The sequence below is a fragment of the Salinarimonas sp. genome (assembly GCF_040111675.1).
GTDB lineage: Bacteria > Pseudomonadota > Alphaproteobacteria > Rhizobiales > Beijerinckiaceae > Salinarimonas.
This window is the reverse complement of record NZ_CP157794.1, coordinates 4,863,091-4,917,935: the sequence shown is the minus strand read 5'-3', so window position 1 is coordinate 4,917,935 and position 54,845 is coordinate 4,863,091. Positions and strand designations below refer to the sequence as shown.

At 72.6% G+C, this 54,845-nt stretch carries 53 protein-coding genes (2 of these 53 only partly in view); 23 read left to right on the top strand and 30 right to left on the bottom strand.

Annotated elements, in window-relative coordinates:
* The 3 genes from ABL310_RS22810 to ABL310_RS22800 form a co-directional block, all read right to left on the bottom strand.
* Nucleotides 1-227: the 5' end (the start) of a tripartite tricarboxylate transporter permease gene (locus ABL310_RS22810; RefSeq protein ID WP_349369290.1), read on the bottom strand. The gene continues 1,297 nt to the left of window position 1, outside the view; only the first 227 of its 1,524 coding nucleotides appear in the window; the start codon lies at nt 225-227; its stop codon lies off the left edge, out of view.
* Nucleotides 228-276: 49 nt separating this feature from the next.
* A complete protein-coding gene (locus tag ABL310_RS22805) occupies nt 277-723 on the bottom strand; it encodes a tripartite tricarboxylate transporter TctB family protein (protein WP_349369289.1) in 447 nt (148 codons plus the stop codon).
* Nucleotides 724-810: 87 nt separating this feature from the next.
* Nucleotides 811-1,839, bottom strand: a complete 1,029-nt coding sequence (locus tag ABL310_RS22800) for a tripartite tricarboxylate transporter substrate-binding protein (RefSeq protein ID WP_349369288.1) — start codon at nt 1,837-1,839, stop codon at nt 811-813.
* A gap of 448 nt (nt 1,840-2,287) precedes the next feature.
* Here ABL310_RS22800 and ABL310_RS22795 point away from each other — a divergent pair, with 448 nt between their 5' ends.
* The 6 genes from ABL310_RS22795 (at nt 2,288) to ABL310_RS22770 (ending at nt 9,519) form a co-directional block, all read left to right on the top strand.
* A complete protein-coding gene (locus ABL310_RS22795) occupies nt 2,288-3,028 on the top strand; it encodes an SDR family oxidoreductase (RefSeq protein WP_349369287.1) in 741 nt (246 codons plus the stop codon).
* A 137-nt stretch (nt 3,029-3,165) separates the two neighbouring features.
* Nucleotides 3,166-4,374 carry an MFS transporter gene (locus ABL310_RS22790; RefSeq protein WP_349369286.1) on the top strand — a complete coding sequence of 403 codons (1,209 nt, stop codon included), beginning with the start codon at nt 3,166-3,168 and terminating at the stop codon, nt 4,372-4,374.
* 178 nt (nt 4,375-4,552) lie between these two features.
* Nucleotides 4,553-5,863 (top strand): aspartate aminotransferase family protein, encoded by a 1,311-nt coding sequence (locus tag ABL310_RS22785; RefSeq protein WP_349369285.1) that lies wholly within the window; start codon nt 4,553-4,555, stop codon nt 5,861-5,863.
* On the top strand, nt 5,860-7,203 hold the full coding sequence (locus tag ABL310_RS22780) for a SidA/IucD/PvdA family monooxygenase (RefSeq protein ID WP_349369284.1): 1,344 nt from the start codon (nt 5,860-5,862) through the stop codon (nt 7,201-7,203). Before ABL310_RS22785 ends, ABL310_RS22780 begins: the two co-directional genes overlap by 4 nt.
* Nucleotide 7,204: 1 nt before the next feature.
* On the top strand, nt 7,205-8,530 hold the full coding sequence (locus ABL310_RS22775; protein ID WP_349369283.1) for a PLP-dependent aspartate aminotransferase family protein: 1,326 nt from the start codon (nt 7,205-7,207) through the stop codon (nt 8,528-8,530).
* Complete coding sequence (locus ABL310_RS22770; protein ID WP_349369282.1) at nt 8,527-9,519, top strand: ketoacyl-ACP synthase III family protein; 993 nt, start codon at nt 8,527-8,529, stop codon at nt 9,517-9,519. Before ABL310_RS22775 ends, ABL310_RS22770 begins: the two co-directional genes overlap by 4 nt.
* Here the strand turns inward: ABL310_RS22770 and ABL310_RS22765 are convergent.
* The 11 genes from ABL310_RS22765 to ABL310_RS22715 all read right to left on the bottom strand — a co-directional run bounded on the left by ABL310_RS22765 (nt 9,485) and on the right by ABL310_RS22715 (nt 21,866).
* Nucleotides 9,485-10,498, bottom strand: a complete 1,014-nt coding sequence (locus tag ABL310_RS22765; protein WP_349369281.1) for a DJ-1/PfpI family protein — start codon at nt 10,496-10,498, stop codon at nt 9,485-9,487. The genes ABL310_RS22770 and ABL310_RS22765 overlap by 35 nt on opposite strands.
* Nucleotides 10,499-10,693: 195 nt before the next feature.
* Nucleotides 10,694-10,945, bottom strand: coding sequence for an acyl carrier protein (locus tag ABL310_RS22760; protein WP_349369280.1), 252 nt, complete (start codon nt 10,943-10,945; stop codon nt 10,694-10,696).
* Nucleotides 10,942-12,168, bottom strand: coding sequence for a dihydrolipoamide acetyltransferase family protein (locus ABL310_RS22755; protein WP_349369279.1), 1,227 nt, complete (start codon nt 12,166-12,168; stop codon nt 10,942-10,944). Before ABL310_RS22755 ends, ABL310_RS22760 begins: the two co-directional genes overlap by 4 nt.
* 9 nt (nt 12,169-12,177) lie before the next feature.
* Nucleotides 12,178-14,181: a pyruvate dehydrogenase (acetyl-transferring) E1 component subunit alpha gene (pdhA, locus tag ABL310_RS22750; protein WP_349369278.1), complete on the bottom strand. Its 2,004-nt coding sequence runs from the start codon at nt 14,179-14,181 to the stop codon at nt 12,178-12,180.
* Entirely contained in the window at nt 14,178-15,983 is a 1,806-nt protein-coding gene (acsA, locus tag ABL310_RS22745) for an acetate--CoA ligase (RefSeq protein WP_349369277.1), read from the bottom strand. The genes pdhA and acsA overlap by 4 nt, the downstream gene beginning before the upstream one ends.
* A gap of 147 nt (nt 15,984-16,130) precedes the next feature.
* Nucleotides 16,131-17,405: a gephyrin-like molybdotransferase Glp gene (glp, locus tag ABL310_RS22740; RefSeq protein WP_349369276.1), complete on the bottom strand. Its 1,275-nt coding sequence runs from the start codon at nt 17,403-17,405 to the stop codon at nt 16,131-16,133.
* 77 nt (nt 17,406-17,482) lie between these two features.
* Nucleotides 17,483-17,890, bottom strand: a complete 408-nt coding sequence (locus ABL310_RS22735) for a response regulator (RefSeq protein ID WP_349369275.1) — start codon at nt 17,888-17,890, stop codon at nt 17,483-17,485.
* 120 nt (nt 17,891-18,010) lie between these two features.
* A complete protein-coding gene (gene fixJ / locus ABL310_RS22730; protein WP_349369274.1) occupies nt 18,011-18,628 on the bottom strand; it encodes a response regulator FixJ in 618 nt (205 codons plus the stop codon).
* Nucleotides 18,618-20,138 carry a PAS domain S-box protein gene (locus ABL310_RS22725; RefSeq protein ID WP_349369273.1) on the bottom strand — a complete coding sequence of 507 codons (1,521 nt, stop codon included), beginning with the start codon at nt 20,136-20,138 and terminating at the stop codon, nt 18,618-18,620. The genes fixJ and ABL310_RS22725 overlap by 11 nt, the downstream gene beginning before the upstream one ends.
* A gap of 86 nt (nt 20,139-20,224) precedes the next feature.
* The gene (locus ABL310_RS22720) at nt 20,225-20,875 is read right to left on the bottom strand and encodes an NnrU family protein (RefSeq protein ID WP_349369272.1); all 651 of its coding nucleotides are present in this window, start codon (nt 20,873-20,875) and stop codon (nt 20,225-20,227) included.
* 301 nt (nt 20,876-21,176) lie between these two features.
* Nucleotides 21,177-21,866: a phenylalanine--tRNA ligase beta subunit-related protein gene (locus tag ABL310_RS22715; protein WP_349369271.1), complete on the bottom strand. Its 690-nt coding sequence runs from the start codon at nt 21,864-21,866 to the stop codon at nt 21,177-21,179.
* Nucleotides 21,867-22,101: 235 nt separating this feature from the next.
* On the opposite strand from ABL310_RS22715, the gene ABL310_RS22710 reads away from it, so the two are divergent.
* The 6 genes from ABL310_RS22710 to ABL310_RS22685 all read left to right on the top strand — a co-directional run bounded on the left by ABL310_RS22710 (nt 22,102) and on the right by ABL310_RS22685 (nt 26,049).
* Nucleotides 22,102-22,716 (top strand): LysE family translocator, encoded by a 615-nt coding sequence (locus ABL310_RS22710; RefSeq protein WP_349369270.1) that lies wholly within the window; start codon nt 22,102-22,104, stop codon nt 22,714-22,716.
* Nucleotides 22,717-23,063: 347 nt separating this feature from the next.
* The gene (locus ABL310_RS22705; protein ID WP_349369269.1) at nt 23,064-23,759 is read left to right on the top strand and encodes an SH3 domain-containing protein; all 696 of its coding nucleotides are present in this window, start codon (nt 23,064-23,066) and stop codon (nt 23,757-23,759) included.
* A 157-nt stretch (nt 23,760-23,916) separates the two neighbouring features.
* A complete protein-coding gene (locus ABL310_RS22700) occupies nt 23,917-24,699 on the top strand; it encodes a glutamine amidotransferase (RefSeq protein WP_349369268.1) in 783 nt (260 codons plus the stop codon).
* 91 nt (nt 24,700-24,790) lie between these two features.
* Nucleotides 24,791-25,048, top strand: a complete 258-nt coding sequence (locus tag ABL310_RS22695) for a hypothetical protein (protein WP_349369267.1) — start codon at nt 24,791-24,793, stop codon at nt 25,046-25,048.
* Nucleotides 25,049-25,065: 17 nt separating this feature from the next.
* Nucleotides 25,066-25,326 carry an SWIB/MDM2 domain-containing protein gene (locus ABL310_RS22690; RefSeq protein ID WP_349369266.1) on the top strand — a complete coding sequence of 87 codons (261 nt, stop codon included), beginning with the start codon at nt 25,066-25,068 and terminating at the stop codon, nt 25,324-25,326.
* Nucleotides 25,327-25,401: 75 nt separating this feature from the next.
* Nucleotides 25,402-26,049 carry a trimeric intracellular cation channel family protein gene (locus tag ABL310_RS22685; protein ID WP_349369265.1) on the top strand — a complete coding sequence of 216 codons (648 nt, stop codon included), beginning with the start codon at nt 25,402-25,404 and terminating at the stop codon, nt 26,047-26,049.
* Here ABL310_RS22685 and ABL310_RS22680 read toward each other — a convergent pair.
* From ABL310_RS22680 to mraZ, 9 genes are all read right to left on the bottom strand, one after another.
* Nucleotides 26,004-26,513 (bottom strand): MarR family transcriptional regulator, encoded by a 510-nt coding sequence (locus ABL310_RS22680; protein ID WP_349369264.1) that lies wholly within the window; start codon nt 26,511-26,513, stop codon nt 26,004-26,006. The two genes, ABL310_RS22685 and ABL310_RS22680, sit on opposite strands and share 46 nt — an antisense overlap.
* A 270-nt stretch (nt 26,514-26,783) precedes the next feature.
* Complete coding sequence (murD, locus tag ABL310_RS22675) at nt 26,784-28,169, bottom strand: UDP-N-acetylmuramoyl-L-alanine--D-glutamate ligase (RefSeq protein ID WP_349369263.1); 1,386 nt, start codon at nt 28,167-28,169, stop codon at nt 26,784-26,786.
* 16 nt (nt 28,170-28,185) lie between these two features.
* Nucleotides 28,186-29,271, bottom strand: a complete 1,086-nt coding sequence (gene mraY / locus ABL310_RS22670; protein ID WP_349369262.1) for a phospho-N-acetylmuramoyl-pentapeptide-transferase — start codon at nt 29,269-29,271, stop codon at nt 28,186-28,188.
* A gap of 9 nt (nt 29,272-29,280) precedes the next feature.
* On the bottom strand, nt 29,281-30,738 hold the full coding sequence (locus ABL310_RS22665) for a UDP-N-acetylmuramoylalanyl-D-glutamyl-2,6-diaminopimelate--D-alanyl-D-alanine ligase (RefSeq protein WP_349369261.1): 1,458 nt from the start codon (nt 30,736-30,738) through the stop codon (nt 29,281-29,283).
* Nucleotides 30,735-32,189, bottom strand: coding sequence for a UDP-N-acetylmuramoyl-L-alanyl-D-glutamate--2,6-diaminopimelate ligase (locus tag ABL310_RS22660; protein ID WP_349369260.1), 1,455 nt, complete (start codon nt 32,187-32,189; stop codon nt 30,735-30,737). Before ABL310_RS22660 ends, ABL310_RS22665 begins: the two co-directional genes overlap by 4 nt.
* Entirely contained in the window at nt 32,186-33,952 is a 1,767-nt protein-coding gene (locus tag ABL310_RS22655; protein WP_349369259.1) for a penicillin-binding protein 2, read from the bottom strand. The genes ABL310_RS22660 and ABL310_RS22655 overlap by 4 nt, the downstream gene beginning before the upstream one ends.
* Before the next feature lie 6 nt (nt 33,953-33,958).
* The gene (locus ABL310_RS22650; RefSeq protein ID WP_349369258.1) at nt 33,959-34,378 is read right to left on the bottom strand and encodes a hypothetical protein; all 420 of its coding nucleotides are present in this window, start codon (nt 34,376-34,378) and stop codon (nt 33,959-33,961) included.
* Complete coding sequence (gene rsmH, locus ABL310_RS22645; RefSeq protein WP_374730415.1) at nt 34,375-35,421, bottom strand: 16S rRNA (cytosine(1402)-N(4))-methyltransferase RsmH; 1,047 nt, start codon at nt 35,419-35,421, stop codon at nt 34,375-34,377. The genes ABL310_RS22650 and rsmH overlap by 4 nt, the downstream gene beginning before the upstream one ends.
* Nucleotides 35,421-35,930 (bottom strand): division/cell wall cluster transcriptional repressor MraZ, encoded by a 510-nt coding sequence (gene mraZ, locus ABL310_RS22640; protein WP_349369256.1) that lies wholly within the window; start codon nt 35,928-35,930, stop codon nt 35,421-35,423. The genes rsmH and mraZ overlap by 1 nt, the downstream gene beginning before the upstream one ends.
* A 613-nt stretch (nt 35,931-36,543) precedes the next feature.
* On the opposite strand from mraZ, the gene ABL310_RS22635 reads away from it, so the two are divergent.
* Entirely contained in the window at nt 36,544-37,275 is a 732-nt protein-coding gene (locus ABL310_RS22635; protein WP_349369255.1) for a Bax inhibitor-1/YccA family protein, read from the top strand.
* Between the two features lie 126 nt (nt 37,276-37,401).
* Here ABL310_RS22635 and ABL310_RS22630 read toward each other — a convergent pair whose 3' ends face one another.
* A complete protein-coding gene (locus ABL310_RS22630; protein WP_349369254.1) occupies nt 37,402-38,172 on the bottom strand; it encodes an aldolase/citrate lyase family protein in 771 nt (256 codons plus the stop codon).
* Between the two features lie 197 nt (nt 38,173-38,369).
* Between ABL310_RS22630 and msrP the strand changes: the two genes are divergently transcribed.
* From msrP to ABL310_RS22615, 3 genes are all read left to right on the top strand, one after another.
* A complete protein-coding gene (gene msrP, locus ABL310_RS22625) occupies nt 38,370-39,338 on the top strand; it encodes a protein-methionine-sulfoxide reductase catalytic subunit MsrP (protein WP_349369253.1) in 969 nt (322 codons plus the stop codon).
* Nucleotides 39,339-39,420: 82 nt separating this feature from the next.
* Nucleotides 39,421-39,936, top strand: coding sequence for a DUF533 domain-containing protein (locus tag ABL310_RS22620; protein ID WP_349369252.1), 516 nt, complete (start codon nt 39,421-39,423; stop codon nt 39,934-39,936).
* Nucleotides 39,937-39,948: 12 nt separating this feature from the next.
* A complete protein-coding gene (locus ABL310_RS22615; protein ID WP_349369251.1) occupies nt 39,949-41,268 on the top strand; it encodes a mechanosensitive ion channel domain-containing protein in 1,320 nt (439 codons plus the stop codon).
* Nucleotides 41,269-41,271: 3 nt separating this feature from the next.
* On the opposite strand, the gene ABL310_RS22610 is transcribed toward ABL310_RS22615, so the two are convergent.
* Genes ABL310_RS22610 through ABL310_RS22600 form a run of 3 tightly spaced genes read right to left on the bottom strand, consistent with a single transcriptional unit; the run spans nt 41,272 to nt 42,773 of the window.
* Nucleotides 41,272-41,766: a hypothetical protein gene (locus ABL310_RS22610; protein WP_349369250.1), complete on the bottom strand. Its 495-nt coding sequence runs from the start codon at nt 41,764-41,766 to the stop codon at nt 41,272-41,274.
* A complete protein-coding gene (locus ABL310_RS22605) occupies nt 41,766-42,215 on the bottom strand; it encodes a DUF305 domain-containing protein (RefSeq protein WP_349369249.1) in 450 nt (149 codons plus the stop codon). Before ABL310_RS22605 ends, ABL310_RS22610 begins: the two co-directional genes overlap by 1 nt.
* A gap of 3 nt (nt 42,216-42,218) precedes the next feature.
* Entirely contained in the window at nt 42,219-42,773 is a 555-nt protein-coding gene (locus ABL310_RS22600; RefSeq protein ID WP_349369248.1) for a cytochrome c, read from the bottom strand.
* A gap of 203 nt (nt 42,774-42,976) precedes the next feature.
* On the opposite strand from ABL310_RS22600, the gene thrC reads away from it, so the two are divergent.
* Entirely contained in the window at nt 42,977-44,389 is a 1,413-nt protein-coding gene (thrC, locus tag ABL310_RS22595; RefSeq protein ID WP_349369247.1) for a threonine synthase, read from the top strand.
* A complete protein-coding gene (locus tag ABL310_RS22590; protein WP_349369246.1) occupies nt 44,386-45,660 on the top strand; it encodes a pitrilysin family protein in 1,275 nt (424 codons plus the stop codon). Before thrC ends, ABL310_RS22590 begins: the two co-directional genes overlap by 4 nt.
* Nucleotides 45,661-45,863: 203 nt before the next feature.
* Here the strand turns inward: ABL310_RS22590 and ABL310_RS22585 are convergent, their stop codons facing one another.
* Both ABL310_RS22585 and ABL310_RS22580 read right to left on the bottom strand, forming a co-directional pair.
* Nucleotides 45,864-48,440 (bottom strand): ABC transporter permease, encoded by a 2,577-nt coding sequence (locus tag ABL310_RS22585; protein ID WP_349372107.1) that lies wholly within the window; start codon nt 48,438-48,440, stop codon nt 45,864-45,866.
* Between the two features lie 11 nt (nt 48,441-48,451).
* Nucleotides 48,452-49,144, bottom strand: a complete 693-nt coding sequence (locus ABL310_RS22580; protein WP_349369245.1) for an ABC transporter ATP-binding protein — start codon at nt 49,142-49,144, stop codon at nt 48,452-48,454.
* Nucleotides 49,145-49,232: 88 nt separating this feature from the next.
* Between ABL310_RS22580 and ABL310_RS22575 the strand changes: the two genes are divergently transcribed.
* The 3 genes from ABL310_RS22575 (at nt 49,233) to ABL310_RS22565 (ending at nt 52,172) form a co-directional block, all read left to right on the top strand.
* Nucleotides 49,233-49,931 carry an arylesterase gene (locus ABL310_RS22575; RefSeq protein WP_349369244.1) on the top strand — a complete coding sequence of 233 codons (699 nt, stop codon included), beginning with the start codon at nt 49,233-49,235 and terminating at the stop codon, nt 49,929-49,931.
* Nucleotides 49,932-49,970: 39 nt separating this feature from the next.
* A complete protein-coding gene (locus ABL310_RS22570; RefSeq protein ID WP_349369243.1) occupies nt 49,971-51,017 on the top strand; it encodes an aldo/keto reductase in 1,047 nt (348 codons plus the stop codon).
* Nucleotides 51,018-51,101: 84 nt separating this feature from the next.
* Nucleotides 51,102-52,172, top strand: coding sequence for a dipeptidase (locus tag ABL310_RS22565; RefSeq protein ID WP_349369242.1), 1,071 nt, complete (start codon nt 51,102-51,104; stop codon nt 52,170-52,172).
* Between the two features lie 6 nt (nt 52,173-52,178).
* Here the strand turns inward: ABL310_RS22565 and ABL310_RS22560 are convergent, their stop codons facing one another.
* The gene (locus tag ABL310_RS22560) at nt 52,179-53,396 is read right to left on the bottom strand and encodes a YihY/virulence factor BrkB family protein (protein WP_349369241.1); all 1,218 of its coding nucleotides are present in this window, start codon (nt 53,394-53,396) and stop codon (nt 52,179-52,181) included.
* A gap of 229 nt (nt 53,397-53,625) precedes the next feature.
* Here ABL310_RS22560 and ABL310_RS22555 point away from each other — a divergent pair, with 229 nt between their 5' ends.
* Together ABL310_RS22555 and ABL310_RS22550 are read left to right on the top strand one after the other, a co-directional pair.
* Nucleotides 53,626-54,552, top strand: coding sequence for a 1-phosphofructokinase family hexose kinase (locus ABL310_RS22555; RefSeq protein WP_349369240.1), 927 nt, complete (start codon nt 53,626-53,628; stop codon nt 54,550-54,552).
* A gap of 5 nt (nt 54,553-54,557) precedes the next feature.
* Nucleotides 54,558-54,845, top strand: the 5' end (the start) of a protein-coding gene (locus ABL310_RS22550; RefSeq protein ID WP_349372106.1) for a 2-hydroxyacid dehydrogenase. It continues 720 nt past the right edge of the window; the window shows 288 of its 1,008 coding nt (coding positions 1-288); the start codon lies at nt 54,558-54,560; its stop codon lies off the right edge, out of view.

Sequence of the window (54,845 nt, the reverse complement as noted above, 5' to 3'; positions counted from 1 at the left end):
GTGCCGCCGTACATGGCGCCGTAGTAGATCGCGGCGAGCATCATGATCGCCCCGATCGGGTCCATGCCGAAGGTCACCGGCAGGAGGATGGCGAGGCCGGCGGACGGGCCGAAGCCCGGGATGACGCCCACCGTCATGCCGACCATGGCGCCGACGAAGAGGTAGAGCAGGTTGATCGGGGTGATGGCCAGCGAGAGGCCCATCACGAGATCGGCGAAGACGTCCATCGAGCCCCCTCCGAGCGGCCGCGGACGCGGCGTCGGTCTCTCGTCGAAATCAGATCGGGAAGGAAACGAGCCCGGGCGGCGTGCTCGCGTTGAGGAGCACGTCGAACAGGAGGTACACGGCGCTCGGCAGAACGAGCGCCAGCGCCCCGTTCTGCAGGTGACGGCCGGGATTGAGCAGCGACAGGGCCGCGAGCAGGAACACGACCGAGGCGAGGAAGCCGCCGAGCGCCCAGAGCAGGACGGCGTAGCCGAGCGTGAGGCCGACGAGCGCCGTCACGTCCCGCCACAGCCCCGCCGTGGCATCGGCGCGGCGCCCCTTGCGCAGCTCGTCGACGATCGTCCAGAGCGCCAGGACGATCATGAGGATGCCTATGACGCGCGGGAAGAAGCCCGGCCCCAGCCGGCCCGTGCGGGTCATGAAGCCGAGGTCGGTGAAGGCGACGGTCGTGTAGAACACGGCGCCGGCCAGGATCGCGACCAGGAATGCGATGCGCATGCGCGTCGAGCTCCCCCTCTTGGGCTGCCTCGTCGTCGCGGCGGGACGCGTTTCGCCCCGCCGCGACGTCGCTTGGGGAGACGCGCCTTACTGGATGGCGCCGACCTCGCGCAGCACCCGCGCGAAGCGGTCCTGCGTGTTGACGAGGAAGGTGCGGAAGTCCTCGCCGTACTTGATGTTCTCGGTGAGCTGGTTCTTCTCGATGTAGTCCTGCCACTCGGGTGTCTCGACGACCTGCTTCATGGTCTCGATCCAGAAGTCCTGCGCCTCGTCCGGCGCGTCGGGCGCGAGGATCAGGCCGCGCGGCATGGACACGCCGATGTCGTAGCCGAGCTCGGCCATGGTCGGCACGCCCTCGAGCTCGGAGGGGACCTTCACGCCGCTGTAGACCAGCGCCCGCAGGTCGCCCGACTCGATCATGCCGAGGATCTCGGCCGGGTTGCCGGTCATGGCGTCGACGGCGTTGGACAGGAGCGCGGTCGTCTGGTCCGCCATGGAGTTGAAGGACACGTACTCGAACTCGAAGCCCGCCGCCTCGGCGAAGAGCGTCGGCACGATGAAGTCGACGTTGACGGTGCCCGTGCCGGCGATGGTGATCGGGCGCTCCTTGGCGGCGGCGATCAGGTCCTCGATCGTCTGGATGTCGGACGAGCCGTTGACGACGAGGGCGAGGTCGTCGGTGGCGAGGAGCGCCACCGGCGTGAAGTCGGCCGGCTCCCAGGGCGTGTCGGCCTGCAGCGGCGTGGTGACGAAGCTGCCGCTCGTCGTGGAGATGTCGTAGCCGCTGCCGGAATTGGCGAAGACGTAGCCCCAGCCGACCGCGCCCGATCCGCCGGCGCGGTTCTCGGCCTTGATGTCGGCCGGGTAGAGGTCGTACTTCTCCAGGATGTCGATGATGGTGCGGGCCATGATGTCGTTGCCGCCGCCCGGGCCGAAGGCGATCGTCCAGTCGAGCGTCTCGGACGGATAGTCCTGCGCCGAGGCGTGCCCGGCGGCGCCGAGCGTCATGGCGCAGGCGGCCGCGAATGCGCCGGCGCGCAGCCAAGACGCGCCGCCGCGCAGCCGAGACGCGCCGCCGCGCAGCCGAGTGGCCGTTCCGGTCGTCTGGTTCCTCATGCTCTTTCCTCCCGTTTCTTCGGATCGTTTCGGTTCCCCGCGGGGCTCGGCGCGCGCGGTCTCCTCGAGACGTCGCGAGCCGGCCTCGTCTTGTGGGCGCGTCGTGAGACGGCGCCGGGACGCAGCGCGTCCCATCAGCGTGCGCCGGCTGCCGTAGAGTTCAAGCCCGATTTCGGCAGTATGGGCGGGCGCGAATGCCCGCTGCCCGAAGCCGCCCCGCATGCCCGTGCGCCGTGCGGCTCGGGCCGCGGCCGAGGGCCGGGAAGCCCTGCCCGCGATCGCCACCCGAGTGTCGAGACGCCCGTTCATGGCGCAAGCTCATTCCAAAAAATGTAGATTGTCAACATTCTTCGATCAATTGACAAACGAGCGGGCCGCCCCGATCGTCGCGCGAACAGGCCGCCCCGGCGCCGCCCGTCGGCGCCGTCTTTCGAAGGAGCACCGCCCCATGACCGACCGCCCGCTCGAGGGACGGACCGCCTTCGTGTCCGGCTCCGGCCGCAACATCGGTCGCGCCATCGCGGTCCGCCTCGCGCGGATGGGCTGCGACGTCGTCGTGAACGGCTCGTCCTCGCAGGACGCTTGCGGGGAGACGGCGCGCCTCGTCGAGGCCGCCGGCGCGCGCGCGCTCGTCGCCATGGGAGACGTGGGCCGGGCCGATGCGGTCGCGCGCATCGCCGACGCCGCGCTCTCCCGCTTCGGCGCGGTCGACATCGTGGTCAACAACGCGGCGCGCCGGCCGCACAAGCCGTTCCTGGAGACGACCGACGCCGACTGGCACGCCGTCGTCGACGGCGCCTTGACCGCGACGTTCCTCACCGCCCGCGCCTTCGCGCCGGGCATGGTGGAGCGGCGCTGGGGGCGGGTGATCAACTTCGCCGGGATGAAGGCGATCAAGGGCTATTTCGAGGGCGCGCCGATCTCGGCGGCGAAGCACGGGATCTGGGGGCTGACGAAGGCGCTCTCGCGGGAGCTCGGCCCGATGGGCGTCACCGTCAACGTCGTGTCGCCCGGCCAGATCCGCAGCGAGACGGCGACGCAGGACGACCCCGCCCGCGTCGCCACCATCCCGGCGGGCTTCATGGGCGCGCCCGACGACGTCGCCGCCGTCGTCGCCTTCCTGGCCTCGCCCGAGGCGCGATTCGTGAACGGTCAGATGATCGCCGTGAACGGCGGCGAAACGACCTGACGCGGCGCCCACGCGCGCCGCATCGGCCGTTTTGGCGCGAAACCGGTCTCGTTTGGCGCTCTCGACGCCGCAGCGGGACCTAGCATGACGACGGTTCGCGCTCGTGGGACGAGCGCGGTGCGCCCGGGGCCGTCGGCATGAGCGAACGTCTACTCAACGCGAACTTCCTGCTCGTCCTGGCGAGCAACGCCGTCCTCGGCGCGCCGATGCCGATGCTCATCATCCTGGGCGGGCTGGCCGGCATCCTCCTCGCGCCGTTCGATGCGATGGCCACGGTGCCGGTCTCCGTCCAGATGTTCGCAGGCCTCCTCGCGGCGGCGCCGATGTCGGTGTTCATGGGCCGGTACGGGCGCAAGCTCGGCTTTCTCCTCGCCGCCGGGCTCGCCTTCGCGGGCGGCCTCGCCGGCATGCTCGCGCTGTTCTGGGGCAGCTTCTGGCTTCTGTGCCTCGGGCACGGCTGCCTCGGCGCCGCCTTGATCAGCTTCGGCTATTTCCGCTTCGCCGCGGCCGAGCTGGTCGTCGAGAAATGGCGGCCGACGGCGATCTCCTTCACGCTGGGCGCCGGCCTCGTCGCCGCCGTGCTCGGCCCGGAGATCTTCATCCTCACCCGCGACGCCTTCGCGCCGATCCCCTTCGCGGGCGCCTACCTCGCGATCGCGGGCATCGCCGCGGCGGGCAGCGTGCTCGTGCTCGTCACCCGCTATCCGCCGCCGCCGAAGCGGGCCGAGACGGACGCGGCCGCCCCCCCCGTGGCGCCCGCGAGCGCGATCGTGCGGCGGCCGAAGGTGGCGGTCGCGCTGATCGCCTCGGCGGCGTCCTATGCCGCGATGGTGCTCCTGATGACGCCGACGCCGCTCGCCATGGTGGGATGCGGCTTCACGGACGCGCAGGCGGGCGACGTCATCCGCTGGCACGTCATCGCGATGTTCGCGCCGAGCTTCTTCACGGGCATGCTGATCTCGCGCTTCGGATCGGGCGCGATCGTCACGATCGGGGCGGTGCTGCTCGGGCTGTCGGCGGTCGCGGCCATCGCCGGCATCACGCTGGCGCACTTCTACGTCTCCCTGGTCCTGCTCGGCATCGGCTGGAACTTCGGCTTCGTCGGCGGCACGGCGATGCTGAGCGAGAGCCTCTCCCCGGCCGAGCGGCCGGCGGTGCAGGGCATCAACGACACGGGTGTCGCGCTCGCCTCGACGATCGCCTCCTTCGGGTCCGGCGCGCTGATCAGCGCCTTCGACTGGACGAGCGTCGCCCTCGCGACGCTTCCGGTCGTGGTGGCGATCGTCCTCGCCACGCTGGCGCTGCGCCTGAGCGCCGCCAGGCGGGCCCTCGGCGCCCCCCGCTGAGTGTCGGGCTTCGCCGAATGCGTGCGAGGTCGGCGGAATACACGCCGCGAATTCTGCGGAAGCGTGCCACCGGAGCAGCTTTAGATTGTCTGGATTCCGGATGGGTTTGGCGGAAAGGTGCGATTATCAGTTGCTACTTTGCGTCCGTCCTTGACGCGTCCGAGCAAGGGAGGACCCCATGGAAAACTCGGCCACGGCCGTATACGAGCGGCTCGAATCCGCCGTACGAAGCTATTGTCGCGCCTGCCCGGCGGAATTCGATCGCGCGTCCGGCTCGTACCTTTTCGACGTGAGCGGTCGCGCGTATCTCGATTTCATCGCCGGCTGCGGCGCGCTGAATTACGGTCACAACGAGCCGTCGATGAAGGCGGCGCTTCTGGACTACGTGGCCGGCGACGGCGTCTCGATGACGCTGGACTTCCATTCGCGGGCCAAGACCGAGTTCCTCCGGGCGTTCGACCGGTGCGTGCTGCGCCCGCGCGGGCTCGACTACCGCCTCCAGTTCACGGGGCCCACCGGCTCGAACGCCGTCGAGGCGGCCCTGAAGCTCGCGCGCAAGAAGACGGGGCGCAGCCGCGTCGTCGCCTTCACCAACGGCTTTCACGGCGTCAGCCTCGGCGCCCTAGCCGCCACCGGCAACGGCCACCATCGCGGCGCCTTCGAGAGCCAGCTGCACGACGTGCACCGCGCCGCCTACGACGGCTATCTCGGCCCGGACCTGGACACGGCCGAGATGCTGGACCGCATGCTGTCGGACCCCTCCGGCGGGATCGGTCCCATCGCCGCCGTCCTGTTCGAGCCGATCCAGGGCGAGGGCGGGCTGAATTGCGCCTCGCCGGAATGGGCGCAGCGCGTCTGCGCCGTCGCGCGCCGCCACGGCGCCCTCGTCATCGTCGACGAGATCCAGTCCGGCTGCGGGCGCAGCGGCGACTTCTTCGCCTTCGAAGGGCTCGGCATCGAGCCCGACGTCGTGACGCTCGCCAAGTCCCTGTCCGGGGCGGGCCTGCCCATGTCGATGGTGCTGCTCGCCCCCGAGCTCGATGCCTGGTCGCCCGGCGAGCACAACGGCACCTTCCGCGGCAACGCCCATGCCTTCGTCACCGCGCGGGCCGCGCTGGAGACGTTCTGGTCCGACGACGCCTTCGCGAGCGACGTGCGCCGCAAGGCCGCCGTCCTGCGCCGCCGCCTCGACGTCCTCGCCGCCGAGACCGGCGGGCGGGTGAAGGGGCGAGGCCTGATGAGCGGCCTCGACGTCGGCGACGGCGACGTCGCCCAGGCGATCCGGGCGGGCTGCCTGGAGGAAGGCCTGCTGCTGGAGCTGTGCGGCCCCCACGACGAGGTGGTGAAGCTGCTCGTCCCGCTCACGATCGCGGACGCGGACCTCGATCGCGGCCTGTCCATTCTCGAGAGCGTCGTGCGTACCCGCGTTCCCCCCCGCCGCGTCTCCCCGGCGCGGTCCATCGAGGCGCCGGAGCCAGTCCTGTCATGAGCAAGGTCTACGACATCGTCGGGGTCGGCTTCGGTCCCGCCAACATCGCCCTCGCCGCGCTGCTCGAGGAGGAGCGGGCCTACGAGGACGTGCTCTTCCTGGAGGGCGCGAAGACGCCGCTCTGGCAGAGCGAGATGCTGTTCGAGAACGCCCTCGACATCCACTCGAACATCCAGAACATCCCGCACCGGGATCTCGCCACCCTGCGCTCGCCGCGAAGCCGCTTCACCTTCCTCAACTACCTGCACGAGACGGGGCTGCTGCTCGAGCACCTCAACATGGACCTGCTGATGCCGATGCGGCCGGACTTCGCGGCCTATATCCGGTGGGTCTCCGAGCAGCTCGCGCATCTCGTGCGCACGGGCAAGGCGGTGCGCGGCGTCTCGATGCTCGACGAGGCGCATTCGCACGTCTACCGCATCGACACGTACGACGGCGACGCGATCTTCGCGCGCCATGTCGTGCTGGGCACCGGGCGCGACCCGCTGATCCCGGAGGCGTTCGAGGAGAGCCTGGAGACCGGGCGCGTCTTCCATCTGACGCGCTTCAACTCGTGCAGCCGCCGCCTCCTCGCCGAGGGCGCCCGCAAGTTCGCGGTGATCGGATCGAGCCAGAGCGCGGTGGAGATCCTGCTGCAGCTCTCGAAGGTCGAGCCGCGGCTCGAGCTGCATTCGATCTTCCGGCGCTTCGCCTACCCGCTCAAGGACACCAGCCCGTTCATGAGCGAGATCTACTTCCCCCAGTTCACGGATCTCTACTACAACGCCGACAAGGCTCTCAAGCAGCGCATCGATCGCGACGTGGTCCGCACCAATTACGGCGCCTGCGACATGGACGTGCTCGAGGAGCTCTACAGGCAGATCTACTACGACCGCCTGCACGGCTCCGACCTGATCCGGGTGCGGCGCATGTCCGAGGTCCGCGAGGTCGCCGCCGACGAGACCGGGGTCACCCTCGTCGTGGAGAACCACGAGACGGGGCGGACCGAGCGCGACCGGTTCGACGGCGTCGTGCTCGCCACCGGCTTCCGCAACATCGGGCCGGGCCGCGACCAGGTGCGGGTGCCGGCCATCGTGCGCGACATGACCGAGGCCTTCGCGCTCGATCCGGACGGCTGCGTCGCCGCCAACCGGGAATACCTGGCCGCGCTGCGCCCGGATCTCGGGCGCGCCGGCGGGCTCGTGCTCAACGGGCTGTGCGAGACCAGCCACGGCATGGGCGACGCGGGTTCGGTGTCGCTGCTCTCCCTGCGCGCAAAGACGATCGTCGACGCGCTCCGCGAGCTCGACGCGGGCGTGACGCGCTGCCCGCGGACCGGCATGATCCTCGAGGACGCCTGAGATGCCGGCGCCCCGAGGCCCCCGTTTCGACACGCTCGCCGTCGTGGGCGGTTACGACCACGACGAGGCGCTCACGCATCACGGCGCCATCTGCGAGCCGGCCTACGTGACGCCGGCTCAGCACTACGCGACGAGCGCCGCCATGCGCGACGCCCTTCGGGGCGAAGCGCCCGGCTGGACCTACACGCGCATCGACAACCCCACCGTCGCGCATCTCGAGGCGGCCATCGCCCGCCTCGACGGCTACGGCTGCGACGCGCCGGTGACGACGACGGCGTTCTCCTCCGGCATGGCGGCGATCTTCATGACGGTCGACGCCCTGCTGGCCGAGGATCCCGGCAAGCCGCCGCCGAACGTGGTGCTGCCCGCGGCCTGCTACGGCGGCACCTACATGCTGTTCAGCCAGCGCATCGGGATCGACCGCGGCGTGGAGGTCCGCTGGATCGCGAACAGCCTCGACCTGCAGCAATGGGCCGACGCGATCGACGCCGGCACCCGCCTCGTCTTCTGCGAGGTGCCGTCGAACCCGCATCTGCGCATGACCGACATTCCGGCGCTGGCGACGCTCGCCCATGCCCGCGGCGCGCCGCTCGCCGTGGACGCCACGGTCCCCAGCCCCGCGCTGCTGCGGCCGCTGGCCATGGGCGCGGACATCGTCGTCCACTCCGTCTCGAAGTCGATGTCCGCCAGCGGGATGAGCATCGCCGGCGCCGTCTCGTCGCGCGCGGGGATCGTCTGCGAGCACCGTCGGCGCGAGATGAGCGCGGATTTCGCCGGCTGGCTCAAGCGCGGCCCCCGTCGCGACACCGGCGTCGTGCTCAGCCCGTTCAACGCCTTCGCCACCCTCGCCGACCTGCGCGGGCTGCGCGCGCGCATGGAGATCACCAGCCGCTCCGCGGCGCGGGTCGCCCGCGCGCTGCAGGCGCATCCCTTCGTGGAGGAGGTGCTCTATCCGGGTCTGGAGCGCGATCCCGGCCATGCGATCGCCGTGCGCGACCTCGTGCTCGTCGACAGCGAGCTCGATCACGGCGCCCCGCAGAACGCGTTCGGCTACCTGCTCTCGCTGCGGCCCCGCGGCGGGGCGGCGGGCGCCTGCGCCTTCCTCGACGCGCTGCGGCTCGTGTGGCGCGCCAACGATCTCGGCCGCATGAAGAGCATCGCGACCATCCCCGCGATCGCGACCCACTCGCAGCTGACGGACGCCGAGAAGGCGGCGGCGCACGTCCCGCCGGACCTCGTGCGCCTGAGCGTCGGCTGCGAGCACGTGGACGACATCCTCGCGGATCTCGAGCAGGCCCTCGAGGCGGCCCAGGCGGTGGCGTCGTGAGGCCGGTCTACGTTTCCGGCGTCTGCGCCTACGTGCCGCCCCGGCGGATCACGATCGAGGAGGCCGTCGCGGAGGGCCGCTACGAGGAGGCCCGGGCGCGCACCGACGGCTTCACCGCCATCGCGGTCGAGGACACGCTCGACGTCGCCGCGATGGCGATGCGCGCCGCCGCGCCGCTGATCGGCGAGGCGGATCGCGATCGGGTCGGCAGCCTCTACTTCACCGCCATACACCGCCACGGTCACACGCATCTGTGGCCGCCGGCGAACCATCTGCAGAAGATGCTGCGGCTCTCCAGCGCGGCGCGCGTCCTCGGCGTCTCGCACGGCTGCAACGGCGCGTTCCTGGCGGCCTCGCTCGCCATCGACCTGATCGGCGCGGGCCAGGCGGAGGACCACCTCGTCGTCGGGGCGGACAAGTTCAGCGGCTCGGGCTTCGACCGCTTCGACTCGGACCTGGGCACGCTCTACGGCGATGCGGCGTCGGCGATCCGCTTCTCGCCCGCGCCGGGGCCGATGCGCGTCGCCGGCTTCGCGCTCGAGAGCGAGCCGCAGCTCGAGGAGATGTACCGCGCGCCGGAGCCGGGGCCGGAGGGACCGGGCGACCATCGCATCAAGGAGGCCAAGCGCGCCTTCCTCGACCGCGTGGGCCGCCCGCATTTCGACGGGCTGTTCCGGGGCGCGCTCCAGCGGCTGCGCACGCGGCTGCTCGCGCAGGTGGCGCTCGACGAGAGCCCGGCGGACTTCATCGTCTACCCGAACGTCGGCGCGGGGCTGAGCGCCGCGCTCTACGCCGGCGAGCTCGGCGATCTGGCGCGCGAGGACGTCTGGGCGTACGGCCGCAGCGTCGGCCACACCGGGGTCAGCGACCAGTTCGTCGGCCTGTGCCACCTGGTCGAGCAGGGCCGCTTGCGCGCCGGTTCGCGGGTGCTGCTGCTCGGCGCGGGCAACGGTCTCAGCCTTGCCGCGCTCGTGCTGGACTGTCGCTGAGAACGGGCTCGGGGCGGTCGTGCGCCGGCGTCGCCGCGCCGGCGCGATAGCCGCCGGGGGTGAGGCCGAGCCGCCGCGCGAAGGCCGCGTCCATCGCCGCGCGGCTGGGGAACCCGCTGAGCGTCGCCACGCGGGAGAGCGGGAGGTCGGTGGTTTCGAGATAGGTCTTCGCCCTCGAGACGCGCGCCTCCTCCACCATCTTGGCCGGCGTCACCCCGCATTCCTCCCGAAAGCGGCGGGTGAAGGTGCGCGGGGTCATCGCACAGCGCTCGGCCAGGGTCGAGACGTCGACCTTGGCCGCGGGATTCGCGCGCACCCAGAGGATCAGGTCGCGGAACTTGCGGTTTCGCGTCGGCGGGAGGTCCAGCGTTTCGGAGATCTGCCTCTGCGAGCCGGGCCGCACGGCGAACATGACGAGATCCTGGGCGACCCGCGCCGAGACCTCCGACCCGAAATCGTCGGCGACCATCGCCAGCGCCATGTCCATGCCGGCGGTGACGCCGGCGGAGGTCCAGACGCCCCCGTCCTCGACGAAGAGCACGTCCTCGACCACGCGCGCGGCCGGATGCTCCCGGCGCAGGCGCTCGATGTATTGCCAATGCGTCGTGCAGCGGCGCCCGTCGAGCAGGCCGGCCGCCGCGAGGATCAGGGCGCCCGTGCAGACGGCCGCCACCCGCTTCCCCTGCCGGCACGCGTCGCACGCGAGCCCGCGAAGCGTTCGGCTCGAGGCGGCCTCGTCCGTCCCCGGCATGCCGCCGGCGACGAGGAGGACGTCGAGGCTCTCGACGTCGACCTGCGGCCAGGATCGCGAGACGCGCAGCTCGATCGGCGAGTTCGTGGGCAGCGTGCCGGCGACGTCGGACGCGAGCGCGACGTCGTATCCCCGGTTGGACGGCAGATGCCTGTTCGCGGCCGAGAACACGGCCACCGGCCCGGCGACGTCCAGGATCTGCGCGCCCGGGAAGACGGCGGCGACCAAGCGAACCCTTCTTCGGATCATCGTTCAGCCTGTCATTCCGTCCGAATGACAGGTACAATTTTCGATCATGCGTGTCAATGTCAGCGAGACCATCGGGGGATGTGTCCGACTTCATCGGCGTGCGAGCTCCCGGGCCGACTTCCGTTGCGCGCATGACTTAGCGTTCGCCTCGGCGACCGCTGCGCGGGCCCGGGCTCATGCGCTTGCGAGACGCTCGCGCAGATAGGCCTCCGCGCCGGCGAGGGTCGTGAGGCGCGGCGTGTCCGTCTCGGGAATGTCGATGCGAAGCCGCTCGTGCAGGGCGGCGACGAGGTTGAGGAGATCCATCGAATCGATGTCCACCGCCTCGCGCAGGTCCTCGTTCGGGCCGACGTCGGCGAGGTCGGCGTCGGGGGCGATGCGCATCAGCTCCTCCTCGAAGACGGCGCGGGGATCGGGCGTGGTCATAGGCTGTCCGGCTCCTGCATCAGGCGGGCGATCTCGGCGAGGAAGAGCGCGCCGCGATGGCCGTCGCTGGCGCGGTGGTCGGCGGCGAGGGTGAGCGTCGCCAGCGGTCGCGGGACGACCGCGCCGTCGACGACGGCCGGGCGCTCCCGCGGCGTCCCGACGCCGACGAGCGCCACCTGCGGCGGGTAGATCACGCCGGCGAGCGCGTCGACGCCGCGCTCGCCCAGGCTCGAGACGGTGATCGTCGCGTCGGTCATCTCGGAGGAGCGCAGGCGCCCCGCGCGGGCGCGCGCGACGAGATCGCGGAAGGCCGCCATCAGCTCGGGGAGAGGGCGCGTCTCCGCCTCGTGCAGCGCCGGGGCGACGAGCCCGCCGCCGCGGATCGCCACCGCGACGCCGACATGCACGGCCTCCGCCGGGCGAAACCCGCCCGCCTCGTGAAAGCCGTTGAGCTCGGGGTATCGCCCCGCGGCGCGGGCGACGGCGCGCACGAGGAGGAGGCCCAGCAGGAAGCGCTCCGCCGGCGGCAGGTCGGCGTTGCGGGCCGCGACCCAGTCCCGCGCCGCGCCGACGTCGACCTCGTGGGAGAGATAGTAGTGCGGGATCTCGCGCTTCGAGCGGGCCATGGCGGCGGCGATCGCCTTGCGCATCTCGCCGAGGTCGAGCCCCGTCGCGCGCCGCGGGGCGGGCGCCGCGGGCCCGGAAAGCGCGGATTCGACGTCGGCCAGCGCGATCGCCCCGCCGGGTCCGGAGCCTCTCAGGCCGGCGAGATCGACGCCCTGCGCCTCGGCGAGACGCCGCGCGGCGGGCGAGGCGCGCGGGCGGCCGGCGGCGGGTGCGGGGGCAGGGGACGGCGGCGCAGGCGACGGCGGGCGCTCGGGCGGCGGCGCGGGGGCGATCGCCTCGGCCGGCTCCGCGGGCGCCTTCCCGGCGACCGTCTCCGCCGGGCGCTCCTCCTCCGCGCCCTTCGCCTCGGCCGCCGCCTCGCCGGGCGCGCGGATCTCGGCGAGCGGCGCGCCGACGGGGACGGTCTCGCCGACCTCGACGAGGCGGCGCGCCAGGACGCCCGTCTCGAAGATCTCGATCTCGATCGCACCCTTCTGCGTCTCCACCACCGCGACGACGTCCCCGCGCGAGACCGCCGCGCCGGGCGCGACCAGCCATTCGACGAGGGTGCCCGCCTCCATGTCCGCGCCGAGCGAGGGCATCCGGTAGAGGCCCATGGCCGGCCCTCACCCACGCCCCATCGTCGCCCGCGCGGCGGCGACGATGGCGGGGACCTGCGGCAGCGCCGCCTCCTCCAGGTGCTTGGCGTAGGGGATCGGGACCTCGGCCGCGCAGACCCGCGCCAGCGGGGCGTCGAGGTCGTAGAAGGCCTCCTCGACGATCCGCATGCCGATCTCGGCGGCGAGGCTCCCCGCGCGCCAGCCCTCGTCCACCATCACCGCCCGGCGGGTGCGCCGCACGGAGCCGAGGATGGTCGCGTCGTCGAGCGGGCGCAGGACGCGCAGGTCGATCACCTCGGCCTCGATCCCCTCGCCCGCGAGCGCGTCCGCCGCCTCCAGCGCCTTCCACAGCGTCCCGCCATAGGCGATCAGCGTCACGTCGCGGCCGGGCCGGCGGATGGCGGCGCGGTCGATGTCGACGGGGCCGGCGTCGGGGGAGAGGAGGCCCTTGCGGTTGTAGAGCATGACGTGCTCGAAGATCAGCACGGGGTCCGGCTCCTGCAGGGCCGTCCAGAGCATGCCGCGCGCGTCCTCCAGCGTCGCCGGGGCGAGCACCCGCAGGCCGGGAATGTGAGCGTACCAGCCCTCCAGGCTGTGGGAATGCTGCGCGGCGAGCTGGCGGCCCGCGCCCGTCGCCATGCGGATGACGACCGGCGCCCCGAACTGGTCGCCGGACATGTGGCGCAACGTGGCGGCGTTGTTGAGGATCTGGTCCAGCGCCAGAAGCGAGAAGTTCACCGTCATGATCTCGACGATCGGCCGCATGCCGGCCATCGCCGCGCCGATCCCCGCCCCCGTGAAGCCGAGCTCGGAGAGCGGCGTGTCGCGCACGCGCTCCTCCCCGAACTCGTCGAGCACGCCCTTGGTCACGGCGTAGCAGCCGCCGTAGCGTCCGACGTCCTCGCCCATCAGGAACACGCGCGGGTCCCGGGCGAGCGCGTCGCGGATGCCCTGCTTGACCGCCTCGCGATAGGTGGTCTCGACCGGCGCGGCCTCTTCGCGCGCCGCCGGCGGAGGCGGCGCGGGACGCTCGTCGGCGGTGACGAAGCGCGCGAGCTCGGAGACGGGCTCCGGCGTCCCCGCCTCGGCCGCGGCGCGGGCCTCGCCGATCTCGGCCTCGATCGTCTCCTCGATGCGGGCGCGGTCCGCCTCGTGCAGGACGCCGGTCTCGCGAAGCCAGGTCTCGAAGCGCAGGATCGGGCCCTTCACCCGCCAGGCCTCGATCTCCTCCTTCTGCCGATAGAGCTGCGCGTCGAACATGGAGTGCGCGCGGAAGCGGTAGGTGCGCGCCTCCAGGAAGGCCGGACCGCCACCCTCGCGGATGGCCGCGAGCGCCCGGCGGCTCGCGGCCTCCACCGCGACGACGTCCATGCCGTCGAGCGCCTCCGCCGGCATCCCGTAGCCCGCGGCCTTGGCGGCGATGTCGGGCTGCGCCTCCGAGCGGGCGAGCGCCGTGCCCATGGCGTAGAGGTTGTTCTCGCACACGAACAGGACGGGGAGCTTCCAGAGCGCGGCGAGGTTGAGGCTCTCGTGGAAGGCGCCCTCCGCCGCCGCGCCCTCGCCGAAGACGCACACCGTCACCGCCTCACGGCCCTGCATCGCATCGCCCAGCGCGAGGCCGACCGCGAGCGGCAGCCCGCCGCCGACGATGGCGTTGCCGCCGTGGAAATTGCGCGCGGCGTCGAAGAGATGCATCGAGCCGCCCCGCCCGCGGCTGCAGCCCTCGACCTTGCCCATCATCTCCGCGAAGAGCGCGGCCATCGGCACGCCGCGGGCGAGCGCGTGGCCGTGCTCGCGATAGGTCGCGACCACCCGGTCCTCCGGGCGCAGGCCGGCGGAGACGCCCACCGCGATCGCCTCCTCGCCGTCGTAGAGATGCAGGAAGCCGCGGATCTCCTCGCGCGTGTAGAGCTCGGCGCAGGCCTCCTCGAAGCGCCGGATGCGGATCATGCCGGCGAGGAGGGCGAGCTCGTGCTCGCGCGTCAGCCGCGGCTTGTCGGCGGCGCTCATCGCTCCTCGCTCTCCAGCGTCGAGAGATCGCCCTCGGGCAGGCCGAGCGCGCGGGCCTTCAGCAGCCGGCGCATGATCTTGCCCGAGCGGGTCTTCGGCAGGTTCTGGCGGAACACGATCCGGCGCGGCGCCACCGCCGGGCCGAGCCGCTTGCGGGCGTGCGCCGCGAGATCGCGCTCGAGCGCCTCGTCCGCGTCGTGGTCGGGCTTGAGCGCGACGTAGGCGACGACCACCTCGCCGGCGACGGGATCGGGCAGGCCGATCACGCCGGCCTCGGCGACGGCCGGGTGCTCGACGAGGGCGCTCTCCACCTCGAACGGCCCGATCAGGTGGCCGGCGGACTTGATCATGTCGTCGGCGCGGCCGAGGAACCAGAAATACCCGTCCGCGTCGCGCATGGCGAGGTCGCCGGAGAGGTACCAGCCGCTGGCGAAGGCCTTGGCATAGCGCGCCTCCTCGTTGAGGTAGCCGCGCATCATCGAGGGCCAGCCGGGCTTCAACGCGAGCTCGCCGGGGCGCATCGGCTCGCTCACGACCCCGACCTCGTCGCCACGGCGCTCCACGATCGCCGCCTCGATCCCGGGGAGCGGCTTGCCCATGGAGCCCGGCCGGATCTCCATCGCCGCGAGGTTGGCGATCATGATGCCGCCGGTCTCGGTCTGCCACCAATTGTCGTGGAAAGGCCGGCCGTAGGTCTCGTGCGACCAGACCACCGCCTCGGGGTTCAGCGGCTCGCCGACGCTCGCGAGGAAGCGCAGGGAGGAGAGGTCGTGCGCCCGCGCGGCCTCGGGGCCGGCCTTCATCAGCATGCGGATCGCGGTGGGGGCCGTGTACCAGACGCCGACGCGCTCCGCTTCGATGATGCCGTACCAGCGCTCGGCGTCGAACTCGGCCTCGTCGATCACGAGGCGGGCGCGGTTCGCGAGCGGCGCGAGGATGCCGTAGGAGGTGCCCGTCACCCAGCCGGGGTCGGCGGTGCACCAATAGACCTCGTCGGCGTGCAGATCGAGGGCGAAGCGGCCGGTGACCACGTGGGCGAGGATCGCCTCGTGGACGTGAATGGCGCCCTTCGGCTTGCCCGTCGTGCCGCTGGTGAAGTGGAGGAGCGCCATGTCCTGTGGGCGCGTGCGGACGGTCTCGAACTCGGGCGCGGCCTCTCCCATCAGCGCGGCGAGCGAGGCCGTTCCCTCCGGCGCCGCGCCCTCGACGTCGGCCAGGAGGACGTGCTTCAGCGAGGGCAGCGCGGCGCGCCAGGGCGCCACCTTGCGGCGGTAGTGCCGCTCGGTGGTGACGAGGACCGAGGCCTCCCCGATGGTCATGCGCGCCTGCACGGGCTCCGGGCCGAAGGCGGCGAAGAGCGGCGAGAGCACGCAACCGGCCTTCAGCGTGCCGAGCACGGCGGTGTAGAGCGCAGGCCCGCGGCCGAGCAGCGTGTAGACCCGCTCGCCCGGCGCGACGCCGAGGCCGCGCAGCACGTTGGCGAAGCGGGCCGTCTCCCGGGCGAGATCGGAATAGGTCAGGTCGCGGCGCGCGCCGTCGGCGGCGACGAAGCGCAGCGCCCGCGTCTCGCCGTGGCCGGCGGCCACGTGCCGGTCGACGGCCTCGTGCGCCATGTTGAGCGCGCCGCCGGGCAGGCCGTCGAGGAGCGCCCGGGCGACGTCCCAGGAGAACTCCGCCCGCACCGCCTCGACGTCGCGCAGGTTGGCGCCCGCGACGTCGGCGGGGCTCTTGGGGATCGGTGCGAACCGCGCGGGCCGCGTCTCGGCGTGGGACGTGTCGGGGCGGGTCTCGGCGGAACTCATGGTGCGGCCTCCGATGGGCTCGGACGAGGCTCGGGCGCGTGTCGCAGGCCCATGATCCGCCGGCCTGCCCGGGCGCGGTTGAGGATTGTCAACGACGCCGCCGAATTCGCCGGGCCCGGGCCGGGGGCCGGGCGGCGGCGGCGGCGCTCAGGCGAGGAGGCCCGCGAACGGATGGAAGTCCATCGGCACGCCGGCATCGGCGGTCGTCGCGTCGGCCGGGATCTCCGCGAAGCCGTCGGCCTCCGCGAGCGGCCGCAGCCGGGCCGAATTCGTCGAGGCGAGCGCGAGCCGCGTCCCGCCCTCGGTCCGCACGAGCCGCGCCGGCACGAACTCCGTGCGGCCCGGCTTGCGCGCGAGCGGCTCCGCGAGCGGCGTCGGCAGCCCCGCCGGCCGGCGCGGCGTCCCGCCCGCGAGCCGGGCGAGCATCGCGCGTCCGAGGAGCGAAAACACGACGAGGGCCGACACCGGGTTGCCCGGCAGCCCGAGCACGGACGCGGCCCCGATACGCCCCACGAGCGCCGGCTTGCCGGGCTTGAGCGCCATCGCGAGGGTCTCCGCCTCGCCGCCGGCGAGACGCACGGCGCGCGCGGCGTGATCCTCCTCGCCGACCGACGCGCCGCCGGACGTGACGATCAGGTCGCAGGCGCCCGCGAGCGCGGCGAGCCGGGAGGCCTGCTCGGACGCGTCGTCGCGCACGATCCCGGCGTCGATCGGCGCGCAGCCGGCGGCCGCGAGCAGGGCCAGGAGCATCGGCCGGTTGGCGTCGTGGATCGCGGCCGGCGCGAGCGGCGCGTCCGGGCCCGCGAGCTCGTCGCCCGTGGAGACGACGGCGACGCGCGGACGGCGCCGCACGGCGAGCGTGCCGACGCCCTGCGCGGCGAGGAGGGCCACCACCCGCGCCTCGATCCGCGTCCCCGCCTCGGCGAGCCGATCGCCGACGCCGACGTCCTCTCCCGTGCGGCGGATGTGCGCGCCGGCGCGAACCGGGCGTGTCAGCACCACCGCGTGTCCGTCGGCGCGCACGTCCTCCTGCATGACCACCGCGTCGGCTCCGGGAGGGATCGGCGCGCCGGTGAAGATGCGCGCGGCCTCGGCGGCGCCGATGCGGGTGCCGCGGGCGCCGGCCGCGATCCGGCCGACCACGGCGAGGCGGGCGCCGGCCGCGAGCCCTCCGCCGGCGCGGACCGCGTACCCGTCCATCGCCGAGCGGTCGAAAGCCGGGGAGGCGACGCGCGCGTGGACGGATCGGGCGAGGACCCGCCCCGCGGCCGCGCCGAGCGGCAGAACCTCGACGTCGGCGAGCGGCGCGGCCCAGGCCGCTGCCCGCGCCATCGCCGCGTCGATGGAGACGAGGCCGTTTCGTTCGCGGTCGCAGGCGCAGACGTCGTTGGCGGGGGCGTCGAGAATGGCGAGCGGGGGCATCGGGGGCTCTCCGGCTGGTGGCCCGCTCGGTCGCGGAGCGGGTCCTCCAGCCTAAGGCGCGCCCGGTCCGGCGCGATTCAGGCGCGTTCCCTAAGGGAAGGCCCTGAGACCCGCCGACGCTCCGCCAGGGCCGCGCGGATGCCCTCGATCAGGGCGGCGTCCTCGAGCGGCTTCTCCAGCACGAGCGCGATGCCGGCGGCGTCGGCGCGCGCGCGCATCTCGGGATCGGCCTTGGCGGTGATCAGGATCGCGGGCAGCGCCCGCTGCGCGGCACGCAGCCGCTCCACGAGCGTCACCCCGTCCATGCCGGGCATGTAGTAGTCGACGACCAGGCAGCCGCCCTCGACCGTCTGCGCGGCGAGGCAGGCCGGCCCGTCCGCATGGGCCTCGACCGCGAGCCCCTCGAGCTCCAGCGAGAAGGTCAAGGCGCGCCGCACGGCGTCGTCGTCGTCGACGAGGATCACGAGACCCGACGTCCCGGGCATGGCACGGCCACTCCGTCCTGGACGCCTTCGCCGAGAAGGCGCCCCTCGCGGCAGATATGACCGCGAACCGGATCCGCCTCCATTCAGGTGCATCCCTTAAGGTGCACGTCGCGTGGGAGATCAGCGGGTGGCGACACCGCAGACGAGGGCCATTCTCACCAGTTCCGAGAGGCTGCCGGCCTTCATCTTCGTCATCAGGTTCGCGCGGTAGATCTCGACCGTGCGATGGCTGATCTCGAGATCCTGCGCGATCACCTTGTTGGCCTTGCCGGCGACGAGCCCCTCCAGGACCTGGCCCTCGCGCTCGGAGAGCGTGGCGAGACGCGCCTTGAGCTCGGCGGTTTCCGCGTCGCGGTGGGCGGCGCTCGCCCCGCGCTCGAGCGCGGCGCGGACCGTGGCGATGAGGCGCTCGTCGTCGAAGGGCTTCTCGACGAAGTCCACCGCGCCCTCCTTCATCGCCTCGACGGCGAGCGGCACGTCGGCATGGCCGGTGATGACGATCACCGGCGCCGACCAGCCCTTCGCCTTCATCCGGCGCAGCAGCTCGATACCGTCGATGCCGGGCATGCGCACGTCGGTGACGACGCAGCCCGCGGGCGCGTCGCGCAGGCTGTCCAGGAACGCGCTCGCCGACTCGTGCAGCCGCACCGAGAGCCCGTCCGAGGCGAGCAGGAAGGACAGGGACTGGCGCACGGCGAGGTCGTCGTCGACGACGTGCACGGTGGCTTCATTCGACATTCTCGAGCTCCTTCTCGTCGACGGCGCGCAGGGTGAAGCGGAACGTCGTGCCGCGCCCGGGCTCGCTCTCCACCGAAATCTTGCCGCCGTGCGATTCGACGATCGTCCGGCAGATGGACAGCCCGACCCCCATGCCGTGCGGCTTGGTCGTGACGAAGGGCTGGAACAGCTGCGCCGCGATCTCCGAGGCGATGCCGCAGCCCGTATCGGAGACGCGGATCTCCACGAGCCCGTCTTCCGGCAACGCGCGCGTGGAGACCACGAGCTCGCGGCGTGGGCAGCCCTCCATCGCCTCGATGGCGTTGCGGATCAGGTTGAGCAGCACCTGCTGGACCTGGATGCGGTCGACGAGGACGAGCCTGGCCCGCGGGTCGAAGCGGTAGGAGACGCGAACGCCCTTCTCGCGCGCGCCGACGAGGGCGAGCGCGCTCGTGTCCTCGACGAGCTTGGGCAGCCGCTCGATGTGGCGCTCGCTCTCGCCGCGGGCCACGAACTCGCGCAGGTGGCGGATCACCTGGCCTGCGCGCAGCGCCTGGTTCGCCGCCTCCTCGACGGCCCCCGACAGCATCGCGACCTGCGGGCCGTCCATCTTCTCGAGGATGCGCCGGCAGCCCTTGAGGTAGTTGGCGATGGCCGTGAGGGGCTGGTTGATCTCGTGGGCGAGCGTCGAGGCCATCTCGCCGAGCGCGGTGAAGCGCGACATGTGCACGAGCTCGGCCTGCAGCTCCGCCATGCGCGTCTCGGCGCGCTGGCGCTCCGAGACGTCGCGGACGAAGCCGGTGAAGCGCCGCCGGTCGGCCTCGCGCATCTCGCCGATGGCGAGCTCGAGCGGGAAGGTGGTGCCGTCCTTGCGCTGCCCGGTGACGACGCGGCCGGTGCCGACGATGCGCCGCTCGCCGGTCTCGAGGTAGCGGCGCATGTAGCCGTCGTGATGCTCGCGGTAGGGGCTCGGCATCAGGATGCGCACGTTGGCGCCGATCACCTCCTCGGGCTCGTAGCCGAAGAGCCGCACGGCGGTGGCCGAGAAGCTCTCGATCGTGCCGCGCTCGTCGGTGACGATCATCGCGTCGGGCACCGCCTCGAGGATCGAGGTGAGATGCGCCTCGCGGCGCTCGAGCGCGCCCTCCGCCTCGACGAGATCGGTGATGTCGACGGTCGCCTTGGCGAAGCCGACGGGCGCGCCCGCCTCGTTCGTCAGGGGGGTGATCGTCGTCTTGGCGACGAAGCGCGAGCCGTCCTTTCGCTGGCGCGTGCCCTGCTCGACGTAGCGTCCGGTCTCGCGCGCGACCGCGAGCTCGTTGTCGGGCTTGCCCGCGGCCGCGTCCTCCGGCGGGTAGATGATGGAGAAATGCTGGCCCAGCGCCTCCTCGGGCATCCACCCCGTGATGGCGCGCGCGCCGGCGTTCCAGCTGGTGATGCGGCCGTCGGCGTCGAGGATGACGAGGGCGACGTCGGTGATCGCCTCGACCAGCTGGTCGGCGGCGAGGCTCTGGGCGGGGGATGGCGCCATGCGCGCGGCGGGCTCCGTTGCCGGCTGATCGAACGAGGCCGGAATGTAGGATGCTTTACGCAGCGTCGCCACTGCCTCGTCCGCGCTCATCCCGCGATCCAGGCGGTGGGGTCGACGCCGATCAGCCAGGCATGGCCGTGGACGAGGAACCAGGCGTAGAGAGCGAGGGCGGCGAGCGCGGCGAGCGCGAGCCCGCTCCAGCCGGCGCCGGTGACGCCGGGCTTCGCGAGCGCCCGCCAGCGGGCGTCGCCGAGCCTGAGCCGCGCACGCCGATCGAGAAGCGGCATGCCGAGCGCGGCGAAGGCGGCCATGCCGCCGAACAGCACGAGCGACACCAGGTCTCCGTTCGGCGGAACGTGCGAGAGCGCCCAGACGAGAAAGCCCCACAGGACCGGATGCCGCGTCAGCCGCACGATCGCGCCGGGCGTCTCGCCGGCGCGCAGCGTGATCGAGAGCGGGTTGGGCTGGACGAGCCCCGCGACGAGGAGCACGGCGGCGACGGGCATCGCGAGGAGCGGTATCCAGGCCTGCCAGGGCGCCGGATACCAGAGCGGGACGACGGGCGCGCGTCGCGCCGCATCGACCAGCCAGGCCAGGAGCGCGACGGAGAGGATCGAATAGCCGGCGAGATAAGGTCCCCGACCCACCCGCGCGACGAGCCGGTCCTTCAGCCCCAGCCGCGCCGGCAGGCTGTGGGCGAGCAGGAAGACGAGGAGGGCTGCGGCGAATTCGAGCATTCCGGCGGACCCGTGACTCCTGGCGTGCGGGGAGCGGCTTTCGGCCGGACGGCGTCGGCGCGGGCGCGTTCGAGCCCCGTCTCGGACCATCGCCGCGTCCGCCGGCCGGTGTCCACCTCCTCGGAGGACGCCCTAGCGGCGACGCCGCGGCGCATCCTTGTCGCAGGACAAGCTCGGGCGGACGTCGCCGCAGCGGCCCCCCTTTGTCAGGTTCGATGGTCGACGCCGACCGGAAGCGGGCTCGCGGAGCGCCGTGCCCGTCACGTCGGTGGAGGCCCCGGACGTCTTCGAGACATGCGCCTCAGAGGTCCAGCCGGCGCTCCTGCGAATCGAGCGTCTTCGCGGAGAGGACGCGGGCGCCGAGGGCCGTCAGGTCGCGCGCGAGGCGGTGCTCGAGAGCCGTCAGATCGGAGCGGGCCCCGGGATGATGCGCCTCGGACACGATCAGGACCCGGTCCGTCTCGGCGCCGACCGCGGAGAGCGCGCTCTGGCGGTTGGTCCAGCGGCGGGCATGAGCCGCGCCCTTCTCGTCGGCGAAGATCGTCTCGCCCTGCGCGGGCGTTTCGATCTCGCCCTGGAAGGTGAGGTAGCGCTCGTCCCCGTGCGCCTGCCGGACGATGAGCCCGCCGGCGATCTCGTCGCGGTCGAACACCGCGATCGGTATGCCGGCGCTCATCGAGGCGAAATTCAGATAGTCGACGACCGGATGCAGCTGCGGAAGCGCGCCCTCCTTCCGGAAGCGCCGCAACAGGGCCTCCGACGCGCAGCGGTACTGGGTGGGCTTCAAGCCCATGCGCGAGAACGCTTCGCGCCACGCGGCGATCTCGGGCATCTCGGCCTCCGGGACGGCCAGGCGCGCGCGCGTCTCCTCGACGAGCGGCGCGACGATCGCGGGGTCCCGGCGCATGGCGCGCACCTCGTCCACGACCATGGTCAGAACGGCGAGCGACGGGTGTCGCGACCAGATTTCGTCGGCGTGCAGGAAGTACATGCGCGGCTGTCTCCGATCGGCGTGCGCGCGGCGACGCCGGGTTCGCAGTCTTGCAGCAGCGGATTGTGATCGCAAGACGAGGCGCGGGGCGATCGCGGCGTCGCAGGTCGGAGATCGCGCGGGGCCTGGACGACACGGCGCCGGTGATCTCGGGCGCGGCGACACCGGGACGCTTGAGCACCCGCGGTCGCTCGCCTAAGATCCGCGCAACCCGGGTTCGGAGCGCGCCACGACCATGTCGATCGAGTTTCTCGTCACCTCGCTGATCGTGGTCGTCTCACCGGGCACCGGCGTGCTCTATACCCTGGCCACCGGCCTCTCGCGCGGCACGCGCGCGAGCATCGTCGCCGCCTTCGGCTGCACCCTCGGGATCGTTCCGCACATGGCGGCGGCGATCACGGGGCTCGCGGCGGTGCTGCACACGAGCGCGGTCGCCTTCGAGATCCTGCGCTACATGGGCGTCGCCTACCTGCTCTACATGGCCTGGCGGACGCTCAGGGAGCACGGCGCGCTGACGGTGGACGAGAGCGTCGCGCCGTCGTCCGCCCTGCGCACGATCCTGCGCGGGGTCCTGCTCAACGTCCTCAATCCGAAGCTGTCGATCTTCTTCTTCGCCTTCCTGCCCCAGTTCGTCGGCCCGAGCGATCCGGCCGTGCTGTGGCGGATGCTCGAGCTCAGCGCGGTCTTCATGCTGATGACCTTCGCCGTCTTCGTCGTGTACGGCGCCTTCGCCGCCTTCATGCGCCGGATGGTGATCTCGAACCCGGGCGTCCTGGTCTGGATGCGCCGGACCTTCGCCGGCGCCTTCGCCGTGCTCGGTCTCCAGCTCGCCCTCGCGGCGCGCCCCTGAGAGGCCGAGCAGACCGCCCGCGTGCTCCGGAAGGCCGAGGGTGTCGCTCGACCTCACGGCGGGACCCGCTCTTCGACGTGGAGGACGGCTGCGTCGCGCTCGGCGAGGTTGAGCCGGTGCCGAACGGCTGCCCGGACAAGTCGTGACGCCGTGCACGTAGGCCTCTCGGATCACCGCGTCGAGCGCCGTCTCCGCCCGTGCGCCTCCCGGGCATCGTCGAGATCCGCCCGATCGTGGAACGGGCTTCGACAGCTGGCGCACCACGGCTCCATTACCGATCGGAACCGCTCGCCCCGTCCACGTCTTTCCTCCCCGGCGCATCGAACACGCGCCGAGGGAGGGCGACGATGCGGAGATGGGCGGCTCGGATCCTGGCGGCGTCGTGCGGGCTCCTGCTCGCGGCGGCCGCCTGGGCGGTTCCGGTCGAGACCACCACCGGGCTGAACCTGCGCGCGGGACCCGGCGTCGGCTACAGGGTGATCGCGACCATGCCGGCCGGCGAGGTGGTCGACCTGCGCGGCTGCGACGGCGCATGGTGCGTCGTCGCGTATCGCGGCGCCCTCGGCTGGGCGAGCGGGCGCTATCTGGCGCGCATCCCCTTCCGGCCGAGCACGCGCCGCGGATTGTTCGACTGGCTGGCGCCGCCGCGGGAGCGCGTTCCCGTCGAGAGGCTCGCGCCGCCGCCGCCGGGCGGCGCGGCGCCGCGGGTGATCGAGCGACCCGCCCCGCGGCCCGCGCCGACGCAGCGGGCGCGCCCGCAGCCGGAGCGCTCCGCCCCGACGGCCTCGCCGCCCTCCGGATCGGGCGTGCTCACGGGCGCGACCCCGACCGTCACCGTACCGCGCTCGGACGAGGCGGAGCCGGACGGAACGTCCTCGACGGAGGCGGGGCGCGACACGCCCCCGCAGACCCGATCGGCCGGGGACGAGCCGAGCGACGCGTCCCGCGCGACGCAGGCCGAGCCCGAGGAGGAGGTCGACGAGGACGAGATGCGGCGACGGCGGCGTGCGCCGACGGGCGGGTCGGGCGCCGACGTGCTCTGAGGCGCCGACCGTCCAGCCGGCCCGCGCCGGGCCTCCGAGGGGTTGAACCTTCGGCCTCGAGCCCCGATTATGGACAGGAGGCCGATCGTCCCGATCGCGATCGGCAGGACATTTGCATCCACGTCCACAGCGAAACGGAGCGCTCGAAGCCGCGATCATGACCAGCCGCGACGCCCTGCCGAAACCCGTCCTGATCGTCCTGCATCAGGAAACCTCGACGCCCGGGCGCGTCGGCCGGCTTCTTCGCGAGCGGGGGCATCCCCTCGACATCCGGCGGCCGCGCTTCGACGACCCGCTGCCCGAGACGCTCGAGCACCATGCCGGGGCGGTGATCTTCGGCGGGCCGATGAGCGCCAACGACGAGGACGATTTCGTCAAGCGGGAGATCGCGTGGTGCGCCGTGCCGCTGCGCGAGGCGAAACCGTTCCTGGGGCTCTGCCTCGGCGCGCAGATGCTCGCCCGCCATCTCGGGGCGCGGGTCTACCCCCACGAGGGCGGGCGCGCCGAGATCGGCTATTACCCGCTCCAGCCGACCGCCGAGGGAACGCGGCTCTCCGCCCGCCTCGGCGTGGACTGGCCCGGCCACGTCTACCATTGGCACCGCGAGGGCTTCGACTGCCCCCGCGGGGCGGCGACGCTCGCCACCGGCGACGATTTCCCCGTCCAGGCCGTGCGCGCCGGGCCCGCCGCCTACGCCTTCCAGTTCCACCCGGAGGTCACCTACGCCATGACCTGCCGCTGGACGACCCGCGCCCACGAGCGCCTGTCCCTGCCCGGCGCGCAGCCGCGCAAGGCGCATCTGGAGGGCCGGCTGATGCACGACCCGCCGGTGCAGCTGTGGCTCGACGCCTTCCTGGACCATTGGCTCGCCGGCGGCATGGTCGACGCGGCGCCGAACGGCTCGGCCATGATCGACCGCGCGGCGGCCGTCTCGCGCTGACCGCTCGGGGGAACGCTCGGCCCGTCTCTCGTGTTTAAAACTTTAGGCGCGCGTCAGACGCGCTGGTTTTCACGAAAGAGGCTCGACCGACATGCGCGGAACCCCCATCACCGGCGCGGCCCGGGGCGTCAGCATCACGGACACCGTGGACCGGGCGCAGCGGATCCTGCAGGATCGCCCGGAGCCGCAAGGCCGGGATCGCTACGCCAACCGCACCAACCGTCCGCCGAAGAACGGCGCCAAGGCGGCGTCCGGCGACGACGCGCGCGAGGAGCCGACCGGCACCGATTCCGACGCGCAGGCGCCCGCGGAGGGCGACGCCGCGACCACCACCCGCCCGGCGCAGTGACCGGAAGGAGCGATCCCATGGCCGAGAAGAAAGCCAACCCGGCTCTGATGAAGCCCCTCACTCCCTCGCCCGAGCTCGCGGCGGTCGTCGGCTCGGATCCGCTGCCGCGTCCCGAGGTGGTGAGCAAGGTCTGGGACTACATCAAGAAGCACGATCTGCAGAACCCGCAGAACAAGCGCGAGATCATCGCCGACGAAAAGCTGCAGCCGGTCTTCGGCAAGGACCGGGTGACGATGTTCGAGATGAACAAGCACCTCTCCCGCCATCTGCACTCCTGATCCGGCGCGGGCGCGCTTTACGCGGGCGGGCCGGCCCGTCATGGTGCCGGCTCCCGCCTCGAGCCGCGCCCGTCCATGCCCGCCTTCGACACCGCTCTCGCCGTCCTCGACTGGCTCGGCCTCGTCGTCTTCGCCGTGACCGGGGCGCTCGTCGCCTCGCGCAAGGAGATGGACATCGTCGGCTTCGCGCTGCTCGGGACGGCGACCGGGATCGGCGGCGGGACCCTGCGCGACATGATCCTGGACGCGCCCGTGTTCTGGGCGGCGCAGCCGATCTATCTCGGCACCTGCCTCGCCGTCTCGATCCTGGTCTTCTTCACGGCGCACGTGCCGCAATCGCGCTACACGCTCGTGCTCTGGTTCGACGCGGCCGGGCTGGCGCTGTTCGCGGTGGCGGGCGCGGAGAAGGCGCTGGGGCTGGGCGCCGACCCGCTCGTCGCCGTGTTCCTCGGCGTCGCGACGGCGACCTTCGGCGGCATCCTGCGCGACGTCGTCGGGGCGGAGCCCTCGATCGCGCTCAGGCGCGAGATCTACGTCACCGCCGCCGTGCTCGCCGCGGGCGCCTACGTGGTGCTCGCGCACGCGGGCGTGCCGCGGGAGATCGCCATCCCGGCGGGAATCGCGGCCGGCTTCGGCCTGCGCGGAGCGGCCCTGCGCTTCGGCTGGGCGCTGCCGCGCTACCGTTCTCGGCCGGGTCGCTCGCCCGACGAGATCGGGCGCTGAGCCGGCTCGATCTCCGGCGATCTCGGAAGATGCTGCGAGAGCGCGTCGAGGCGGCCGAGCAGGTCGAGCAGCGTGGCGAGCTCGTCCTCGCTGAAATGGCTCTTGAGCCACGTGTTCCGCTGCAGCACGAACCGAGCGAGGTGGTCGTGGAGCGCCGCTCCGCTCGCCGTCAGCTGGGCGGAGGTCCGCCGCCGATGAGCCGGATCCGCCGCGACCGCGACGAGGCCGCGCTCGGAGAGCCCGCGCAGGGCGCGCGTGATTGTGGCGCGGTCCGTCGCTGCGAGCTCGGCGAGGCGAATCGGCGCGAGCCGCCCGTGGCGCCCGAGCAGGAACAGCGTGCGCAATTCGGGCAGGCCGATGCCGTGGCGCTCGACGTAGGTCGAGGCCACCGTCTGCACGAAGCGCGTGGCGAAGGAGACCACCTGGTTGAGGACGAGCTCCTTGAAGTCGACCGTCAGGGCCACGGGCGGCGGCTCCGGCGCTGGGTGCGGTCGGCGCGGCGGCGAGGGTGGCGGGACGGACATGCTCGGCTCTGGCTCGGACGCGACTGACGAGACGCTTTGCCGGTGAAATGTAGCGCGTGAAGCAGACGAGGGAAGCTCGCCGGCACTCGAGGGCGCTGATAATGTTGGTCCGTCAACATCGACGGCGACGCGGGCGGCGTCGCCCGTGACCGGGTCGGGCGCGATGCTCGCCCGCATCGTCCGACCGGGCTGCCGCGCCTGTCGCCGCGCTCACCCCAGCCCCTTCACCAGCGCCTTGAAGCGCTCCCCGCGCTCCTCGAAATTCGCGAACTGGTCGAAGGAGGCGCAGGCGGGGGAGAACAGCACCACCTCGTCGCGGCCCGTGGCGGCGGCGTCCTCCGCCGCGCGGGAGACGGCGACGTCGAGCGTGCCGCAGCGCTCGAAGGGCACGCTGCCCTGGAGCGTCATTGCGAACGCGTCGGTCGCCGCGCCGATCAGGTAGGCCTTGGCGATCCGGCCGAAATGCGGGGCCAGGGACGTGATGCCCCCGGCCTTCGGCTTGCCGCCGAGGATCCAGAACACGCGATCGAAGGCGGCGAGCGCCACCTCGGTCGAATCCGCGTTCGTCGCCTTCGAATCGTTGACGAAGCGCACGCGCCCCCGCGCGCCCGCCGGCTCCATGCGATGGGCGAGGCCGGGGAATGAACGCACGCCCGCGCGGATCGCCTCCGGCGGCGCGCCGGAGAGCCAGGCGGCGGCGCAGGCGAAGGCCGCGTTCTGGGCGTTGTGGCGCCCGCGCAGGCTCTCGACGCCATCGAGATCGGCGAGCACCAGCGCCTCCTCGAGCGCCTCCCCGGCGTTGCGGGCGCGGATCTCGCTCCCCAGCGCGAAGAAGCCCCAGGGCCGCTCGCCCCTCGCCGAGACCGGGTAGACGTCCGCCCCCTCCCGCTCGGAGAGGCGCCGGCCGATGGCGTTCGTCAGGTCGTCGTCGACGCCCACCAAAGCCGTGCGCGCGCCCGCCACCAGCCGCTCCTTGATCGCGGCGTAGGCGTCCAGCGTGCCGTGCCGGTCGAGATGGTCGGGCGTGATGTTGAGGAGGCAGCCGATCGTCGGGTCGAGGGAGGGCGTCAGGTCGATCTGGAAGGACGACACTTCGACCACGTGCACGCGCTCCTCGGAGGGCGGGTCGAGCGCGAGGATCGGCGTGCCGATGTTGCCGCCCATGGCCACCGGAAAGCCCGCCTCGCGCAGGATATGGGCGAGGAGCGCCGTCGTCGTCGACTTGCCGTTCGTGCCGGTGATCGCGAGGAACGGCGCGTCGGGCGCGATCGCCCGGCGCTCGCGGCAGAAGATCTCGATGTCGCCGATGATCTCGATCCCGGCCGCGCGCGCCTTCTCCACCGTCCAGTGCGGCGCGGGATGGGTCAGCGGCACGCCCGGCGAGAGGACGAGGGCGGAAAAGCCCGCCCAGTCCGCCTGCGCGAGATCGACTACGGGCACGCCCGCGGCCGCGGCCTCGGCGCGCTTGGCCTCGGCGTCGTCCCAGGCGGCGACGCTCGCGCCGCCGGCGATCAGCGCCTTCGCGGTGGCGAGGCCCGAGCCGCCGAGCCCGAAGAGGGCGACCGACCGCCCGGCGAAGGTCGTGGCGGGCGTCATCGCGGGGCCCCTTCCGTCAGCGCAGCTTGAGGGTGGCGAGGCCGACCATGGCGAGCACGACGGCGATGATCCAGAAGCGGATCACCACCTGCGGCTCCGTCCAGCCGAGCTGCTCGAAATGGTGGTGGATCGGCGCCATCTTGAAGACGCGCCGCCCGGTGAGCTTGAACGAGACCACCTGGATGATCACCGAGGCGGCCTCGAGCACGAAGAGCCCGCCGACGATGGCGAGCACGATCTCGTGCTTCGTCGCCACCGCGATGGCGCCGAGAAGCCCGCCGAGCGCCAGCGATCCCGTGTCGCCCATGAAGACCTGCGCCGGGGGCGCGTTGAACCACAGGAAGCCGAGCCCCGCGCCGATCAGCGCGCCGCAGATCACGGCGAGCTCGCCGGTGCCGATGACGAAGTGGATCTGCAGGTAGTTGGCGAAGATGGCGTTGCCGACGAGATAGGCGATGAAGCCGAAGCTCGCCGCCGCGATCATCACCGGCACGATGGCGAGGCCGTCGAGCCCGTCGGTCAGGTTCACGGCGTTGCCCGCGCCGACGATGACGATCGCCCCGAAGATCACGAAGAACCAGCCGAGATCGAGCAGCACGTCCTTGAGGAAGGGCAGCGCCAGGTGGTTGGCGAGGTCCGGCGAGGAGGCCCAGGCGATCGCCACCACCGCGACGCCCGCGATCGCCGCCTCGATGGCGAGGCGCGAGCGGCCGGAGAAGCCCTTGTGGGACTGCTTCGTGACCTTGAGATAGTCGTCGTAGAAGCCGATGGCGCCGAAGCCCACCGTCACCAGCATGACGATCCAGACATAGGCGTTCTCGAGATCCGCCCAGAGCAGCGTCGAGACGATGAGGCCGGCGAGGATCATCAGCCCGCCCATGGTCGGCGTGCCGCGCTTCGTCAGGAGATGCGATTGCGGCCCGTCCTCGCGGATCGGCTGGCCCTTGCCCTGGCGCACGCGCAAGGCCGCGATGATCGCGGGTCCGAACCAGAAGACGAACAGGAAGCCCGTCGCCGTCGCCATCCCCGTGCGGAAGGTGATGTAGCGCAGGACGTTGAGGACGCCGAACGTATCGGAGAGGTCGGAGAGCCAGACGAGCATGGGACGGACTTATCCTTCGCGGCCCGCGGCGGCGGCCGCCGCGGCGGCCCCGCTATAGCGCTCCTCGATCGCCTTGACGATCCTTTCCGTGCGCACGCCCCGCGACCCCTTGACCATGACGATGTCGCCGGCCCTGAGCGCGCCGGCGACCGTCGGCGCGAGCGCGTCCGACGTCTCCGCCCAGCCGCCGCGCCGCTCCGGCGGCAGCGCGCCGTGGAGGCCCTTCATCAGCGGGCCCACGGTGAAGACGAGGTCGACGCCGGCGGCGAGGGCGACGGGGGCGAGCTCGCGATGGAGCCGCGGCCCTTCCGGGCCGAGCTCCAGCATGTCGCCGAGCACCGCGACGCGCCGGCCGCGCCAGGGCAGCTCCATCTGCCCCAGCGTGTCGAGCGCGGCGCGCACGGAGGCGGGGTTGGCGTTGTAGCTCTCGTCGACGAGGGTGATCGTGCCGCCGACGACCGCGATCTCGGAGCGCGCCCCGCGGCCCGCCGGCGGCTCGACGTCGCCGAGCGCGAGCGCCGCGAGGGCGAGATCGACGCCGAGCGCCTTCACGGCCGCGAGAACGGCGAGGCTGTTCAGGGCGATGTGCCGCCCCGCCATCCCCATCCGATAGGCGAGGCGCGCCCCGAGGACGCGGGCGTCGACGATGGAGAGGTCCGGCTTCGTCACGATGGTCTCGGCCCGCACGTCGGCGCGTTCGTCCTCGCCGAACGTGACGATGCGCCCGGCCCGGCTCGCCGCGGCGAGCAGCGCGAGGCGCTCGCAATGAGGGTTGTCGCGGTTGATCACGGCGACGCCGCCGGGCTCGAGCCCGAGGAAGATCTCGCCCTTGGCGTCGGCGATGCCGCGGATTTCGCGGAAATTCTCGATATGCACCGCCTCGATCGTCGTGACGATCGCCACGTGCGGGCGCACCATGCGCGTCAAGGGCGCGATCTCGCCGGCATGGTTCATGCCGATCTCGAACACGCCGTATTCCGTCTCCGCCGGCATCCGGGCCAGCGTCAGCGGCACGCCCCAGTGGTTGTTGTAGGAGGCGGCGGAGGCGTGGGTGCGCCCGGCGCGCTCCAGCACGACCTTGAGCGCCTCCTTCGAGCCGGTCTTGCCGACCGAGCCGGTGATCGCGACGATCTTCGCGTCCGTGCGCGCCCGCGCCGCGCGACCGAGCCGCTCGAGGCCGGCGAGCGTGTCCTCCACGGCCAGCAACGGGCCGTGCCCGGCGAGCGCCGCCGCACGGTCGTGCGCCACGACCGCGGCGGCCGCGCCCTCGGCGAAGGCCTGGGCGACGTAGTCGTGCCCGTCGTTGGTGTCCCCGACGATGGCGACGAAGAGGTCCCCCGGCTGCAGCGTGCGGGTGTCGATGGAAACGCCGTCGATGCGCGCCGGAAGCGCGCCATGCGCCGTCGCGTCCATGGCCGCGCGCGCGGCCTCCCCCGTCCAGAGCGGAGCGGCGTCCTGCCTCGTCATGATCTCCTCGCCTCGATCGCCGCCCGGACCTCCTCGTGGTCGGAGAACGGCAGGGTCCGGTCGCCCACGATTTGGCCGGTTTCATGACCCTTGCCCGCGACGACGAGGACGTCGCCCGGCCCGAGCAGCGCGACGCCGGCGCGGATCGCCTCCGCCCGGTCGCCGATCTCGCGCGCGCCGGGCGCGGCCGCGAGCATGGCGGCGCGGATGGCGGCGGGGTCCTCGCTGCGGGGGTTGTCGTCGGTGACGATGACGACGTCGGCGCCCTCCACGGCGACGCGGCCCATGATCGGGCGCTTGCCGGGATCGCGGTCGCCGCCGCAGCCGACGACGACGACGAGCTTGCCGGTGGCGAAGGGGCGCAGCGTTTCCAGCACGTTGCGCAGGGCGTCGGGCTTGTGGGCGTAGTCGACCACGCACAAGGCCCCGTTCGTCTCGCCGACGCGATCGAGGCGCCCGGGCACGCCCGTCAGCCCTCCGAGCGTGGCGAGCACGGCCCCGGGCTCGGCGCCCGCCGCGACGACGAGACCCGCCGCGACGAGGGCGTTCTCGACCTGGAAGTCGCCGATCAGCGGGAAGTCGACCTCGGTCTCCCCGCCCGCATGCGCGATCGTGAGCCGCTGCGCGAAGCCCGCGCGCGCGGACGCGACGAGGCGCAGGTCCGCGCCCTTCGCGCCCGTGGTGAGCACCCGCCGGCCGGTCTCGCGGGCGACCGCCTCGGCGCGGTCCGACCAGTCCCCGTCGGCGTTGATCACGGCGGGCGCGTCCGGCGGCAGCAGCGCCCGGAACAGGCGCATCTTCGCCTCGAAATAGGCCTCCATCGTCGGATGGTAGTCGAGATGGTCGCGGCCGAGATTGGTGAAGGCGGCGGCCGTGAGGCGCACGCCGTCGAGGCGCTTCTGGTCGAGGCCGTGGGAGGAGGCCTCCATGGCGAGATGGGTGATCCCGTCCGCGGCGAGGCGCTCCAGCGTCTCGTGCAGCGCCACCGGATCCGGCGTCGTCAGCCCGCCGTACGTCGCGCCCGACGCGGTGACGATGCCGAGCGTGCCGAGGCTCGCGCAGGCGCGGCCGAGCGCGGCCTCGATCTGGCGGGCGAAATCGGCGACCGAGCTCTTCCCCGCCGTGCCGGTGACGGCGAGGATCGTCTCCGGCTGGCGCGGATGCATGCGCGCCGCCGCCTGCGCCAGGGCAGCGCGGGCGTCCGTTACGCGGATGTAGGCGACCTGCGCCGGCAGGTCGGCGGGCCGCTCCGGCTCGCCCGCGACCGCGACCGCGCCCGCGGCGATCGCCGCGGAAACGAAGGACATGCCGTCGACCCGGGTGCCGGGCACGGCGACGAAGAGGAAGCCCGCCGCGACCTTGCGGCTGTCCACCGCGACGCCGGCGATCGCGACGTCCCGCGCCTCGGGCGGGGTCTCGTCGAGAAGATCGCCGAGCCGCGCGTCGCTCACCGCTGGATCCCCCAGGCGCCGGCGCGCGCCATGGCCGGGAAGGGCGCGACCGGGGGCTCGAAGCGGGGCGGGATGTCCAGCATGGGCGCGACGCGCTCGATGATCTTTCCGGTGGTCGGGGCGGCGTTCCATCCGGACGTCGCGAAGCCGTGCGTCTCGGGCAGCGCCTTCGGCTCGTCCAGGACGGTCAGGAACAGATAGCGCGGATCGTCCGCCGGCGCGACCGCGAAGAAGGTGTTGAGCCGCTTGTCGCGGGCGTAGCGGCCGTCGACCACCTTCTCCGCCGTGCCGGTCTTGCCGCCGACGAAGAAGCCGGCGATGGCGGCCGAGCGGGCCGAGCCCTCCTCGGCGTTGAGCCGCATGACGTAGCGCAGGGCCTCGCTCGTCTCCCGCGAGATCACCTGGTCGGCGAGCGCCTGCGCCTCGTCCTCCGAGCGCGCGAGGAAGGTCGGCGGGATCAGATAGCCGCCGTTGACCATCGCGGCCGTGGCCATGCTCGCGGCGAGCGGCTGCACGGCGATGCCGTGGCCGAAGGAGATGGTGGCGGTGTTGATCTCGCCCCAGCGCGGCGGCAGGATCGGCGCGGCGCTCTCGGCGAGCTCCGTGCGCAGGCGCCCGAGGAGGCCGAGCTCGCGCAGGAAGTCCTGCTGGTGCTGCGGCCCCAGCGCCAGCGCCATCCGCGCCGTGCCGACGTTGGAGGAGTGGATGAACACCTCAGGCACGGTGAGCGGCCGGTTCTCGCCGCGATAGTCGCTGATGGTCTGGCGGCCGAAGCGCAGCGAGCCGCGGGCGTCCAGCACCGAGTTGATGGTGAAGCGGCCCGATTCGAGCGCCTGGGCGGTGGTGACCGCCTTCATCACCGAGCCCATCTCGTAGACGCCGACGTTGATCCGGTTGATCCGGTCGGGCTGGAGGGCGTCGGTGGGGACGTTCGGGTCGAAGTCCGGCAGCGAGACCAGGCTGACGATCTCGCCGGTGCGCACGTCGAGCACGAGGCCCGCGGCGGCGATGGCGGAGAATTTCTCCATCGCCGCGGCGAGCTCCGCGCGCTGGGCGTGCTGGACGCGCAGGTCGATGGACAGCCGCACCGGCTCGAGCTCCGGCGTCTCGCCGGGCGGGATGTCCTCGCCCTTCAGGACGAGGCCCCGCGCGTCGATCCACTGCTCGATGCCGGCGATGCCGACGTTGTCGATGTCGGCGAAGCCGAGCACGTGCGCGGCCGCGACGCCGTTGGGATAGACGCGCTTGTTCTCCGGCAGGAAGCCGACGCCGGGAATGCCGAGGGCGTGCACCTCCGCCTGCTGGCGCGGCGTGATCTCGCGCTTGACCCAGATGAAGCCGCGGTTCGTCGAGAGCTCGTTGCGCAGCCGGGTCGCGTCGAGATCGGGGAAGACGGCGGTGAGCAGCTCCGTCGCCTCGTCGGGGTCGATGACGTTGCGCGGCTCGGCGTAGACCGAGACCATGGTGATGTCGGTCGCGAGGATCTCGCCGTTGCGGTCGAGGATGTCCGGGCGCACCGCGCCGATCTCGCTCGAGGCCGCTCCGCGCGCGCTGCGCTCCACGTCCGGCTGGACGCCGAGCATGACCAGGCGGCCGGCGACGACCGCGAACAGGCCGGCGAAGCAGACCATGACGAGGGCGACGCGCGCCCGGCTCTTGTCGGCGCGCAGGCTGAACAGCCGGCCGAAGAAGCCGCGGCGGCGCTTGTCGGGGCCGGTCTGCGGCGCGGGCTCGTCGTCGGGGTGGTGGGTCTCGCGCGACACGGGGCGCTACCTCGCGGGCGTGCGGGTGGAGGGCGTCGTCGAGGGCGCGGCCGGAACCGAGCCGGTGATGGCGGGCGCGCCCGGCGTCGCCGTCGGCGCGCCGAGGCCGAGCGCCTGCAGCTTGGCGCCGATCTCGTCCGCGTCCGGCGGCCGGTCCGGCAGGTCCTCGAAGCGGGCGAGATGCTCGACCGCGAAGGGCACGACATCGGGCAGGTGCGCGTCGGTCAGCGCCTCGACCCGGTCGGGACGGTTGAGGAAGGCCCATTCCGCGCGCAGCACCGCGATCATCTCGCGCTCGCGCTCGATCTCGCGCTCGAGCCGGGCGAGCTCCTCGGTCTGGCGGATGGTCTCGTACTTGATCGAGTAGGCCCACACGGCCGAGCCGATGAGGCCCGCGATGGCGGCGACGTGCAGGAGCTTGATCATCGCCGGCCTCGCGTGCGGGTCTCGTTCGGGAGCGCGGCGAGCGCCTCGATCGCCGCGAGGGGCGCCTGCGCCGGGGCGTCGAGCCGCTCGCCGGCGCGCAGCTTGGCGGAGCGCGCCCGCGGGTTGACGGCGAGCTCCTCCTCGGAGGGCGTCACCGGGCCCTTCGTCGCGAGGCGGAAGCTCGGCTGGGGCGGGGCGGCCGCGCTCGGCAGGTGCCGCGAGCCGCCGCCGCCGGCGCGGCCCGAGCGGGCGGCGAGGAACTGCTTGACGATGCGGTCCTCGAGCGAATGGAAGGTCACCACCACGAGCCGCCCGCCGGGCTTGAGCACCCGCTCGGCCGCGTGCAGCGCGCGGGTCAGCTCGCCCAGCTCGTCGTTGACCGCGATGCGCAGGCCCTGGAAGGCCCGCGTCGCCGGGTGCGGCCCGTGCGGATCGGCGCGCACGAAGCGCGAGACCAGGTCGGCGAGCTCCTTGGTCGTCTCGAAGGGCTTGCGCCGGCGCGCCTCGACGATGCCGCGGGCGATGGCCCGGGCCCGGCGCTCCTCGCCGTAATGGTAGAAGACGTCCGCGAGCGTCGCCTCGTCCGCCTCGTTGACGAGATCGGCCGCGCTCGGCCCGGCCTTCTCCATGCGCATGTCGAGGGGGCCCTCGAAGCGGAAGGAGAAGCCGCGGGCGGCCTCGTCGAGCTGCATGGACGAGACGCCGATGTCGAGCACGACCCCGTCGAGCCCGTCCGGCGCATGCTCCCGCGCCACGCGCTCGAGATCGCCGAATCGCGCCTCGACCAGCGCGAGCCGCGGCGCGTAGGCCGCAACGAGATCCCGCCCGCCGGCGATCGCCTCGGGGTCGCGGTCGAGCGCGATCACGCGGGTGTCGGGGTTCGCGTCGAGCAGCGCGCGGGTGTAGCCGCCGGCGCCGAAGGTGCCGTCGACAATCGCGCCGCCCGCCGCGGGGGCGAGCGCCGCCACGACCTCCTCCAGGAGCACGGGCGCATGACGGGCCAGTCCGCCAGCGGCGCCGGCCAGGCCGTCGCCGCGGCCCATCATCGTTCCCGTGCTCCTGGCGAGGCCTCTGCCGAAGGGCTCGCGCCCGCCGGAACCTTGAGCGTGGCCGTTCCGATATTCCGTTTCATCTCCCGCACCTTCGCGCGCGCCTCCTCCAAGTGCGCGCGAAAGCGTTCGGGTTCCCAGATCTGGAACTTGTGGCCCAGGCCCACGAAGGTCACCGCGTCCGCGATGCCGGCATGGGCCTTCACGCTCTCCGTCAGGATGACTCTGCCCTCCGTATCGACCTTGAGGATCTCGCTCGTCCCGAACAGGGCCGTGGAGAGCTGATCCCGCTCGTCCGAATAGGGCGACAGGCTCGACAGGAACGCGTCGATCTCCCCGAGGAGCGCGTTGCCCCCCGCGTCCAGCGCCGGCGCGTCGAGGGTCGGATGGACGTAGAGCCCCTCGAACCCGTCGCGCGTCAGAACCGAGCGGAAGGGCGCCGGGATCGACACGCGTCCCTTCGCATCCAACCGGTTGGTGAAATTGGACACGAAGCGGTTCATCGGCCGCCCGCACGCTCCCGACTGCCAGCCCCTCGGCCGTTACGCCGCCGAACCCCGCCGCAGCGGCGCAACGCAGGCGCGAGCGGACGCCGCTGCTGTCGCAGCGACCGTTCGGCATTCGAAGCACCGCGGACGGGATGATTTGGGATATCATGGGTGCGTATGGTCGTCAATGGAAGCAGCGCGGGACCAAGCCCCGCATGGCGCCCGATCATGAGACCCCGACACGGTTAACGAAGCCTTTCGCGGCGCCCCGAGGGGAGGCGGTTTTCGTTGGCCACGCAAGGAAATGGCCACGCTTGCGGCGCCGTCGGCAGGGCGCCTCGCGCAGCCTGGCGCGCCGGCGCCCGGCGGCGGCGCGAAGAATTGCCCGATGAATTATACGACGGCGAGATGGAAAATTAGTTCGCTCTACAGGATCACTTCGCGAAACCGCCCGAAACTGTTCACGAAAAGTCTTCGCCTGCGACGTCGCGCGCGAGAGAAGGCCTTGCGCGCGCGCCGCCGACCCCACATATTCCCAAGTGAACGCCGCCTCTGCGCGGCGACGGAGCGTCGACGCGTTCGAGACGTCGCGCGGCCGTGGTTCATTTCTCGAGAGGATGGGGTTCAAATGAACGATCAGAACCGCTTCGCCTACGGCACCGGCGTGGCGCGTCCGCAGGCCGAGATCGACCAGGGGCTGCGGGCGTTCATGCTCGGCGTCTACAACAACATGGTGCTGGGTCTGGGCGTCACCGGGCTCGTCGCGTTCGCCACCTACGTGGCGGCCGGCTCGAGCGAGGCGCTCTTCAACGCCCTCTATCTCAGCCCCCTGCGCTGGGTCGTGATGCTCGCGCCTCTGGCCTTCATCTTCTTCTTCGCCTTCAAGATCGAGTCGATGAGCGCCGCCAAGGCGCGGAGCATGTTCCTGCTCTTCTCGGCGATCATGGGCCTGTCGCTCTCGACGATCTTCTTCGTCTTCACCGGCGAATCGATCGTCCAGGTGTTCTTCGTCACCGCCGCGGCCTTCGGCGGCCTGAGCCTCTACGGCTACACGACGAAGCGCTCGCTGTCGGGCATGGGCTCGTTCCTGATCATGGGCCTCATCGGCCTGATCATCGCCATGGTGGTGAACATCTTCCTGGCGTCCTCGGCGATGGCCTTCGCCATCTCGATCCTCGGCGTGCTGATCTTCGCGGGCCTCACCGCGTGGGACACGCAGCGCCTGAAGGAGATGTACCTCTACGGCAATTTCGACGGCGAGACCGCCGGCCGGGTTTCCGTGATGGGCGCCCTGTCGCTGTACCTGAACTTCATCAACATGTTCCAGTTCCTGCTCGCCCTCATGGGCAACCGCGAGTGATCCGGACCCGTTGATCGCCCCGGCGGGCCGCCCCGCCCGCCGGTTCCCCCGGAGAAGCCCCGGCCCCCGTGGCCGGGGCTTTTTCGTGCGCGTCGCGCGCCGCGCCGCGAGAGGAATCCGGAACCCTCACTCCTTCAGCGCCGCGAGCAGCGCCTGCGCCCCCGCGCGCAGGAGGCCCGCGTCGGAGAGGGTCGCGATCAGGTCGAAGCCGCGGTCGCGGAACAGCGTCGCGCGCTCGGGGACGTGGGCGTAGACGCCGATCGGCTTGCCCGCCGCCCGTGCCCGGGAGAGCGCGTGATCGAGCGCCTCCGTCACCGCCGCGCCGGCCGGGTCGACGCCCGCCCCGTTCGAGAGGGCGATCGAGAGGTCGGCCGGGCCGATGAAGACGCCGTCGAGCCCCTCGACCGCCAGGATCTCGTCGATCGCGTCGAGCGCCGCGCGCGTCTCGACCATGGCGAGCACGGTGTGCAGCGTGTTGGCGCGCGGGAAGTAGCCGGCGGGGTCGAGCCCCGTCAGCGCCATGGCGCCGGTCGGCCCCCAGGAGCGCTCGCCCAGAGGCGGATACTTGGTGTGGGCGACGAGCGCGCGGGCGTCCGCCGCGGAGTTGATCATCGGCGCGATGATGCCGGCGGCGCCGGAATCGAGCAGGCGCGAGGCCGTGGCGAACTGCCCCACCGGCACCCGCACGATGGTCGGCTTGCCGGCGGCCGCCACCAGCGGGATCGCCTGCACCGCGTCGGCGAACTCGACCGTCCCGTGCTGCATGTCGAGCGCGACCACGTCGAAGGGCTCGCGGGCGAGCAGGCCCGCGATCTGCGGATGCGGCATCCCGCACCAGGCGGAGACGAGCGGGGCGCCCTTGCCCAGGCGCTCGGAGAGCGCGGCGACGGCCGACATGGTCCTTGTCCTTCCGGTCGAGCTTCGATGCGCCCTTGTAGCAGCCGCCGCCGCGCACGGGAAAGGCGCGGGGCGCCACAGTCCCGCGGGCGCTCTCGCGAATGTGTGACTTGCCCGAACGCGCCCGAGCGCCAAAGGTCGGCCGATCCGGCGCGCCGCCAGGAAAGGCGTGCCCATCCTCTCGAGGAGAGCGCCCCATGTTGATCAAGCGACCCCGCGGCTGGGAGCTGCCCGAGCGCGAGGCGACACCCGAGGCCGTGTTCCTGAACCGGCGCGCCCTGATGAAGGGCGCCGCCGGCCTGATCGGCGTCGGCGCCCTGCCGCGCCTCGCCGCGGCCCAAGGGTCCGGCTCCGAGGCCGACCCCACCGCCGACCTCTATCCCGCCCCGCAGGACCCGCGCTTCACGCTCGACCGCCCGGTCACCGAGGAATCCGTCGCCTCGAACTACAACAATTTCTACGAGTTCGGCTCCTCGAAGCGCGTCGCCGCCGCCGCGCAGCGGCTGGAGACCCGGCCGTGGTCGGTGGTGATCGACGGCATGGTCGAGGAGGAGCGCACCCTCGACATCGATCCGCTGATTCGCTCCATGGCGCTCGAGGAGCGGCTCTACCGGCTGCGCTGCGTCGAGGCCTGGGCGATGGCCGTGCCGTGGACGGGCTTCCCGCTGGCCGATCTCGTGGCCATGGCGCGCCCGCTCTCGTCCGCGCGCTTCCTGCGCTTCGAGACCTTCATGAACCCGGACGTCGCCTCCGGGCAGCGCCAGAGCTGGTATCCCTGGCCCTATGTCGAGGGCGTCACCATGGAGGAGGCGACGAACGAGCTCGCCTTCATGGTCACGGGGATCTACGGCAAGCCGCTCGACGAGCAGTTCGGCGCGCCGATCCGGCTGGCGCTGCCGTGGAAATACGGCTTCAAGTCGATCAAGTCGATCGTGCGCATCACCTTCACGGACGAGCGGCCGGTCTCGTTCTGGGAGGAGCTCGCGCCGCAGGAATACGGCTTCTGGGCCAACGTGAACCCGGACGTGCCCCATCCGCGCTGGAGCCAGGCCGAGGAGCGCATGCTCGGCACCGACGAGGAGCGCCCGACGGTGATCTACAACGGCTACGGCGAGTGGGTGGCCTCGCTCTACGAGGGCAAGGAGGGCGAGAAGCTCTTCATGTGAGCGCTTCGGCGCGCGTCCTCGCCCGGAACGGTCTTCTCCGCGGCCGCGTTCGTTCCCTCAGGACGGACAAGGGAGAACGCCGATGGTCGACGCGCGCCGCATGCTCTCGAACCTGACAGACGCGCTCGGGCGCGCCACGCGCCGCGCGGCCGGCCGCGCCCGGGAGGGCGCCGAGAAGGCCGCGGCGCGCGCCGGCGAGCGGGTGCGCGGACGCGAGGAGGCGCCGCTCCTCGATCTCGCCCGGGTCGACGCCGACGAGGCGCTCTTCCTCGTGCGGGTGATGATCGCCTCCTCCGCCGCCGACGGCGTCGTCGACGACGCCGAGCGCGACCGCCTTCAGGGCGCCATGCGCGACGCCGGCCTCGACCCCACCGACCGGGCCTTCCTCGACGACGAGATCTCCTGGCCCCGCGACATCGAGGAGATCGCCGACGCCGTCGACACGCCCGAGAAGGCCGAGCGCGCCTACGCCGCCGCCCGCCTCGTGATCGAGCCCGACACGATGCAGGAGCGCGAGTTCCTGCGCCTCCTCGCCGAGCGCATGGACCTCACGGCCGAGCAGGTCTCCCGGGTCGAGGCGCGCGCCGGGGGCATCTGAGCCGAGCGTCCCTTGCGCCGCCTCCGCCTCGCCCTTCTCGCCCTCGCCCTCGCCTGCGCCGCCCCCGCCGCCGCGCAGGCGGCCGAAGCGCCCGCGGTCGAGGCGCCCGCCCGCAGCCTGCCCTCCGAGATCGACGCCGGCGACGACGCCGCCATCGCGCGGCGCCTGCGCGCCACCTTCGCCGGCGTCGAGGCGCTGGAGGAGGTGCGCGTCGCGGTCTCGGCCGGCGTCGTGCGGCTGGACGGCGAGGCGCCCACCGCCGCCGCGCGGGACCTCGCCGAGGCGCTCGCCGCGCAGGTCGAGAACGTCGCCCTCGTCGAGAACGACGTGCGCCTCGCCCGCGATCTCGGCGCCGCCTTCCGCGCCGCGCGCGCGCGGCTGACGGGCCGCGCCTTCGACCTGCTGGCTCTGCTGCCGCTCCTCCTCGTCGCGGCGGCGACGATCGTGCTGTTCTGGCTCGCCGGCCGGGCGCTGTCGGCGCGCGACTGGCCCTACCGCCGCGCCCGCAACGCCTTCGCGCGCCGGCTCGGTCGCCAGGCGACCCGCGCGGCGCTCGTTTTCGTCGGCGTGGCGCTCGCCCTCGAGATCGTCGGCGCCACCGCGCTCGCGGCGGGGCTGCTCGGCGCGGCCGGCGTGTTCGGCCTCGTCCTCGGCCTCGCATTCCGCGACCTCGCCGAGAACAGCCTCGCCTCGCTGTTCCTGTCCCTGCGCCAGCCCTTCGCGCCCGACGACTTCGTGCGCATCGGCGATCACGAGGGCAACGTCGTGCGCCTCACCGCCCGCGCCACCGTGCTGCTCACGGTCGAGGGCAACCACGTGCGCATTCCCAACGCCGACGTCTACAAGGGCGTGATCGTGAACTACACGGCGAACCCGCTGCGGCGCTTCGCCTTCCGGGCCGGCATCGGCCTCGCCGAGGACCTCGCCCGCGCGCAGGCGATCGGCCTCGCGGCGCTGCGCGCGACGCCCGGCGTCGAGGCGACGCCGCCGCCGCAGGCCTTCGTCGTGGCGCTCGGCGACTTCGCCGCGCCGGTGGAGCTCGCCGCCTGGGTCGACCAGTCGGCGCACGACTTCATGAAGGTGCGCTCGGAGGCGATCCGCGCCGTGAAGGAGGCGCTGGACGCCGAGGGCGTGGCGATGCCCGAGCCGATCTCCCGGGTGATCCTGGAGCGGGAGGAGGCCGCCGCGCCGCCGCCCCGACCGCGCACGGACCGCCCCCAGCCCACCGCAGGCGACGTCGCCCGATCGGGCGTCATCGAGGCCCAGGCCGACGCCGACCGCGCCCGCGGCGGCGCCGGCCTGCTCGACCCCCGCGCGCCGCGGGAGTTGTGAGGCTCACTCCCAACAGTCGTGAAACCCGCCATACCCCGCATGCAGTTCCTCCCCCACGGCGAAGGTCATCTCCGCCCGGCGGTCCTCGCCCTCCAGCGGCGAGACCACGATGCGGATGTCGCCGGCCTCGAGCCGGACCCGGGCCCCGCTCTCGCCCGAAGCCGCGTCGAGCAGGACGAGGTCGCCGCCGAGCTTGACCACCCCGCGCACCGGCGCGCCCGCGGCCTCGAAGGCGGTGGCGAGGACCGGGCGGCCCGTGCTGGTGTAGCGGAACACGCACAAGGTCGGCGAACCCAGCGCCTTGTCGATCTCGGCGCGGGTCATGCTCGCGGGGTCGAGAGTGGGGACATGGACGGAGGCCAGCGCCTCCTCGGCCGGGACGATGCGCGGGACGCCTTCGCCGCGGGCGGGATCGACCACGTCGTCGGGCCGGTCGGCCTCGCCGCAGGCGGCGAGCGCGGCGGCGGCGAGGAGAGGGAGGAGGAGAGAAAGCCGCATCAGTCTCGCTCCTCGAGATCGTCGATCAGATAGCGCATCTCGGCGATCTCCTTCTCCTGCGCGGCGATGATCTCGTGCGCGAGCTTCGCGACCCGCGGATCGGAGATCTGCGCCCGCTCGGAGGTGAGGATCGCGATCGAATGGTGCGGGATCATCGCGCGCATGTAGTCGACGTCGTCGACGGTGGCCTGGCTGCGCACGAGCCAGAGCGAGAGCGCGAAGACCGCGATCGCGCCGGCATAGATGCCGAGATTGACCGCCCGGCTCTTGTACATGCTCATCATGTAGGAGAGCATGACGACCGCCATGGTGGCGCCCATCAGCAGCGCCATCCAGAACCGGGTCTCCGACCAGAACACCTGCTCCCAGGCGTAGGTGTTCAGGTACATCAGGATGTACATCACCACCGTCGAGGTGGCGATCATCGCGGCGAAACGCCAATAGGACATCCGTTACTCCTCCTCGTCGCGCCCGGTGGAGCCGGTCGTCTCGGCCGCCCCGGCCTGCGCGTAGTCCTCCGGCGTCAAGGCCGGGAGCTCCTTCACGAAGGCGGCGATGCCCCAGATCGTCTCGGAATCGTGGCTCGGCCCGAAGGCGGGCATGCCCGACATCTTCACGCCGTTTTCGACGAGCCAGTAGATCTCGCGCATCTCCCACTCGGCCGCGACCTCGGCGAGGTGCGGCGGGCGCGGGCGCATGCCGGACGCCCAGTCCGCCCGCTCGACGCCCGGGCCGGCATGGCAGTGCTGGCACGAGTCCTTGTACGCGGCCGCCCCCGTCGCGAGCACCTCAGCGGAGATCGTCTCGGGGACGGGCACGTCGGCGGCGCGGCTCTCGACCGAGTTCCGGAAGGTCGTGTCGAAGGCCCAGCGCGTGAACGAGGCGTGCTGCTCGGTGGCCGCGACGTTGTAGGCGCCGGTATAGACCACGACGAGGCCGACGATCCCCGCCACGACGAGCACCGCCAGCGCCCCCGCGACGACGCCGCCCCAGATGGATCCGCGCATGCCGCGCCTCCCCGTCCTGCGCGCCCCTGCCGCAGGGCGCCTCTCGCAGGGCGAACCGTGAGGGTGGCGAGACGGTTCCGGGGGAGCGCCGATCGACAACGGTGGCCGCGCGCGAGGCGGGAGGCGCGCTGCCCCTCCTTGTCGCCCTCCCCCTTACCCCCTATGGTCCGCCCCCATCCGGCACCCACGCGAGACCCGAACCCGTGCGCCACATCTCCACCCGCGGCGAAGCGCCCGCCATCGGCTTCACCGACGCGCTGCTCACCGGCCTCGCCCGCGACGGCGGGCTCTACGTGCCGGAGACCTATCCGGCCTTCGTCGAGAGCCAGATCGCGGCCTTCGCCGGACGCTCCTTCGCCGACGTCGCCAAGGAGGTGATGGGGGCGCTGGTCGAGGGCGAGATCGAGCGACCCGCCCTCGACGGGATGATCGAGGAGGCCTACGCCACCTTCCGCCATCCGGCGACCTGCCCGCTCACGCAGATCGACGACAACCTGTTCGTGCTCGAGCTCTTCCACGGCCCGACGCTCGCCTTCAAGGACGTGGCGATGCAGCTGCTCGGGCGGCTGATGGACCACGTGCTGAAGGCGCGCGGCCAGCGCGCCACCATCGTCGGCGCGACCTCCGGCGACACCGGCTCGGCCGCCGTGGAGGCCTTCTCCGGGCTCGACCAGGTGGACGTCTTCATCCTCTTTCCCCAGGGGCGCGTCTCCGAGGTGCAGCGCCGGCAGATGACCACGGTCGCCGCGCCGAACGTCCACGCGATCGCGCTGGAGGGAACGTTCGACGATTGCCAGGCCATCGTGAAGGGCATGTTCACCCACGCCCGCTTTCGCGACGAGCTGCTGCTGTCGGGCGTCAATTCCATCAACTGGGCGCGGGTGGCGGCGCAGGCGACCTACTATTTCACCGCCGCCGTCTCCCTCGGCGGGCCGCATCGGCCGATCGCCTTCTCGGTGCCCACCGGCAATTTCGGCGACATCCTCGCCGGCGACATCGCCCGGCGCATGGGCCTGCCCGTGGCCGAGCTCGTCATCGCGTCGAACGCCAACGACATCCTGCCGCGCACGCTGGAGACCGGCGCCTACACCGTCACCGGCGTGACGCCGACGACCTCGCCCTCCATGGACATCCAGGTCTCCTCGAATTTCGAGCGGCTGCTGTTCGAGCTCTACGACCGCGACGCGGCCGCGATCCGGGGGCTGATGGGGCAGCTCGCGCAGGCGCGGGGCTTCGCCGTCGCCGAGGCGCCGCTCGCGAGCCTGCGGCGGACCTTCTCCGCCGAGGCCGTGCCGGAGGACGCGGTCGCCGCCGAGATCGGCCGCACCTGGCGCGAGGCGGGCTATCTGCTCGACCCGCACACCGCCATCGGCGTCGTCGCCGGGCGCGCGGCGCTCTCGCGCGAACCCGCGACACCGGTCGTCGCGCTCGCCACCGCCCATCCGGCGAAGTTCCCCGATGCGGTCGAGGCGGCGTCCGGCGTGCGACCGCCGCTGCCGGCGCATCTCGCCGACCTCTACGACCGCCCCGAGCGCTTCGAGGTCCAGCCGAACGACCAGGGCGCCATCGAGCGCTTCATCCGCGCCCGCTCGCGCATACCCGGGGCGCGCGCATGAGCCTGCCCGCGCCGGATCATCGCGAGACGCGGCTCGAGAACGGGCTCGTCGTCGTCACCGAGGCGATGCCGCACATCGCCACCGTCGCGCTCGGCGTCTGGATCGGCGCGGGGGCGCGCGACGAGCGCGAGGACGAGCACGGGCTCTCGCACCTGCTCGAGCACATGGCCTTCAAGGGCACCGCCCGCCGCTCGGCCCAGGCCATCGCCGAGGACATCGAGAACGTCGGCGGGGACATCAACGCCGCGACCTCCGTCGAGTACACCTGCTACACCGCCCGGGTCCTCGGCGAGGACATCGGCCTCGCCCTCGACGTGCTCGGCGACATCCTCACCGCCTCGACCTTCGATCCGGGCGAGCTCGAGCGCGAGCGCGGGGTGATCCTCCAGGAGATCGCGGCCGTGGAGGACACGCCGGACGATCTCGTCGGCGACCTCTTCGTCGAGACCGCCTATCCCGGCCAGCCGCTGGGGCGCCCGATCCTGGGGCGGCCGGAGACGGTCTCCGCCTTCACGCCCGACGCGATCCGCGCCTTCGTCGACCGGCACTACCGCCCGGGCCGCATGGTGATCGCCGCCGCCGGCGCCGTGGAGCACGAGGCCGTGGTCGACGCCGCGCACCGGTTCTTCGGCGCGCTGCCCGAGGGCGCGGGGCCCGACGCGCCGGGGGCCGCCTATCGCGGCGGCGAGCGACGGCTCGAGCGCCGGCACGAGCAGGTCAACGTCATGCTCGGCCTGCCCGGGCGCTCCTTCCGCGACCGGGACTATTACGCGACGCAGCTCTTCGCCCAGGCGCTCGGCGGCTCGATCTCCTCGCGGCTCTGGCAGGAGGTGCGCGAGAAGCGCGGCCTCGCCTATTCGGTCGACGCCTTCCACTGGCCGTTCTCCGACACGGGCCTGTTCGGGCTCGCCGCCGGCGTCTCGCGCGAGGACGCGAAGGCCTTCATGGAGGTGGCGATCGACACCCTGCGCGAGACCGCCGCGAGCCTCAGCGAGGTCGAGCTCGCCCGCGCCAAGGCGCAGGTGAAGGTCGGCCTCCTCGCCGCGCTGGAGACGCCGGGGGGGCGGATCGAGCGGCTGGCGCGCCAGACGCTGGCCTGGGGCCGGATCGTGCCGATGCGCGAGCTGGTCGAGCGGGTGGAGGCGGTGGATCTGGCCGCCGCCCGCGCCGCCGGCGCGGCGCTCCTGTCGGGCGCGCCGACCCTCGCGGCGGTGGGGCCCTTGAAGGGCCTGCCGAAGCTGGGGGCGGTGGCGCAGCGGCTGCGGGGCTAGCGCAGCGGCTTCCGGCCGGGCGATGAGGACTCGACGTGCACGACTCGTCTCTCCTTCCCTGTAGGGGAAGGAGAAGGTCGGCGCGTTCGTACGACCCCTTGCAAAAGGCCAGTCTTCACACCGCCGAGGGCTGGAATCGATCAAGCCGCGAGGGAGGGGAGAGCCTGCATCGTCGGCGCGATCGTCCTGGGCGTGGGCGCGCCTCACAACGTCCGCAGGTACGGCGCGGGCTTCTGGGAGAGGATGCGCCAGGTGCCCAGGAGCCCGAAGGTCACTGTCACCAGGATGGCGAGCGCGGCGGCGACGAGGGGGCCGGACCAGACGAGCACGAAGTCGAGCTTCATGATCTGGGTGACGATCACCCACCCGGCGAGCCCGCCGGCGGCGAGGCCGAACACCGCGGTGGCGAGGCCGAGGAGCCCGTATTCCAGCGCGTAGGCCCCCACCAGCTTGCCCCGCGTGGCGCCGAGCGTCTTGAGCACCACGGCGTCGTAGAGGCGGGCGCGGTGCCCGGCCGCGAGCGCGCCGGCGAGCACCAGCACGCTCGCCACCACCGCGATGGAGGAGGCGCCGCGGATCGCCAGCACCAGCTGCTCGACCACCGCGTTGACCGCCTCGAGCGCGTCCTTCACCCGCACGGAGGTCACCATCGGATAGGTCCGCGCCGCCTCGCGCAGGAGGGCGATCTCGGTCTCCTCGCTCGCCGCCTCGCCCGGCAGCGCGAGGGTCGCGAGGTGGGTGTGCGGCGCCCCGGCGAAGGTGTTGGGCGAGAACACCATCACAAAGTTGATGCCGAGCGATTCCCACTCGACCTTGCGGAAGTTGGCGATCGTCGCGGAGATGTCGCGGCCGAGCACGTTCACCACCACCTCGTCGCCGATCGAGAGGCCCAGCCCCTGCGCGATCTCGTCGTCGAAGGAGACGAGGTTCTCGCTCGGGCTCTCGTCCCACCACGCGCCGGCCGTGACCTCGGACCCTTCCGGCAGATCCGCCTCGTAGGTGATGCCGCGGTCGCCGTCGAGCACCCAGGCGGCGTCCGGATCGGCCTCGATCTCCTCGACCGGCACGCCGCCGAGCGAGACGAGCCGCCCGCGCAGCATCGGCACGCGCTGGATCTCGCCCTCGGGCGCCGCCTCGCGCAGGAAGCCGACGAAGGGCTCGACCTCGGCGGAGGGGATGTCGACGAAGAAGAAGCTCGGCGCCTCCCCCGGCAGCGTCTCGGTGAGCTGCCGGCGCATGTTGCCGTCGATCACGGCCAGCGCGACGAGGAGCGTGATGCCGAGCCCGAGCGAGAGCACCAGCGAGGGCGTGAGCGCGCCGGGCCGGTGCACGTTGGCGAGCGCGAGCCGCGGCGCGGCGGCGCGCGGGCGCGGCAGGCGCCGGGCGATCGCCATCATGCCGGTGGCGACGAGGCGCAGCAGCACGAAGGCCGCCGCCGCCGCGCCGATGAAGATCAGCGCCACGCGCCGGTCGAAGGCGGCGAAGACCGAGAGCGCGAGGAGCGCGCCCACCGCCAGCGCCACGCCCGCGACATAGCGCTTGCGCGGCCAGCGCCGGTCCGGGTCGATCTGGTCGCGGAACAGGCCCGAGACCTGGATGTCGTGCGCGCGCCCCAGCGGCGCGAGCGAGAAGGCGAGCGCGGTGAGGAGCCCGTAGGAGGCCGCGAGCCCGAGCTCGGTGGGCGCGAGCGTCGGCGCGATCGGGATCGGCAGGATCGAGCCCAGCGCCGCCGCGAGCCCGAAGGGCATGGCGGCGCCGAGGCCGAGGCCGATGAGAATGCCGACGGCGGCGATCAGCATCACCTGGGTGAGATAGATGCCCACCACCCGCCCGCCGGGGGCGCCGAGGCTTTTGATGGTGGCGATCGACTCGCGCTTCCTGTCGACGAAGCCGCGCACGGCGTTGGCGACGCCGACGCCGCCGACGATCAGGGCCGTGAGGCCCACCAGCGTCAGGAACTGGGCGAAGCGCTCGATGTTGCGCTCGAGCTCGGGATTGGCGTTGAGCCGCGAGCGCGCCTCCCAGCCGGCTTCCGGCTGCGCCGCCTGGATCGCGTTCTCGGCGCGCAGGAGCAGCGCGTCGTCGTTGGCCGGGCCGTCGAGATCGACGCGGTAGGTGTAGCGCACGAGGCTGCCGGGCTGGACGAGCCCCATGGCCTCCAGCGCCTCGTGCGAGACCAGGAGGCGGGGGCCGAAATCGAAGCCCGCCTGGATCTTGTCGGGCTCGGAGCGCAGGATCGTGCGCAGCGCGATCTCCTCCGTGCCGACCCGCACCGTATCGCCGATCTCGAGGTCGAGCCGGCCGAGCAGGACGGGGTCCACCGCCGCGCCGTGGACGCCGTCCCGCACGGCGAAGATGGCGTCGGGCGCCATCGGCGGATCGGTGACGAGATCGCCCGCCACCGGATAGCCGGCGTCGACCGCCTTGATCTCGACGAGCGCCGCGCCGCTCTCGGCGTTGGCCATGCCGCGCATGGTGGCGACGACGGAGACGTCGCCCCATTCGTCGAGGCTGGCGATCTCGGCCGGCGTCGCCTCGCGGTGGATCAGGCGGTAGCTGAGATCGCCGCCGAGCAGGGTGCGGCCCTCGCGGGCGAGGCCCTCGGTGAGCGCGCGCGAAACGGAGGACACGCCGGCGATCGCCGCGACGCCGAGCGCGATGCAGGCGAGGAAGATGCCGAAGCCGCGCAGGCCCGAGCGCAATTCGCGCAGGGCGAGGCGCAGGACGAGCGGCATGCGGGAGGGGCGGGAGGGCTCGCGCCCGGAGACGACGCCGTGCATGGTCGCGTCCCTCACGCAGCGGCCGCGTCGGCGTCGGCCTCGATCCGGCCGGAGCGCAGGCGGATCGTCCGGTCGCAGGCCTCGGCGAGGCTGGTGTCGTGGGTGACGAGGACGAGGGTCGCCCCGCGCTCGCGCTTGAGCGCGAAGAGCAGGTCGACGATCGAGCCGCCGGTGGTCTCGTCGAGATTGCCGGTGGGCTCGTCGGCGACGAGGATCGCCGGATCGGGGGCGAGCGCGCGGGCGATGGCGACGCGCTGCTGCTCGCCGCCGGAGAGCTGGGCCGGGTAGTGCGAGAGACGCTCGCCGAGGCCCACGGCCCGCAATTCCGCCGAGGCGCGGTCGAAGGCGTCGCCCTTGCCGGCGAGCTCGAGGGGCAGCGCGACGTTCTCGAGCGCCGTCATGGTGGGGACGAGGTGGAAGGACTGGAAGACGATGCCGATGCGCCGGCCGCGGAAGCGGGCGAGGCCGTCCTCGTCCATTTTGGTGAGGTCCTCGCCCTCGATCACGACCCGCCCCGAATCGGGGCGCTCGAGCCCCGCCATCGTCATCAGCAGCGTCGACTTGCCCGAGCCCGAGGGACCGACGAGGCCCACCGCCTCGCCACGCCCGACGTCGAGCGACACGCTCTTGAGGATGTGCACGCGCGCGGCGCCCCGCCCGAGGCTGAGGTCGACGTTTTCGAGGACGATGGTCTTGTCGGTCATGGAAACGGTCCGATCTTGTGCGTTGTCACGCCGCGGCGATTCGGGCCGGCCGGCCCATCCACGCCTGAGATATGGGGTACTCCGCAGAATGCGCCACATCGGCCACGCCCACATCGCCCGCGCCGCAGCGCGTCTCCTCGTCGCGTGCGCGCTCGCGCTGCCCGCGCTCGTCCCCGGCGCCCTGCCCGCCGCCGCGCAGGACGCCCAAGGCGAGCCCGAGCCGCTCTCGATCGTGGCGCTCGGCGACAGCCTGATGGCGGGCTACAACCTGCCTTCCTCGGCGGCGTTCCCCAACGTCCTCGACCGCCGGCTGGAGCAGGAAGGCTACGAGAACGTCACCATCGTCAACGCCGGCGTCTCCGGCGACACGGCGTCCGGCGGCCTCGCGCGGCTCGACTGGTCGGTGCCGGACGGGACCGACGGCGTCATCCTCGAGCTCGGCGCCAACGACATGCTGCGCGGGCTCGACCCGGAGCTGACCTACAATGCGCTCGACGCCATCATCGAGCGTCTGCAGGCGCGCGACATCCCCGTCCTCCTCGCCGGCATGATGGCGGCGCGCAACATGGGGCCGGACTACGTCGAGGCCTTCGACGCGATCTATCCCCGCCTTGCCGAGGAGCACGACCTCGTGCTCTACCCCTTCTTCCTCGAAGGCGCGCTCACCAATCCCGAGCTGATGCTGCCCGACGGCATCCATCCGAACGAGGCGGGCGTCGAGGTGATGGTGGAGAACATGCTCCCCGCCGTCGTCCGCTTCATCGAGCGGATCCGGGCGGAGGGCTGATCACCGCTAAAGCCGAACCGAAGACAGGGGGTCACCACCATGGAATACCGTCCGCTCGGGCGCACGGGCCTGCGCGTCAGCGCGATCTGCCTCGGGACCATGACCTGGGGCGAGCAGAACACGGAGGAAGAGGGCCACGCCCAGATGGACTACGCGCTGGAGCGCGGGATCAATTTCCTCGACACGGCGGAGCTCTACGCCATCCCGCCGCGGGCCGAGACCCAGGGCTCGACCGAGCGCATCATCGGCTCCTGGCTCGCGGCGCGCGGCAATCGCGACAAGGTGATCCTCGCCACCAAGGTGGTCGGCCGCTCGCAGAACACCTGGTTCCGCGACGACGGCTCCCCGGCGGAGCTCTCGCGCGCGCAGATCGTGGAGGCCGTCGAGAAGAGCCTGCGCCGCCTGCGGACGGACTACATCGACCTCTACCAGATCCACTGGCCGGACCGGGCGGTCTCGCAGTTCGGCTCGGTGCCGGTGATCTTCAAGCCGACGAGCGGCCCCGAGCATCCGATCGAGGAGACGCTCGCGATCCTGGGCGACCTCGTGGCGGCCGGCAAGATCCGTCACATCGGCCTCTCCAACGAGAGCCCGTGGGGGGTGATGACCTACCTGAAGCACGCGGAGGCGAAGGGCCTGCCGCGGGTCGCCGCGATCCAGAACGCCTACAGCCTCGTCAACCGCACCTTCGAGGGCGGCCTCGCCGAGATCGCGCTGCGCGAGGACGTCGGGCTCCTCGCCTACTCGGCGCTGGCGCAGGGCTATCTCACCGGCAAGTACGAGAACGGCGCCCGGCCGCCGGGCGCGCGGCGGACGCTGTTCGACCGCATGCAGCGCTACGAGACCCCGGGCGCCGCGCCGGCGATCACCGCCTATGTGCAGCTCGCCCGCGAATGGGGGCTCGACCCGGCGCAGTTGGCGATCGCCTTCGCCACCTCGCGGTCCTTCACCACGTCCACCATCATCGGCGCGACCTCGATGGCGCAGCTGAAGACCGCCATCGACGCGGCCGACGTGCCGGTCTCCCCCGAGCTCGAGGCGGAGATCGACGCCATCCACCTGCGACATACCAACCCCTGCCCATAGAACGGGCATCGACGGGCCGCGTCGCGGTTGCCCGCGGTGCGGCCAGCCCTCATCCTCCCCGCGCCCGAACCACGAAGCGCCCTGATGCCTGCCCGACCCATTCCCGTCTTCGACGGCCACAACGACGCCCTGCTGCGGCTGCTCCGCTCGAGCCATCCGCGGCCGGAGGAACGTTTCCTCGCGGGCGAGCCGCTCTGCCATCTCGACCTGCCGCGGGCGCGCGCGGGCGGGTTCGCCGGCGGGTTCTTCGCGATCTACGTCCCCGACCCGAAGGCCGGCGGCGCCGAGATCGACGCGATGATGGCGCGCCCGCGCTACGACGTCCCGCTGCCGCCGATGCTCGAGACGGGCTATGCCCGCGACGTCTCGCTCGCGATGATGGCGATCCTGCTGCGGCTCGAGCGCGCCTCCCGCGGCGCGGTGACGATCTGTCGCTCGGCGGCGGACATCGAGGCGGCCATGGCGCGCGGCGCGATCGCGGCGGTGGCGCACATGGAGGGCGCGGAGGCGATCGACCCGGACCTGCGCACGCTCGAGGTCTTCCACGCGGCGGGCCTGCGCTCGCTGGGCCCGGTCTGGAGCCGTCCGACGATCTTCGGCAACGGCGTGCCTTTCCGCTATCCGTCGGGGCCGGACATCGGCGAGGGCCTCACCGAGCGGGGCCGCGCCCTGATCAAGGCCTGCAACCGGCTCAAGATCATGGTCGACCTGTCGCATCTCAACGAGCGCGGTTTCTGGGACGTGGCCCGCATCTCGGACGCGCCGCTGGTCGCCACGCATTCGAACGCCCACGCCGTCTGCCCGCACGCGCGCAACCTCACCGACGAGCAGCTCGGCGCCATCGCCGAGAGCGGCGGCATGGTGGGTCTGAACTTCGCCACGAGCTTCATCCGCCCCGACGGGCGGCGCGACCCGGCGACGCCGCTCTCGATGCTGGTCGACCACATCGACCACCTGGTCGAGAAGATCGGGATCGACGGCGTCGGCTTCGGCTCGGATTTCGACGGCGCGACCGTGCCCGACGCCATCGGCGACGCCGGCGGCCTGCAGAGCCTCGTCGCCGCGCTGGCGTCCCGAGGCTACGACGGCGAGGCGCTGGAGAAGATCTGCTGGCGGAACTGGCTCAGGGTGCTGCGCGCGACCTGGGGCGGCTGACCCCGCTCACGGGGAGGGCGCGACCGTGTCCGCCGCCGCGGCGCCGCGGCGCCCGAGCGGCGCGTCCGGCGCCACGGTGCTGTCCCGCGCCGTCTGGCGCTCGGCCTCGGCGTCGAGCTCGGCCGCGAGCAGCACGATCGTGGTCGAGAGCCAGATCCAGACCATGAAGCCGACGACGGCGCCGAGCGAGCCGTAGGTCGCGTTGTACGAGCCGAAATTGGCGACGTACCAGGTGAACAGCATCGAGAAGACGACCCAGGCCACCGCCCCGATCGTCGCGCCCCACAAGACCCAGCGCCATTGCGGCCGTCGCCGGCTCGGGCCGTAGCGGTAGAGCAGCGCGAGCAGCCCCGCGATCAGCACGAGCGCGATCGGCCAGCGCAGCCAGCGCGCGAGCGTCTCGACCGTCTCGCCGAAGGGGATCGCCGCGAACAGCGCCGGCATGATCGTCACCGAGGCGATCAGCGCGCCGATGATCACGAGAGCGCCGATGGTGAAGAGCAGGGTGATCGCGTTCAGCTTCAGGAAGGAGCGCTTCTCCTCCTCGTCGTAGACGACGTTGAGCGCGTCGAAGATCGCCTTCATGCCGGCATTGGCGCTCCACAAGGTCACGAGGAGGCCGCCGACGAAGCCGAAGGTGAGCGATCCGCCGCCTTGGCCCGCGACGCGCTCGACCTGACCCTGGATCACCTCCATCGCCCCGCCGGGGAGGACGCCCTCGAGCGCCTGGAGCTGATCGCCGACCTGGTCGGGCTCGAAGAACAGGCCGTAGAGCGAGATCAAGGCGGCGATCGCCGGGAAAAGCGCGAGGAGCGCGTAGAAGGTCACGCCGGCGGCGACCGCCATCAGACGGTCTCGGGAGAACTCGCCCGCGGTGCGCTTGCCGACGTCGACCCAGCCCGCCTTCGGGATCTCGCCGGGCGTCTCGGCCGCACGGCCGCGGGCGGGATCCCGGTCGGCAGGCCGATCCGGCGCCTTGGACGGGCGCATGCGCGAATGCCGGTCCTCGTCCCGGCCGGCGGGCGCCCCCCGGCGCGGCGGCGGATCGGCGCGCCGCAGCCCGCGGGCGGCTTCCCGCAGCGCCGGCTCACGCAGGCCGTCCCGGTCGTCCCGGCGCAGCAGCGCCGCGCCGACGATGAAGGCGAGGGCGGCGGCGACGCCGATCGGCGGAATGCGCGGCGTCCGCGCCTCTCGCGCGGCGCGGTCGGTCGGGGTGGCGTCCATCGTGCGTCGTATCCCGGTCATGGCTTGCGGCTTATGGAACAGGCGGCGCGACGCGACGGTTCCGCCTGCGTCCGGTGCGCGCGTCCGGATGAGCCCGAGTTGCGCGCCCTGCATGCGGCGGGTCACGATGTCGCTCTCACCGTCGTCATGCGGAACCGCGGGGCGCGCGCAACGTCACCCGGCGGGCCGCCGCGCGCGTTCCAGAGCCGTCCACCCCTCGGGAGAGGCCATGAAGCCGATCGTCACCCTCACGCTCAATCCGTCGGTCGACGGCTCGGCCGAGACCGACCGGGTGCGCCACACGCACAAGATCCGCACCTCGAACGAGCGCTACGATCCCGGCGGCGGCGGCATCAACGTCGCGCGCGTGCTCCAGGAGCTCGGCGCCGAGGCCTGCGCCGTCTTCGCCGCGGGCGGCGTCACCGGCGGCGTGCTCGACGCCCTCGTCTCCCAGCGCGGGCTCGCCTTCGAGCGCATTCCGATCCACGACGACACGCGCATCAGCCACGTCGTCTACGAGCGCGCGTCGGGTAAGGAATACCGCTTCGTGCCGGAGGGCCCGCTCCTGCGCGACGGCGAATGCCGGGCCGTGATCGAGGAGATCGCGGGCCGCGACGTCGACTGGATCGTCGCCTCCGGCTCGCTGCCGCGCGGGACGCAGCCCGGCTTCTACGGCCGCATCGCGGAGATCGCCGCGCGCAAGGGCGCGAAGCTCGTGCTCGACACCTCCGGTCCCGCCCTCGCCGAGACGCTGGAGCATGGCGGCGTCCATCTCGTGAAGCCGAGCCAGGGCGAGCTCGAGAAGGCTGTCGGGCGCAGGCTCGACGGCCCCGACGCCATCGCGGAGGCGGCGATGTCGTTCGTCGAGGCCGGCAAGGTCGCCCTCGTCGCGGTGACGCTCGGCCACGAGGGCGCGATCCTCGCCTCGAAGGAGGGGATCGTGCGCAAGGACGTGCCGCAGGTGGAGGTGCGCTCGGCAGTCGGCGCGGGCGACAGCTTCGTCGCCGGCATGACCTTCGGCCTCGCCACCGGCCTCTCCGCGCGCGAGGCCTTCGTGCTCGGCATGGCCGCCGGCACCGCCGCCGTGCTGACGCCGGGCACGGAGCTGTGCCGGCGCGAGGACGTCGAGCGCCTGCGACACGAGATCGGAGAGTGAGAAACGTGAAAGTCGTCGTCTTCAGCGCCAAGCCCTACGACCGCGTCTTCCTGACGGAGGCCGCGCGCGCAACGGGCCACGAGCTCGTCTTCGTCGAGGCGACCCTCACGGCCGATTCCGCCGTGCTGGCAGACGCCGCGCAGGCGGTGTGCGTCTTCGTCAACGATCACGGCGACGCCGCCGTGCTGGAGAAGCTCGCCGGCATGGGAGTGCGCTTGGTCGCGCTGCGCTGCGCGGGCTTCAACAACATCGACCTCCAGGCGGCGCGCCGGCTCGGGCTCACGGTGGCGCGG

What these genes read in the sequence shown, in the direction of transcription:
- ABL310_RS22580 (WP_349369245.1), bottom strand. Translation starts at nt 49,144, where the DNA reads ATGACCGACAAGACCATCGTCCTCGAAAACGTCGACCTCAGCCTCGGG.
- ABL310_RS22775 (WP_349369283.1), top strand. Translation starts at nt 7,205, where the DNA reads ATGCCGGCGCCCCGAGGCCCCCGTTTCGACACGCTCGCCGTCGTGGGC.
- ABL310_RS22560 (WP_349369241.1), bottom strand. Translation starts at nt 53,396, where the DNA reads ATGGACGCCACCCCGACCGACCGCGCCGCGCGAGAGGCGCGGACGCCG.
- msrP (WP_349369253.1), top strand. Translation starts at nt 38,370, where the DNA reads ATGTTGATCAAGCGACCCCGCGGCTGGGAGCTGCCCGAGCGCGAGGCG.
- ABL310_RS22725 (WP_349369273.1), bottom strand. Translation starts at nt 20,138, where the DNA reads ATGGCGCCATCCCCCGCCCAGAGCCTCGCCGCCGACCAGCTGGTCGAG.
- ABL310_RS22555 (WP_349369240.1), top strand. Translation starts at nt 53,626, where the DNA reads ATGAAGCCGATCGTCACCCTCACGCTCAATCCGTCGGTCGACGGCTCG.
- acsA (WP_349369277.1), bottom strand. Translation starts at nt 15,983, where the DNA reads ATGAGTTCCGCCGAGACCCGCCCCGACACGTCCCACGCCGAGACGCGG.
- ABL310_RS22570 (WP_349369243.1), top strand. Translation starts at nt 49,971, where the DNA reads ATGGAATACCGTCCGCTCGGGCGCACGGGCCTGCGCGTCAGCGCGATC.
- ABL310_RS22590 (WP_349369246.1), top strand. Translation starts at nt 44,386, where the DNA reads ATGAGCCTGCCCGCGCCGGATCATCGCGAGACGCGGCTCGAGAACGGG.
- ABL310_RS22610 (WP_349369250.1), bottom strand. Translation starts at nt 41,766, where the DNA reads ATGCGGCTTTCTCTCCTCCTCCCTCTCCTCGCCGCCGCCGCGCTCGCC.
- mraY (WP_349369262.1), bottom strand. Translation starts at nt 29,271, where the DNA reads ATGCTCGTCTGGCTCTCCGACCTCTCCGATACGTTCGGCGTCCTCAAC.
- ABL310_RS22790 (WP_349369286.1), top strand. Translation starts at nt 3,166, where the DNA reads ATGAGCGAACGTCTACTCAACGCGAACTTCCTGCTCGTCCTGGCGAGC.
- ABL310_RS22715 (WP_349369271.1), bottom strand. Translation starts at nt 21,866, where the DNA reads ATGTACTTCCTGCACGCCGACGAAATCTGGTCGCGACACCCGTCGCTC.
- ABL310_RS22805 (WP_349369289.1), bottom strand. Translation starts at nt 723, where the DNA reads ATGCGCATCGCATTCCTGGTCGCGATCCTGGCCGGCGCCGTGTTCTAC.
- ABL310_RS22760 (WP_349369280.1), bottom strand. Translation starts at nt 10,945, where the DNA reads ATGACCACGCCCGATCCCCGCGCCGTCTTCGAGGAGGAGCTGATGCGC.
- ABL310_RS22735 (WP_349369275.1), bottom strand. Translation starts at nt 17,890, where the DNA reads ATGCCCGGGACGTCGGGTCTCGTGATCCTCGTCGACGACGACGACGCC.
- ABL310_RS22785 (WP_349369285.1), top strand. Translation starts at nt 4,553, where the DNA reads ATGGAAAACTCGGCCACGGCCGTATACGAGCGGCTCGAATCCGCCGTA.
- ABL310_RS22575 (WP_349369244.1), top strand. Translation starts at nt 49,233, where the DNA reads ATGCGCCACATCGGCCACGCCCACATCGCCCGCGCCGCAGCGCGTCTC.
- ABL310_RS22650 (WP_349369258.1), bottom strand. Translation starts at nt 34,378, where the DNA reads ATGATCAAGCTCCTGCACGTCGCCGCCATCGCGGGCCTCATCGGCTCG.
- ABL310_RS22700 (WP_349369268.1), top strand. Translation starts at nt 23,917, where the DNA reads ATGACCAGCCGCGACGCCCTGCCGAAACCCGTCCTGATCGTCCTGCAT.
- ABL310_RS22630 (WP_349369254.1), bottom strand. Translation starts at nt 38,172, where the DNA reads ATGTCGGCCGTCGCCGCGCTCTCCGAGCGCCTGGGCAAGGGCGCCCCG.
- ABL310_RS22705 (WP_349369269.1), top strand. Translation starts at nt 23,064, where the DNA reads ATGCGGAGATGGGCGGCTCGGATCCTGGCGGCGTCGTGCGGGCTCCTG.
- glp (WP_349369276.1), bottom strand. Translation starts at nt 17,405, where the DNA reads ATGCCCCCGCTCGCCATTCTCGACGCCCCCGCCAACGACGTCTGCGCC.
- ABL310_RS22720 (WP_349369272.1), bottom strand. Translation starts at nt 20,875, where the DNA reads ATGCTCGAATTCGCCGCAGCCCTCCTCGTCTTCCTGCTCGCCCACAGC.
- mraZ (WP_349369256.1), bottom strand. Translation starts at nt 35,930, where the DNA reads ATGAACCGCTTCGTGTCCAATTTCACCAACCGGTTGGATGCGAAGGGA.
- ABL310_RS22600 (WP_349369248.1), bottom strand. Translation starts at nt 42,773, where the DNA reads ATGCGCGGATCCATCTGGGGCGGCGTCGTCGCGGGGGCGCTGGCGGTG.
- ABL310_RS22620 (WP_349369252.1), top strand. Translation starts at nt 39,421, where the DNA reads ATGGTCGACGCGCGCCGCATGCTCTCGAACCTGACAGACGCGCTCGGG.
- ABL310_RS22605 (WP_349369249.1), bottom strand. Translation starts at nt 42,215, where the DNA reads ATGTCCTATTGGCGTTTCGCCGCGATGATCGCCACCTCGACGGTGGTG.
- ABL310_RS22635 (WP_349369255.1), top strand. Translation starts at nt 36,544, where the DNA reads ATGAACGATCAGAACCGCTTCGCCTACGGCACCGGCGTGGCGCGTCCG.
- ABL310_RS22665 (WP_349369261.1), bottom strand. Translation starts at nt 30,738, where the DNA reads ATGACGAGGCAGGACGCCGCTCCGCTCTGGACGGGGGAGGCCGCGCGC.
- ABL310_RS22565 (WP_349369242.1), top strand. Translation starts at nt 51,102, where the DNA reads ATGCCTGCCCGACCCATTCCCGTCTTCGACGGCCACAACGACGCCCTG.
- ABL310_RS22780 (WP_349369284.1), top strand. Translation starts at nt 5,860, where the DNA reads ATGAGCAAGGTCTACGACATCGTCGGGGTCGGCTTCGGTCCCGCCAAC.
- ABL310_RS22585 (WP_349372107.1), bottom strand. Translation starts at nt 48,440, where the DNA reads ATGCACGGCGTCGTCTCCGGGCGCGAGCCCTCCCGCCCCTCCCGCATG.
- murD (WP_349369263.1), bottom strand. Translation starts at nt 28,169, where the DNA reads ATGACGCCCGCCACGACCTTCGCCGGGCGGTCGGTCGCCCTCTTCGGG.
- ABL310_RS22685 (WP_349369265.1), top strand. Translation starts at nt 25,402, where the DNA reads ATGCCCGCCTTCGACACCGCTCTCGCCGTCCTCGACTGGCTCGGCCTC.
- fixJ (WP_349369274.1), bottom strand. Translation starts at nt 18,628, where the DNA reads ATGTCGAATGAAGCCACCGTGCACGTCGTCGACGACGACCTCGCCGTG.
- ABL310_RS22800 (WP_349369288.1), bottom strand. Translation starts at nt 1,839, where the DNA reads ATGAGGAACCAGACGACCGGAACGGCCACTCGGCTGCGCGGCGGCGCG.
- ABL310_RS22695 (WP_349369267.1), top strand. Translation starts at nt 24,791, where the DNA reads ATGCGCGGAACCCCCATCACCGGCGCGGCCCGGGGCGTCAGCATCACG.
- ABL310_RS22710 (WP_349369270.1), top strand. Translation starts at nt 22,102, where the DNA reads ATGTCGATCGAGTTTCTCGTCACCTCGCTGATCGTGGTCGTCTCACCG.
- ABL310_RS22690 (WP_349369266.1), top strand. Translation starts at nt 25,066, where the DNA reads ATGGCCGAGAAGAAAGCCAACCCGGCTCTGATGAAGCCCCTCACTCCC.
- ABL310_RS22755 (WP_349369279.1), bottom strand. Translation starts at nt 12,168, where the DNA reads ATGGGCCTCTACCGGATGCCCTCGCTCGGCGCGGACATGGAGGCGGGC.
- pdhA (WP_349369278.1), bottom strand. Translation starts at nt 14,181, where the DNA reads ATGAGCGCCGCCGACAAGCCGCGGCTGACGCGCGAGCACGAGCTCGCC.
- rsmH (WP_374730415.1), bottom strand. Translation starts at nt 35,421, where the DNA reads ATGGGCCGCGGCGACGGCCTGGCCGGCGCCGCTGGCGGACTGGCCCGT.
- ABL310_RS22795 (WP_349369287.1), top strand. Translation starts at nt 2,288, where the DNA reads ATGACCGACCGCCCGCTCGAGGGACGGACCGCCTTCGTGTCCGGCTCC.